General features: G+C 69.8%; 54 protein-coding genes and 2 pseudogenes (2 of these 56 running past the window's edge). 37 read left to right on the forward strand and 19 right to left on the reverse strand.

The window, feature by feature from the left end:
• The 4 genes from FQ142_RS04880 to FQ142_RS04895 form a co-directional block, all read left to right on the forward strand.
• Window positions 1–587: the 3' portion of a TetR/AcrR family transcriptional regulator gene (locus FQ142_RS04880; protein WP_262492072.1), read on the forward strand. Its footprint begins 31 nt before the window's first position; 587 of the gene's 618 nt are visible here — the last part of the coding sequence; the start codon falls outside the window, past its left edge; its stop codon occupies window positions 585–587.
• 144 nt (window positions 588–731) lie between these two features.
• Window positions 732–1022 carry a DUF4287 domain-containing protein gene (locus FQ142_RS04885; protein WP_056419820.1) on the forward strand — a complete coding sequence of 97 codons (291 nt, stop codon included), beginning with the start codon at window positions 732–734 and terminating at the stop codon, window positions 1020–1022.
• A gap of 39 nt (window positions 1023–1061) precedes the next feature.
• Window positions 1062–1706, forward strand: coding sequence for a dihydrofolate reductase family protein (locus FQ142_RS04890; RefSeq protein ID WP_149422459.1), 645 nt, complete (start codon window positions 1062–1064; stop codon window positions 1704–1706).
• A gap of 47 nt (window positions 1707–1753) precedes the next feature.
• The gene (locus FQ142_RS04895; protein WP_149422460.1) at window positions 1754–2731 is read left to right on the forward strand and encodes a 1,4-dihydroxy-2-naphthoate polyprenyltransferase; all 978 of its coding nucleotides are present in this window, start codon (window positions 1754–1756) and stop codon (window positions 2729–2731) included.
• 81 nt (window positions 2732–2812) lie between these two features.
• Here the strand turns inward: FQ142_RS04895 and FQ142_RS04900 are convergent, their stop codons facing one another.
• Window positions 2813–3106, reverse strand: coding sequence for a DUF4229 domain-containing protein (locus FQ142_RS04900; RefSeq protein WP_149422461.1), 294 nt, complete (start codon window positions 3104–3106; stop codon window positions 2813–2815).
• A 37-nt stretch (window positions 3107–3143) separates the two neighbouring features.
• Complete coding sequence (locus FQ142_RS04905; protein WP_149422462.1) at window positions 3144–4037, reverse strand: hypothetical protein; 894 nt, start codon at window positions 4035–4037, stop codon at window positions 3144–3146.
• Between the two features lie 149 nt (window positions 4038–4186).
• Here FQ142_RS04905 and FQ142_RS04910 point away from each other — a divergent pair, with 149 nt between their 5' ends.
• The 5 genes from FQ142_RS04910 (at window position 4187) to FQ142_RS04930 (ending at window position 10201) form a co-directional block, all read left to right on the forward strand.
• On the forward strand, window positions 4187–5167 hold the full coding sequence (locus FQ142_RS04910) for a glycosyltransferase family 2 protein (RefSeq protein WP_149422463.1): 981 nt from the start codon (window positions 4187–4189) through the stop codon (window positions 5165–5167).
• The gene (locus FQ142_RS04915) at window positions 5164–6522 is read left to right on the forward strand and encodes a polysialyltransferase family glycosyltransferase (RefSeq protein ID WP_149422464.1); all 1359 of its coding nucleotides are present in this window, start codon (window positions 5164–5166) and stop codon (window positions 6520–6522) included. The genes FQ142_RS04910 and FQ142_RS04915 overlap by 4 nt, the downstream gene beginning before the upstream one ends.
• A gap of 86 nt (window positions 6523–6608) precedes the next feature.
• Window positions 6609–7811, forward strand: coding sequence for an acylneuraminate cytidylyltransferase (locus FQ142_RS04920; RefSeq protein ID WP_149422684.1), 1203 nt, complete (start codon window positions 6609–6611; stop codon window positions 7809–7811).
• Window positions 7812–7895: 84 nt separating this feature from the next.
• Window positions 7896–8768 carry an N-acetylneuraminate synthase family protein gene (locus FQ142_RS04925; RefSeq protein ID WP_149422465.1) on the forward strand — a complete coding sequence of 291 codons (873 nt, stop codon included), beginning with the start codon at window positions 7896–7898 and terminating at the stop codon, window positions 8766–8768.
• Window positions 8765–10201 carry a DUF6716 putative glycosyltransferase gene (locus tag FQ142_RS04930; RefSeq protein WP_149422466.1) on the forward strand — a complete coding sequence of 479 codons (1437 nt, stop codon included), beginning with the start codon at window positions 8765–8767 and terminating at the stop codon, window positions 10199–10201. Before FQ142_RS04925 ends, FQ142_RS04930 begins: the two co-directional genes overlap by 4 nt.
• An 8-nt stretch (window positions 10202–10209) precedes the next feature.
• On the opposite strand, the gene FQ142_RS04935 is transcribed toward FQ142_RS04930, so the two are convergent.
• A complete protein-coding gene (locus FQ142_RS04935) occupies window positions 10210–11145 on the reverse strand; it encodes a hypothetical protein (RefSeq protein ID WP_149422467.1) in 936 nt (311 codons plus the stop codon).
• A gap of 379 nt (window positions 11146–11524) precedes the next feature.
• On the opposite strand from FQ142_RS04935, the pseudogene FQ142_RS04940 reads away from it, so the two are divergent.
• Window positions 11525–11600 (forward strand): annotated as a pseudogene (locus FQ142_RS04940).
• 52 nt (window positions 11601–11652) lie between these two features.
• On the opposite strand, the gene FQ142_RS04945 reads toward FQ142_RS04940, so the two are convergent.
• The 9 genes from FQ142_RS04945 to FQ142_RS04985 form a co-directional block, all read right to left on the reverse strand.
• Window positions 11653–12543 (reverse strand): siderophore-interacting protein, encoded by an 891-nt coding sequence (locus FQ142_RS04945; protein WP_149422468.1) that lies wholly within the window; start codon window positions 12541–12543, stop codon window positions 11653–11655.
• The gene (locus tag FQ142_RS04950; RefSeq protein ID WP_188042310.1) at window positions 12540–14348 is read right to left on the reverse strand and encodes an ABC transporter ATP-binding protein; all 1809 of its coding nucleotides are present in this window, start codon (window positions 14346–14348) and stop codon (window positions 12540–12542) included. The genes FQ142_RS04945 and FQ142_RS04950 overlap by 4 nt, the downstream gene beginning before the upstream one ends.
• The gene (locus FQ142_RS04955; RefSeq protein ID WP_149422470.1) at window positions 14341–15990 is read right to left on the reverse strand and encodes an ABC transporter transmembrane domain-containing protein; all 1650 of its coding nucleotides are present in this window, start codon (window positions 15988–15990) and stop codon (window positions 14341–14343) included. Before FQ142_RS04955 ends, FQ142_RS04950 begins: the two co-directional genes overlap by 8 nt.
• The gene (locus FQ142_RS04960) at window positions 15987–16775 is read right to left on the reverse strand and encodes an ABC transporter ATP-binding protein (RefSeq protein WP_149422471.1); all 789 of its coding nucleotides are present in this window, start codon (window positions 16773–16775) and stop codon (window positions 15987–15989) included. Before FQ142_RS04960 ends, FQ142_RS04955 begins: the two co-directional genes overlap by 4 nt.
• Before the next feature lie 11 nt (window positions 16776–16786).
• Window positions 16787–17884, reverse strand: a complete 1098-nt coding sequence (locus FQ142_RS04965; protein WP_149422472.1) for a FecCD family ABC transporter permease — start codon at window positions 17882–17884, stop codon at window positions 16787–16789.
• Entirely contained in the window at window positions 17881–18954 is a 1074-nt protein-coding gene (locus FQ142_RS04970; RefSeq protein WP_149422473.1) for a FecCD family ABC transporter permease, read from the reverse strand. The genes FQ142_RS04965 and FQ142_RS04970 overlap by 4 nt, the downstream gene beginning before the upstream one ends.
• 8 nt (window positions 18955–18962) lie before the next feature.
• Window positions 18963–20030 (reverse strand): ABC transporter substrate-binding protein, encoded by a 1068-nt coding sequence (locus FQ142_RS04975; protein ID WP_149422474.1) that lies wholly within the window; start codon window positions 20028–20030, stop codon window positions 18963–18965.
• Between the two features lie 164 nt (window positions 20031–20194).
• The gene (locus tag FQ142_RS04980) at window positions 20195–21037 is read right to left on the reverse strand and encodes a helix-turn-helix transcriptional regulator (RefSeq protein WP_149422475.1); all 843 of its coding nucleotides are present in this window, start codon (window positions 21035–21037) and stop codon (window positions 20195–20197) included.
• A 20-nt stretch (window positions 21038–21057) separates the two neighbouring features.
• Window positions 21058–21675: a TetR/AcrR family transcriptional regulator gene (locus FQ142_RS04985; protein WP_149422476.1), complete on the reverse strand. Its 618-nt coding sequence runs from the start codon at window positions 21673–21675 to the stop codon at window positions 21058–21060.
• Window positions 21676–21745: 70 nt separating this feature from the next.
• On the opposite strand from FQ142_RS04985, the gene FQ142_RS04990 reads away from it, so the two are divergent.
• Together FQ142_RS04990 and arfB are read left to right on the forward strand one after the other, a co-directional pair.
• On the forward strand, window positions 21746–23032 hold the full coding sequence (locus FQ142_RS04990) for an MFS transporter (RefSeq protein WP_262492058.1): 1287 nt from the start codon (window positions 21746–21748) through the stop codon (window positions 23030–23032).
• Between the two features lie 42 nt (window positions 23033–23074).
• Window positions 23075–23515 carry an alternative ribosome rescue aminoacyl-tRNA hydrolase ArfB gene (gene arfB / locus FQ142_RS04995; RefSeq protein WP_056419885.1) on the forward strand — a complete coding sequence of 147 codons (441 nt, stop codon included), beginning with the start codon at window positions 23075–23077 and terminating at the stop codon, window positions 23513–23515.
• A gap of 9 nt (window positions 23516–23524) precedes the next feature.
• Here the strand turns inward: arfB and FQ142_RS05000 are convergent, their stop codons facing one another.
• Window positions 23525–25606, reverse strand: a complete 2082-nt coding sequence (locus FQ142_RS05000; protein ID WP_149422477.1) for a bifunctional lysylphosphatidylglycerol flippase/synthetase MprF — start codon at window positions 25604–25606, stop codon at window positions 23525–23527.
• An 85-nt stretch (window positions 25607–25691) separates the two neighbouring features.
• Here FQ142_RS05000 and FQ142_RS05005 point away from each other — a divergent pair.
• Window positions 25692–26800, forward strand: a pseudogene (locus tag FQ142_RS05005) (PQQ-dependent sugar dehydrogenase).
• A 22-nt stretch (window positions 26801–26822) separates the two neighbouring features.
• Here FQ142_RS05005 and FQ142_RS05010 read toward each other — a convergent pair.
• From FQ142_RS05010 to FQ142_RS05020, 3 genes are all read right to left on the reverse strand, one after another.
• Window positions 26823–27803: an oxidoreductase gene (locus FQ142_RS05010; RefSeq protein ID WP_223145268.1), complete on the reverse strand. Its 981-nt coding sequence runs from the start codon at window positions 27801–27803 to the stop codon at window positions 26823–26825.
• A gap of 44 nt (window positions 27804–27847) precedes the next feature.
• Window positions 27848–28513 (reverse strand): DsbA family protein, encoded by a 666-nt coding sequence (locus tag FQ142_RS05015; RefSeq protein ID WP_149422478.1) that lies wholly within the window; start codon window positions 28511–28513, stop codon window positions 27848–27850.
• Between the two features lie 78 nt (window positions 28514–28591).
• Window positions 28592–29014 (reverse strand): hypothetical protein, encoded by a 423-nt coding sequence (locus FQ142_RS05020; RefSeq protein WP_262492059.1) that lies wholly within the window; start codon window positions 29012–29014, stop codon window positions 28592–28594.
• Between the two features lie 100 nt (window positions 29015–29114).
• On the opposite strand from FQ142_RS05020, the gene FQ142_RS05025 reads away from it, so the two are divergent.
• The 3 genes from FQ142_RS05025 to FQ142_RS05035 are packed head-to-tail and all read left to right on the forward strand — an operon-like array spanning window position 29115 to window position 32055.
• On the forward strand, window positions 29115–29483 hold the full coding sequence (locus FQ142_RS05025; protein WP_149422479.1) for a PLD nuclease N-terminal domain-containing protein: 369 nt from the start codon (window positions 29115–29117) through the stop codon (window positions 29481–29483).
• Window positions 29484–29497: 14 nt separating this feature from the next.
• On the forward strand, window positions 29498–31171 hold the full coding sequence (menD, locus tag FQ142_RS05030; RefSeq protein ID WP_149422480.1) for a 2-succinyl-5-enolpyruvyl-6-hydroxy-3-cyclohexene-1-carboxylic-acid synthase: 1674 nt from the start codon (window positions 29498–29500) through the stop codon (window positions 31169–31171).
• A gap of 41 nt (window positions 31172–31212) precedes the next feature.
• Window positions 31213–32055 carry a polyphosphate kinase 2 family protein gene (locus FQ142_RS05035; protein WP_149422481.1) on the forward strand — a complete coding sequence of 281 codons (843 nt, stop codon included), beginning with the start codon at window positions 31213–31215 and terminating at the stop codon, window positions 32053–32055.
• A gap of 22 nt (window positions 32056–32077) precedes the next feature.
• Here the strand turns inward: FQ142_RS05035 and FQ142_RS05040 are convergent, their stop codons facing one another.
• Complete coding sequence (locus FQ142_RS05040) at window positions 32078–33334, reverse strand: isochorismate synthase MenF (protein ID WP_149422482.1); 1257 nt, start codon at window positions 33332–33334, stop codon at window positions 32078–32080.
• A gap of 59 nt (window positions 33335–33393) precedes the next feature.
• On the opposite strand from FQ142_RS05040, the gene FQ142_RS05045 reads away from it, so the two are divergent.
• The 6 genes from FQ142_RS05045 (at window position 33394) to FQ142_RS05070 (ending at window position 39347) form a co-directional block, all read left to right on the forward strand.
• Window positions 33394–33957 (forward strand): hypothetical protein, encoded by a 564-nt coding sequence (locus FQ142_RS05045; RefSeq protein WP_149422483.1) that lies wholly within the window; start codon window positions 33394–33396, stop codon window positions 33955–33957.
• 56 nt (window positions 33958–34013) lie between these two features.
• Window positions 34014–34673 carry a ubiquinone/menaquinone biosynthesis methyltransferase gene (locus FQ142_RS05050; protein WP_082539492.1) on the forward strand — a complete coding sequence of 220 codons (660 nt, stop codon included), beginning with the start codon at window positions 34014–34016 and terminating at the stop codon, window positions 34671–34673.
• A 45-nt stretch (window positions 34674–34718) separates the two neighbouring features.
• Window positions 34719–35780, forward strand: coding sequence for a polyprenyl synthetase family protein (locus tag FQ142_RS05055; RefSeq protein ID WP_056419911.1), 1062 nt, complete (start codon window positions 34719–34721; stop codon window positions 35778–35780).
• Window positions 35781–35835: 55 nt separating this feature from the next.
• A complete protein-coding gene (locus FQ142_RS05060; protein WP_149422485.1) occupies window positions 35836–37209 on the forward strand; it encodes an FAD-dependent oxidoreductase in 1374 nt (457 codons plus the stop codon).
• Between the two features lie 62 nt (window positions 37210–37271).
• Window positions 37272–38312, forward strand: coding sequence for a hypothetical protein (locus tag FQ142_RS05065; RefSeq protein WP_149422486.1), 1041 nt, complete (start codon window positions 37272–37274; stop codon window positions 38310–38312).
• Window positions 38313–38339: 27 nt separating this feature from the next.
• Entirely contained in the window at window positions 38340–39347 is a 1008-nt protein-coding gene (locus FQ142_RS05070; RefSeq protein ID WP_149422487.1) for an alpha/beta hydrolase, read from the forward strand.
• Between the two features lie 50 nt (window positions 39348–39397).
• Here the strand turns inward: FQ142_RS05070 and FQ142_RS05075 are convergent, their stop codons facing one another.
• Window positions 39398–40012, reverse strand: coding sequence for a GntR family transcriptional regulator (locus FQ142_RS05075; protein WP_262492060.1), 615 nt, complete (start codon window positions 40010–40012; stop codon window positions 39398–39400).
• 314 nt (window positions 40013–40326) lie between these two features.
• Window positions 40327–40815, reverse strand: coding sequence for a YajQ family cyclic di-GMP-binding protein (locus FQ142_RS05080; protein ID WP_149422488.1), 489 nt, complete (start codon window positions 40813–40815; stop codon window positions 40327–40329).
• A 188-nt stretch (window positions 40816–41003) separates the two neighbouring features.
• Between FQ142_RS05080 and FQ142_RS05085 the strand changes: the two genes are divergently transcribed.
• The 15 genes from FQ142_RS05085 to FQ142_RS05155 form a co-directional block, all read left to right on the forward strand.
• Window positions 41004–42212, forward strand: a complete 1209-nt coding sequence (locus tag FQ142_RS05085; RefSeq protein WP_149422489.1) for a maltose ABC transporter substrate-binding protein — start codon at window positions 41004–41006, stop codon at window positions 42210–42212.
• A 66-nt stretch (window positions 42213–42278) separates the two neighbouring features.
• Window positions 42279–43883 carry an ABC transporter permease subunit gene (locus tag FQ142_RS05090; RefSeq protein WP_149422490.1) on the forward strand — a complete coding sequence of 535 codons (1605 nt, stop codon included), beginning with the start codon at window positions 42279–42281 and terminating at the stop codon, window positions 43881–43883.
• Window position 43884: 1 nt separating this feature from the next.
• Entirely contained in the window at window positions 43885–44808 is a 924-nt protein-coding gene (locus FQ142_RS05095; RefSeq protein WP_149422491.1) for a sugar ABC transporter permease, read from the forward strand.
• A 99-nt stretch (window positions 44809–44907) separates the two neighbouring features.
• Window positions 44908–45060 (forward strand): hypothetical protein, encoded by a 153-nt coding sequence (locus FQ142_RS17420; RefSeq protein ID WP_188042311.1) that lies wholly within the window; start codon window positions 44908–44910, stop codon window positions 45058–45060.
• A 132-nt stretch (window positions 45061–45192) separates the two neighbouring features.
• On the forward strand, window positions 45193–46224 hold the full coding sequence (locus FQ142_RS05100) for an ABC transporter (protein WP_149422492.1): 1032 nt from the start codon (window positions 45193–45195) through the stop codon (window positions 46222–46224).
• A gap of 8 nt (window positions 46225–46232) precedes the next feature.
• Window positions 46233–46724: a hypothetical protein gene (locus tag FQ142_RS05105; protein ID WP_262492061.1), complete on the forward strand. Its 492-nt coding sequence runs from the start codon at window positions 46233–46235 to the stop codon at window positions 46722–46724.
• A gap of 60 nt (window positions 46725–46784) precedes the next feature.
• Complete coding sequence (locus tag FQ142_RS05110; RefSeq protein ID WP_056419939.1) at window positions 46785–47432, forward strand: hypothetical protein; 648 nt, start codon at window positions 46785–46787, stop codon at window positions 47430–47432.
• A 137-nt stretch (window positions 47433–47569) separates the two neighbouring features.
• Complete coding sequence (locus tag FQ142_RS05115; RefSeq protein WP_056419942.1) at window positions 47570–48046, forward strand: DUF2975 domain-containing protein; 477 nt, start codon at window positions 47570–47572, stop codon at window positions 48044–48046.
• Window positions 48046–48267 (forward strand): helix-turn-helix domain-containing protein, encoded by a 222-nt coding sequence (locus FQ142_RS05120; RefSeq protein ID WP_045253857.1) that lies wholly within the window; start codon window positions 48046–48048, stop codon window positions 48265–48267. Before FQ142_RS05115 ends, FQ142_RS05120 begins: the two co-directional genes overlap by 1 nt.
• On the forward strand, window positions 48264–52001 hold the full coding sequence (locus FQ142_RS05130) for an SCO7613 C-terminal domain-containing membrane protein (protein ID WP_188042312.1): 3738 nt from the start codon (window positions 48264–48266) through the stop codon (window positions 51999–52001). Before FQ142_RS05120 ends, FQ142_RS05130 begins: the two co-directional genes overlap by 4 nt.
• Before the next feature lie 222 nt (window positions 52002–52223).
• Window positions 52224–52592, forward strand: coding sequence for a 30S ribosomal protein S12 (gene rpsL / locus FQ142_RS05135; protein ID WP_017201609.1), 369 nt, complete (start codon window positions 52224–52226; stop codon window positions 52590–52592).
• 5 nt (window positions 52593–52597) lie between these two features.
• Window positions 52598–53068 (forward strand): 30S ribosomal protein S7, encoded by a 471-nt coding sequence (gene rpsG, locus FQ142_RS05140; RefSeq protein ID WP_042538706.1) that lies wholly within the window; start codon window positions 52598–52600, stop codon window positions 53066–53068.
• Between the two features lie 84 nt (window positions 53069–53152).
• Window positions 53153–55270, forward strand: coding sequence for an elongation factor G (fusA, locus tag FQ142_RS05145; RefSeq protein WP_045253855.1), 2118 nt, complete (start codon window positions 53153–53155; stop codon window positions 55268–55270).
• A gap of 147 nt (window positions 55271–55417) precedes the next feature.
• Window positions 55418–56608 carry an elongation factor Tu gene (gene tuf / locus FQ142_RS05150; RefSeq protein ID WP_045253854.1) on the forward strand — a complete coding sequence of 397 codons (1191 nt, stop codon included), beginning with the start codon at window positions 55418–55420 and terminating at the stop codon, window positions 56606–56608.
• A 108-nt stretch (window positions 56609–56716) separates the two neighbouring features.
• Window positions 56717–56908 carry the 5' portion of a VanZ family protein gene (locus FQ142_RS05155; protein ID WP_149422494.1) on the forward strand. 477 nt of this gene lie beyond the right edge of the window, so the window shows 192 of its 669 coding nt (coding positions 1–192); its start codon is at window positions 56717–56719; the stop codon falls past the right edge of the window.

The following is a 56908-nucleotide window of genomic DNA, read 5'->3' on the forward strand; positions in this document are numbered from 1 at the left end:
CCGACGCCAGACTGCAGGTGTCGCGCATCGCCGCCGAGCTGTTCTGGCGTGACGGCGTCGCAGCGACCCGCGGCGAGGACATCGCCGCTGCCGCGGGGATCGCAACGCGGACGCTGTGGCGGTACTTCCGCTCGAAGGAGTCATGCGTCGAGCCGATCCTCGCGCAGCTCGGCCGACGTTTCTCCACGGTGCTCCGCGCCTGGCCGCTCGAGATCGGACTCGCGGACTACCTGGAGGCGGCGAGCGTCCCGGGCCCCACCGACTTCTCGGCGGACGACATCGCGGCGATGCGCATCGTCGTGATGGGATTCGACGAGCCGGCGCTGCGCAGCGCGTGGCTCATGGTCTGCGATGAGGCCGAGCGCGAGGCGGCAGCCGTCTTCGCTCCTCGGCTCGGGCTGTCGGCCGATGCGGACGCCGCGCGTCAGGTGGCGGCGTCGATCTCGGGGGCGATTCGCGCGCAGAGCGATGCGATGAGCCGCGACTACGTCACCTCGGGAATCGTTCCGCGCAGCGAGGACGTACTCGAGCAGCTGGTCACCGCGATCGTGGACGCGAGCAACGGGCGTGTCGGGCCGGCCGTCTGAGGCCTCGACCGTCGCCGCGACATTCGCGACGCGCGCGGGTGGCTGCGCGCAGGGGGTGCGCGATGTCGGATGCCTGGGGCATCATGATCGTGCGACATCTCCGCCGCACCGACATCTCCGTCGCATCGACATCCGGGAGCATCCATGTCCTTCCAGGCCTACCTCGACAAGGTCGAGACCCAGACCGGTCTCACTCCTCGACAGTTCATCCGGCTCGCCGAGGAGCAGGGTTTCGACGCCACGACGAAGTCGACGGTCGTCCTCACCTGGCTCAAAGAGGAGTATGGCCTGGGGCACGGTCATGCCCAGGCGATGGTGCACGTGATCCTCAAGGGTCCGAAGATCAGCGACAAGCATGTCGGCAAGGGCGGGGCGCACGGCGACGCCTCCGACACGCTCTGGCTCGACGGCAAGGACAGCAACCCGAACGCCTGACCCCCGTCCGCCGAATCGTCAGAGAAAGCGAGCAGCACCATGGCAGTACGCGTCGACCTCAACGTCTCTCTCGACGGGTTCGCGACGACCACCGATCAGACGCCGGAGAACCCGTTCGGCGATGACTGGGGCCGACTCGTGGCGGCCTACACCGCGACGCGCACCTTCCGCGCGCGGGTGTTCGGCGATGACTCGGGCGCGGGGACGACCGGCGTCGACGAGAAGTACGCGCACGCCTATTTCGAGGGCATCGGCGCGGAGATCATGGGCGCGGGGATGTTCGGGTTGCACCAGCATCCCGACGATCCCGAATGGCAGGGGTGGTGGGGCGACGCTCCGCCGTTCGAGGTGCCGGTGTTCGTGCTGACGCACCGGTCACGCGACTCGATCGAGTTCGCGAACGGCACGGTCTTCCATTTCGTCGAGGCGGCCCCCGCGGAGGTCCTGCGGCGAGCCGTGGAGGCGGCGGGCGACGCCGACGTGCGCATCGGCGGTGGGGTGGACGTGGTGCGGCAGTTCCTGCAGGCGGGGCTGGTCGACCGGGTGCACCTCGCGGTCAACCCGCTCGTGATCGGCAGCGGGGAGCGCATCTGGGACGGACTGCGCGGCATCGAGAACGACTATGCGCTGCACACGGAGGTGGCCGAGAGCGGTGTCGCTCACCTCACCTTCCGCCGCGACTGAGGGCGGGCGCACCGGCGCACATCGCCGCCCCCAGTAGGATTCCGAGCGTGGCAGCATCCTCGAAGCGCAAGAGCACCCCCGCCCGCGTGAGCGGCAATCCCGCGAAGCGGGCGAGTGGCGACCCGGCCCGGCGACCCGTCATCGAGGCGGGCCCGGTCACGATCGGCGACTGGATCGGCGCCGCGCGTCTGCGCACCCTGCCGCTCGCCGTGGCCCCCGTCGTGATCGGCACCGGCGCCGCGCGCAGCACGGGACCGGAGTTCCACTGGGTGATCGCTCTGGCGTGCCTGGCGGTCGCCGTGCTGCTGCAGATCGGCGTGAACTTCGCGAACGACTACAGCGACGGCATCCGCGGCACCGACGCCGTGCGTGTGGGTCCCGCGCGTCTCACCGCATCGGGTCGCGTGACGCCGCGCACCGTGCTCGTGATCGCACTCGTGTTCTTCGCCCTCGCCGCCGCCGTGGGCATCGCGATCGTCGTGCGCACCGAGCAGTGGTGGATGCTGGCGATCGGCGCGGCCTGCATCATCGCCGCCTGGTTCTACACGGGAGGCAAGCGCCCGTACGGGTACAACGCTCTCGGCGAGGTCTTCGTCTTCATCTTCTTCGGGCTCGTCGCGACCCTCGGCACCACCTGGGTGCAGGTGTTCGCGCTGCCGCAGCAGGCCTGGCTCGGCGCCGTCGCCGCCGGTCTGTTCGCCTGCGCCGTGCTGCTCGCCAACAACCTGCGCGACATCGACCAGGACCGCCTGGTCGGCAAGAGAACCCTCACCGTGCTGATCGGCGCGCCGGCCACCCGGGTGCTGTTCACGCTGTTCGTGCTGGTGCCGTTCGGCATCCTCGTCGTCATCGCGCTGCTGTATCCGATCGCGTGGATCGGACTGCTCGCCCTGCTCGCGGGGCTGCCGGCGATCCTGATCGTCTGGACGTACCGTCAGCCGAAGGAACTGGTCATCGCCCTCGCCCTGACGTCGCTGACCGCGCTGCTGTACGCGGGCGCCCTGTTCTGGGCGCTCGCCGGCTGACTCGGCCGCATCCCCACAGCGGGGGAGTGCGCGCGGTGGCGTGCGCGAGGGAAGAGTGCGCGCGCCCGGGGGACAGGCGGGTCAGTCCTCGCGGCGGGTGATGCCGCCGTCGATCGCGGCGTCCTCGGCATCCGCATCGGCCTGTTCGGCGGCGCCACGGCTGTCGCGTCGCGCCACGATGCGCGCCGATGCGTCGGTGAGAGGTGCGCGCAGGAAGAGCATCGAGATGCTCACCCCGATCAGGGCGGCGAAGATCGCGGCGAGCCACCAGTACTCCCGGAAGATCGGGAAGAAGAACCACATGATCGCGAGCGGCACGAGGAATGCCAGCAGTCGGAGCACGGTGTAGACGAGGAAGGGTGCGCGGTTCTTCACCCGGCCAGTCTACGTTCGCGACCTGAGGCGTCGCCTGTCAGCTCCCGATCCCCAGGTCTCGCAGGGGGATGCCGCGGATCACGCGTCTCCACGGGTGCTCGCCGAGCGACCACAGCAGCGCCGCGTCGACATCGAGAGCGAGGTCCTCGCATCCGACGGGGAGCGGTGTCGGGTCGCGCACCAGCCCCTCGCGCGGGCCGGACCACAGCGTGCCGGGGTGCATCAGGTCGGACTGCGACACGAGGTGCCGGTCTCCCCAGCGCACGGCGCCCTGCATGTGGCGGATGCCGGGCGAGAAGCGGGTCTGCTCGTGGAACGAGTCCTCGTCGGTCGCCGGCACGGTGAACTCGGCGATCCTGCCGGTGTCGTCCCTGCTGTATTCGCCGATCAGCACCCGGCGCAGCGGCGTGCCGTCGTCGTCGAACACGCGCCCGAGGTACGAGCAGCGCAGCTCGATCGGGTGCACGCGGGTTCGCACGGCGACGAGCGCCGTGCCGCGGAGCCCGTAGCGGGACGCGCCCGCGAGGCGGCGTGCGTCGGCACCGCGCACCCGGCGGATGCGCGCGAGATCGAACTCCCAGATCCCGCGTCCGGTGGCGGCGACGAACAGCCGGTCGTCGAACCATGCGAGCCCGCCGGCATGGATGGCTGCGGGCTGCAGCACGCCGTCCTCCTCGACGGCCAGCAGCACGTCGAGGTGCCGTGAGCGGTCGAGGTCGATGAACGCGACGCGGGAGGCGAGGTGATGGCCGTCGAGCTGCTGACGGAACCAGCTCACCGCGAGCGTGCGTCGGCCGTGCCAGATCCCGAGGTCGATGCCCTGCGGATACCAGCGTCGGGTCCACGACCGGGCGCTCAACCAGTGCAGCTCGACCGCGCCGCGGCGCTTCTGCCGCACCGGACGCCAGGTCGTTCCGAAGGGCCAGAGCATGCTCCCATCGTCGTGCATCACCGGGCGAGGGGGCGAATCCGACACCCGACGCACCTGACGGCCTCTGACGTCACCGCGCGTTCACCCCCGCGTCCCCGACCGGCAACGAACGCCTGAGATCATGCCGGGATCGCCGACCCGGGAGTCCCGTGCGCACACCGCTCGTCACCGTCATCCTGCCCGCCAAAGATGCCGGCGCCTTCATCGGCACGACTCTCGAGACCCTGACCCGTCAGTTCGACGACCCGGGGGCGCTCAAGCTCGTCGCCATCGACGACGGCTCTCGCGACGACACCGGCATCCTGATGCGGCACTATGCGGAACGGTTCCCGCACGCGACGGTGCTCGTGAACGCGCGACCCCGGGGTCTCGCGAGCGCTCGCAATCAGGGACTCGAGCACGTCGAGGGCGACGCCTTCTGCTTCCTCGACGGGGACGACTGGATGCAGCCGCAGCGACTGTCGGTGCTGACCCGCCGTCTGCACGAACTGGACTGCGATGTCCTGCGCACCGATCACGTCACCGTCAGGGACGGCGTGCGCACGCTGGCGACGGCGCCCTACCCGTGGCGGGAGAGGGTGGTCTCACCGCGGGACGCGATCCTGCCCGATGACCAGCCGACCATGGTGGACTATCCGTTCGCGTGGGCGGGCATCCTGCATCGGCGGGTGCTCGACGACGGTCTCGCCGGCTTCACCCCTGGGCTCTTCACCGCCGAGGACCGCCCGTGGATCTGGCGCCTGCACCTGCAGGCCCACTCGTTCGCCGTGGTCGATGCCCCCGCCCTGCTCTATCGCCGCGGGGTGTCGACGTCGCTCACCCAGGTGCGCGATCGTCGCCAGCTCGACTTCGTGCGAGCGATGGAGGAGGTGCTCCAGCTCGTCGAGGCCGATCGCGAGGCCGAGCGCTTGCTGCCCAAGGCCGTGTGGAGTGTGCTGGCGCTGAGCTCGCGACACCTCGTGCGGTCCCGGCGGATGACCCCGGGACTGCGTGCCGAGATGCGCACGGCGGTCAGGGGGCTGCTCGCGAAGCTGCCGGACGCCGAGGCCGCGGCCGTGCTCGCACGCCTCGACGGACCGCGACGGCGGGTGCTCGCACCCCACCTGCGGGCAGTCGGGAGGGCGGCATGACGCAGCTCTTCGCCCTGCACAGCGCGTACGGCCTCGCCACGGTGGCGGCGGCGCTCGACGGCGGACTGCTCGGCGCGCACGGCGAGCGCATCCTCGTGCCCTTCGTCTCGTCACGTGTGCCGGAGACGTCGGTGGGGATCCTCGCCGACCCGGCCCTCGCCACCCTGCGGGACCGCTTCGATCGGGTCGAGGATCTCGACACGCTGCTCGGCCCCCTGCATCCGAGCGGGTGGCAGCCGGACGCCGCCGACCTGCCGCTGCTGCGCCGATTGCTGACGCGGGCCTGGCGGCTCGCCGACGACGACCTCGAGGTGTTCGTGCAGAGCCCGCAGGTCGCCCCGGCGCACACGCTCATGCTGCTGTTCCCGCACGCGCGGCTCAGGGTCGTCGGCGACGGCCTGATGACGTATTCGCCGATGCGCATCCGCCTCCCGCACACGGTGACGGCGCGGATCGGGGCCGTCGTGTACGCCGACGTCGTGCCCGGAGTGACGCCGCTCGTCGGGGGGACCGCGGCCGTGCCCGTGCCCGTCGCGCCCGATCTCCTGCGCGCGGCTCTCGCAGAGACCGCCGAGGACGTCGACGACACGGCGGAGCTCGTCGATGCCCTCGGCGGGGAATCGACCACGCTCGTGCTCGGACAGTACCTCTCGGCGCTGGGGCTGCTGAGCGAGCGCGAGGAGGTCGCCGCCCAGCGCGCGATGATCGACCGCGCGGCGCAGGATCGCCCCCTCCACATCGTGTTCAAGCCGCACCCCGCGGCTCCGCCTCGGCGCAACGACGCCCTGCGCGATCGGGCTGGAGTGCACGGCATCGACTTCCGCGAGTACCACGGTGCGCTCGCCGCGGAGGCGTTGGCGGAGCGCATCGACGCCGGGGTCGTCGTCGCCGGGTTCTCGACCGCGCTGCCGACCGTGCGTGCGCTGTTCGGACGGGACATCGACGCGGTGGGCACCGCCGAGGTGCTCGCACGGCTGACCCCGTACGAGAACAGCAACCGCGTTCCCGCGACGATCGTCGATGCGCTCACCCGCCCGGACTCGCCCTACCGCGACCCCGAACGGATGCAGCTGCTGGTCGACGCGGTCGGCTACGTCATGCAGCCCCTCGTCGCCGCTCATCTGCGTGGTCGTGCCGAGACGCTGCTGGGGAGCATCCACCCCGCCGATCGCGAGCGGTACTTCACCGCGGACCGGCTGGCCGAACTGCGTCTCCCCGGAGCCCCGACCGAGACGATGGTGCGGCGGATGCTGCGGCCCGCGGGAGGCGTGGGTCGCGCCGAGCAGGTCAGGCTCACCGTGCGGGGTGCGGGTCGACGCGTCGGTCGGGCCTGGCGCGTGCTCCGGGGGCGGTGACCGGAATGACCACGACGAGGAGGAGGACGGCGATGACGAACGGGACGGCGACGACGATGACCGACGCGACGAAGACCGACGCGACGATGACCGACGCGAAGACGACGGACGCGACGACGCCGGATACGGGTGATCGCGGACGGGTGGTCGCGATCATCCCGGCGCGCGGCGGGTCGAAGGGGGTTCCGCGCAAGAACCTCAGAAGGGTCGGGGGGATGCCGTTGGTCGAGCGCGCCGTGCGCAGCGCTCTCGCGGTCCCCGACATCGATCTCGTCGTCGTCTCGACCGACGACGACGAGATCGCCGCGGTCAGCCGTGCCGCCGGCGCGCGCGTCGTGCGTCGTCCGGCCGCGCTCTCGGGCGACACCGCCTCGTCGGAGAGCGCGATCCTGCACGCGCTCGAAGACCTCGAGGCCGCCGGTGAGCGCATCGACGTCGTGGCCTTCCTGCAGGCCACGTCGCCGTTCATCCCGACCGGCGCGCTCGCCGCCGCCGTCCGCGAGGTCGGCGACGGTCGGGCGGACAGCGTGTTCGCCGCACACGAGACCTACGGATTCCTCTGGGGGCGCAGCGGCACGAGTTCCGATGCGGCGGTCGCACTCAACCACGACGCCGCGCACCGACCGCGTCGTCAGGATCGGGAGCCGCACTACCTCGAGACGGGCGCGTTCTACGTGTTCCGCGCGGAGGGCTTCCGGGCGGCGGAGCACCGCTTCTTCGGTCGCATCCGCATCGCCGAGGTGCCGGAATGGACGGCGATCGAGATCGACGACGAGCAGCAGCTGCGGATCGCGCGAGCGCTCGCCGCGCTGCACGAGACGCCGGAGCGGATCCCGGTCAAGGCCGTGGTCACCGACTTCGACGGGGTGCACACCGATGACACCGCGAGCGTCGACGCCGACGGTGTCGAGCGGGTGCGGGTGAGCCGCGAGGACGGCATGGGGGTCTCGCTGCTCCGGCGGGCCGGTATCCCGATGCTGATCCTGTCGACCGAGGTCAATCCGGTGGTGCGGGCGCGCGCCGAGAAGCTCCGCGTTCCGGTGATGCACGGCATCGACGACAAGGAGTCGGCGCTGCGCGGCTGGGCGGCGGACGCCGGCATCCCGCTCGCCGAGATCGCCTACCTCGGCAACGACGTCAACGACCTTCCGGCTCTGCGCATCGTGGGGTGGCCGATCGCCGTGGCGAATGCGCATCCGCTCGTGCTCGAAGCGGCCAGAGTCGTGCTCCGTCGCCGCGGCGGACACGGCGCCGTCCGCGAGCTGATCGAACGGGTGTTGCCGGGCTGACCGCTGCCGGTAACCGCGTGGTCGTGCGGCGTTCACCCCCGGAGCGTACTCAGGGAGGACGGCATCTCGACGACCGGAGGAACCATGACTGTCAGCATCGGCTCACGCGTGATCGGCGGCGGCCACCCCGCCTATCTGATCGCCGAGATCGGCCTGAACCACAACGGCGACGTCGACATCGCCAAGCGCCTGATCGACGTGGCGGCGAAGGCCGGTGCCGACGCCGTGAAGTTCCAGAAGCGCACACCCGAGATATCCACCCCCGAGCACATGCGCGACGTGCCGCGCGAGACGCCGTGGGGGACCATGAGCTACCTCGACTACCGCCGACGCGTCGAGTTCGGGCGTGACGAGTACGTCGCGATCGGCGACCACGCCACGATGCTCGGCCTCGACTGGTTCGCGTCCCCGTGGGACGTGCCGAGCGTCGACTTCCTCGAGGATCTGCACGTCGTGGCCCACAAGGTGGCCTCCGCGAGCCTCACCGACACCGAGCTGCTCGTCGCGCTGCGCGAGACGGGCAAGCCGATCATCCTCTCGACGGGCATGTCGACGATCGAGCAGATCGATCGCGCACTCGCCACGCTCGGCACGGACCGGGTCGTGCTGATGCACGCCACCTCGACGTATCCGCTGGAGCCCGAGGAGGCCAACCTCCGCGCGATCGCCTCGCTGCGCGACCGTTACCCCGGCATCCCCGTGGGGTACTCGGGTCACGAGCGCGGACTGCAGATCTCTCTCGCCGCCGTGGCGATCGGCGCCGTCGCGGTCGAACGGCACATCACGCTCGATCGCACGATGTGGGGTTCCGACCACGCCGCCTCGCTCGAGCCGACGGGGCTCGAGCACCTCGTGCGCGACATCCGGGTGATCGAGACGGCCCTCGGCGACGGCGTGAAGCGGGTGTTCGACAGCGAGCGCGCGCCGATGGCGAAGCTCCGTCGCATCTCCGCATGAGCGGATCGGGCATGAGCGGATCGGGCGCGAGCGGATCGGGCGCGCTCCGGGTCGTCGCGATCGCCGATGCCGACTCGTTCGTGAAGTGGTCGGCGTCGCTGCTCGGCGGCGTGCCCGGCATCCGTCCGCATCTGCTTCTCGTGCAGACGCCCCTGACGGCCAGCGTCGCGCAGCAGCGCACGGCCCTGGCCGGAACCGGGATGCTGCCCGAGAACGTCACTCGGGTGGCCTTCGCGCAGGCCGCGGGGTGGCTCGAGGGGCAGCGCCCCGACGTCGTCCTGCTCGCCGGGCGCGGACCGTTCGTAAGGCTCATGGGCCGGGTCGTCGACGTGCTCTCCCGTCGCCCGGTCGTCGTCACGGGCCTACCAGGCATGGCGATCCCCGCTCAGCGGGGAGCGCTGGAGTACCGCCGTCACAGCGACCTCCTCGTGGTGCACTCGCACCGGGAGGAGCGGGCCTTCGCCGACCTGGGACATCGGATCGGCGTGCAGGTGCCGACGGCGCTCGCCACGCTGCCGTTCGCACGCTCGAGGTCGCGGATGCTCGCGAGCGACCCGGCCAGGGTGCGCGCTGCGGTCGCCGACTCCGACCGTCACTCCCGCACTCTCGTCGCCGAGCGACCCGTGCCGCAGGGTCAGGCCCGCCCGGTGCGGCCGCCGGCGACCGACCTCGTGTTCGCGGCGCAGGCCCTGGTCCCCGTCTCCCGCGAGCAGAGAGACGAGATCGCGGCGACACTGGTGCGCGCGGCCGAGGCCGATCCGACCCGCCGTGTGGTGCTCAAGCTGCGCTCGCGGCCGGGCGAGGCCGAGACGCACCTCGAGAACGCCCCGTACCTCGACCTGCTGCCGACGCGGCTGCCTCCCAACCTGGCGATCTCGTACTCGTCGATGGCCCAGGCGCTGTCGACGGCGGCGGGGCTCGTGACCGTGAGCTCGACCGCGGCGATCGAGGCCGTCGCCCTGGGGATCCCGGTCATCGCCCTGGATTCGTTCGGGGTCAGCAAGAGCCTGCTGAACACGGTGTTCGTCGGCAGCGGTCTGCTCGGCGGGCGCAACGAGGTCGTGGCCGGTCGGTTCCGGCATCCGCATCCCGACTGGCTGCGCGACAACTACTTCCACCCGTCCTCGGAATCCGCGTGGTGGTCGCACGTCGAGCATCTGGCCGCGCTGCGGTGCGCCGGAGCGCTGCCCGCGCGCCGGGTGACCGCCGCTCGCGGCGGACGGATGCACGAGGCATGGCACCGCGCGAGCGTTCTCGGCTCCGAGGATCGCACGCTCAGCGGCGCGGCTGCTCTCGCGATCGGAGTGCCCGCCACCGCAGCGCTGGCCGCCCTGCGCCGCGGTCGCGCGCCGGTGGGCGGCGGCACCTGGGCGGACGCGTCGACGGACTTCACGCTCGAACCGAACCCGTTCCAGGACTCGATCCGGCGCTGAGCGCCGATCTACCTCTGGGCTGAGGTGCGGCCGATGATCGAGGGCGGGTTCGGGTCATCCCACCGCTGGAAGGTCTGCACTCCCCAGAACACGGCGAACAGGATCAGGGCGACCGCTTCGCCGACGAGGACGATCGGAGTCTCACCGAACGTCTGTCGGAAGAGAAGCGCCACGACGAGCAGCACGAGGTCGGCGATCAGCAGCCCCGAGATCCAGCGGTAGAGCGATCGTTGGCGAGGAGTGGGCGCACTCTCGCCCGGTTCGAGGGGGCCTCCCGCATGGAGGATCGGGACCGCCGAGAACACCCCGAAGAACAGCAGGGTCACGGCGAAGTGGATGCTGTGCACGGGCCAGAAGTTGAATGGAAAGGACTCGTTCAACGCAGGGGCGAATGCGAGGGCGACGACGACGACGGCGGTGGTGACCGCGATGATCGACACCAGTCGGGCCGAGCGATCCGGGGTGCGGGTGCGGTGGCGGATCACCGCCGTCGCGACGACCACGGCCACGACCACGACCGCATAGACGGCGATCCCCGCTTTGGCGGTGCCGATGTCCTCCGCCGGAATGCAGTCCACCGTGATCGGGCAGGGCAGGTGACCGACCGCACGAGGATCGGCGAGGCCCGTCGGAACGATCGCGATGAGGGGCGCGAACACCGCGCAGACATCGAGGAGAGTCGTGGCACGGCTCCGTCCGGAGAGCGCGAGGAGCACGACGGATGCCGCGAAGAGCGCTCCCACGAAGACATCGCGCCCGGGAGTGTAGAAGGCATGACTGATCGAGGCGAGCGGCTGCCATCCGAACACCAGCGGCTCCCACATCACGACGATGCTCTGCAGTGCGACACTGACGAGCAGCGTGAAGACGATGAGCACCAGGGCGAGACGCAGGTAACGGTGGGTCTTCTGCGGGGTCGTCGCGGGGGGAACTGCGGCTGCCATGAGGCGACCGTACACCGCTGCCCCCTCGTGGCCGCGCCTCCTGCCCGCGTCGTCGATCGCGAGCTCCGGCGTCCCGTGGGTGATATTCCGGGCTACCGCGTAATGATCCCTGATCGCGCGCATCTCTACAGGGGGAGGGCCCTCTGCGGCTTTTCCCCCGGCGCTCTGCCGGGAGGCCGCAGCCTTTCCTGGCTCCGGCGGGGGAAGGCGCGGGGGCGCCTTCCCCCTTTTCTGTTCCGGCCGCTTCTGCGCCGCGCGGGTGCACTTGTGCGGTGGGGAGCGTCGCCGGACGACGCGCTGCGTCATGATCCGACGCACTCTGTCAACCCCCGCAACGATTCTCGCCATCGGCGACGGGGCCGGGTAGCGTCGTCATCATCGCGGCGATCCGGGCGGTCCCGGGCCTCAGCTCATACCTGACGGCGTGGCGGGTTCGACTCCCGCCGTCGCGTCCACTTCGAGGCATGCGTGCCTCTCACGGATCACTCGTGCCAGGCACTCGCGCGGTCAGAGGCCGAGCGCATCCAGCCGTTCCTCGAAACGCACCTGCACGTCCTCGGGCTCGGCGCCTTCGCTCTCCGCCCAGGTCGCATCGAGATCTCTGCGCACCGACTCGGGCAGAGCGGCGAACTTCGTGTCCCACGAGTCGATGGGGGTCCAGTATCCGACGACCTTGAACCGGGTCGAGGGAAGGCCGAGCTCTCTCCTGAGGTACTTGCGGGCGTCTCGCAGGGCGACGGTCTCGCCCGCGACCCAGACGTATCCTTCGTCGAGCGCGAGTCGTTCGTCGACGATCCCCCGCACCAGCTGGCCGAGAGCACTGGGGCCGTGACCGTTGCCGCCGACCACCCACGTCACGTCGGCCTCGGCGCCGAAGTCGAAGGCACCCCGATCGTGCTCCGGCGGCACCTCGACGACGATCCTGGTGCGGACGCCGGCCGGGGTGTCCACGGCGATGCGTGCGGCGGCGGGCAGTCCGGTGAGGTCGCACACGAGCACCTGCCAGATGATGCCCGCAGGCGGCGAGTAGAGCCCTGTCGGCGAGGTGAAGCCGAGCATGTGCCCCGGCTCGGCGCGCGCCGCCCACGGTCCCGCGACCCCCGACCGGTGGATCACGAAGTCGATGTCGAGTTCACCGGCATCCGGGCGCACGCCGCTGATCGTGTACGTGCGCATCGGGGACTCGGGCGCTCCCTCGGGGGTCTCCCACCAGTCGCCCGCAGGGACGGGCAGGGAGACGGCCGTCGGGTCGTCTCCGTGGGGGAAGAAGACCCGCACGTATTCGTCGCCGACGCCCGTGCTGAGGAACTCGGAGACATCGGCGCCCCCGAGCGTGACGCGGGTGAGCATCGGGGTCAGGGTGGTGGTGTGGGTGACGATGCCGCGGTGGATGTTCACGGAGTCCCTCTCTGCTCGTTCGGGGGGAGATGCTCGTTCGGGGGGAGCTGGGAGTTCGGGGAGCGATGGAGCTGCGGACCTTCCGTCTGCGCCAGCCAGAAGCGGCGATAGAGCCCGTCGGTCGCCAGCAGGTCACGGTGCGTTCCGCGTTGGGCCGCGCGCCCCTCGGCGAACACGATGATCTGCTCGGCGGTCGACACCGGCTCCAGTCGATGCGCGATCAGCACGGTCGTACGGTCCCTGCGCAGCACCCTGATCGCCGCTTCGACGGCGTCGCGGTGGTGGAGCCCGACATCGGCCGTCGCCTCATCGAGGATCACGACGGCGGGGTCCGCGAGCAGCGCCCGTGCGATGGCCAGCTGCTGGATGCGTCCCTCGTCGATCCGAGCGCCGGCATCGTCGGAGGTCAGCGAGTCGACAGCCCACTCGGCACCGACGGCGATGAGCGCGGCGACCATCTGGTCGTGGGTCGCCGCGGGAGCGACCAGGCGCAGGTTGTCGGCGATCGTGCCGCGGAACCGGTGCAGCTCCTGCGAGAGGTAGTACGGGACGGTCGTCTCGGGTTCCACGTCGACGACGCCGGATGTCGGCGGGTGATGCCCCGCGATCACACGGGCGAGGGTGCTCTTGCCCGAACCCGACGAGCCGACGAGCGCGGTGGTCGTGCCCGGCGCGATGCTCAGTGTGACGTCGCTGATGCCGCGCCCCGTCGTCGGGTATCGGTAGCCGACATCGCGCAGCTCGATCCCGACCCTCGGGCGGACGACGGGCTCGCGGTCGCCGACACCGACCGGCGCTTCTCGCGGCGTCGCCGGAGCGAGGTCGATGACGCCCACGAGCCTGGCGAGTCCGATCGCCGCGCGCTGGATGTCGTCGAGACCGAAGATGAGCTGACCCACCGGATCGAAGAGTCGATGGAACAGCAGCGCCGCAGTGGTGACCATGCCGACGGTGACCGCGTCGCCCGCGTGCAGCAGGAACCCCGTCGCGAGGATGGCACCCAGGCCGACCAGCTCTCCGCCGTTGATCCAGCGGAACAGACGGTTGCGCACGCGGACGCCCTCGACCTGCATCCGGATCGAGTCCCCCGCCCGCGTGCTGACCCGTTCGAGCGCGTGGTCCTGCTCGCCGAGAGCGGTGAGCGTCTCGATGCCCTCCACCGCCTCGAGCACGGCCTGGCTGCGTGCGGCCTCGCGCACGCGCACCTCGCGGAACACCACGCGAGAGCGACGGAGGAACGCCCGGGTGCCCAGCAGGTAGAACGGCACACTCGTGATGCCCGCGAGAGCGAGCCGGGGATCGAGCGCCGTCAAAGCGAGCACGGAGACCCCGATCGCGAACCCCGCCGACAGCAGCACCGGCACGACGTTGCCGCCCGCCTCGGCCACCGCATCGACGTCACCGGTCACCCGGGAAAGCAGGTCGGCGGTCTCGCCGTCATCGACCGTGCTCACCGGCAGGCGCATCGCCGAGGCGAACACGTCTTCGCGGAGGTCGGCCAGCACATCCTGAACCAGCCCGGCCAGCACGCGAGCCGCCCAGAGCATCGCCAGGGCGGCTCCGACGGCGCCGGCTCCCGCGCCGACGACCCATCCGGCGATGACCGCGATGCCCGCATCGTTCGAGACTGCGTCGACGATGCGACCGAGGCACGAGGGCAGCACGACCCCGAGAGCGGAGGCGACGAGGAACAGTGCGGCGGTCGCCGCCGCCCGCCCGCGGTGGCGGCGCAGCAGCGTCGTGATGACGACGCGCACCCTGGCGCCCGTCGCGATCGGCAGCAGCGGGGCCGGGGCCTCAGTCATGGGCGGCATCCGTTTCTTCGGGCGACAGGTCGATGACCCGATCGCAGGCGCCGAGGAGCACCGGCGACGTGCTGATCACGATGGTCGTCCTGTCGAGTTCGGCGAGCGCTGCGGCGATGTGCGCCTCGGTGATGACGTCGACGGCCGAGGTCGGCTCGTCGAGCACCAGCACGTCGGCGTCGGTGTGCAGTGCGCGAGCGATCCCGATGCGCTGACGCTGGCCCCCCGACAGCCGTCTGCCGGCCTCGCCGACCTGCGCGCTCCATCCGCCGGCCTCGGTGATCGTGTCGTGCAGAGCGGCGACCGCTGTCATCTCGGGTGACGGGGCGGCCGTGACTCCGTGGCCTCCCACGGCCTCGCGCAGCGTGCCGCTCGCGATGGTGTGACGGTGGGGCAGCGCGACGACGCGTCGGCGGTACTCTCGCGGATCCAGGTGCCTCGGGTCGTGCAGGGCGCCGTCGATGGCGACCGCGACGGCGTCGGGGGCGGGAGGCGTGCGAAGCCCCAGCAGACGCGAGAGCGCGCGGGCCTCGTCGCTGTCGGAGGGGCGGATGCCGAGCAGCTCGCCGCGGTGCACATCGATGTGCGGGGACCCCTCTGGGCCGGGGCGGAACGTCAGAGCGATACCCGCCTCGACGGGGCGCCGCTGCGCGGAACGGGGCGCGGCGAGCGGGACGTCGAGCAGATCGTCCGTGTCGATCATCTCGGCCAGTCGCTTCGCCGAGGCGAGCTTGTGGATCCAGTTCGAGGGGAACGATCCGGCGTACGCGAGGGATCCGCTGAGGAACTGCGCGAGACCGAGCACGGTGACGAGCTCGCCGATGCTGATCTGCCCCTCGGCGGCGAACCACGCCGACAGTCCCGCGAGCGCGGTCGTCGCCACCGCGGCGAGCACGGAGCTCACCGCGTCGTAGGCGGCGAGAGATCGCCCGGCGGTCGTCGCCGCGATCCGGCTGGCGTCACTGGCCGTGACGTATCTGCGCACCGCCTCCTCACGGGCCCCGATGCCGACGAGCACCCGGAACCCGGCCATGAAGTCGGCCGCGACGGCGCCGGCCTCCGTCGCGGCGCGCTGCTCTGCGGCGCCTCGGCGTTCGATGGGGCGTGAGACGATCCGCATCGTGACCATCATCGCGAGCGTCGAGGCGAACACCACCAGCGTCGCGATCGGCGAGATCACCAGCATGGCGAACGCGGCGCCCGCGATCGCCGCGATCGTGGCGCACTGCTGGGCGACCGACCACGCGACGCCCGCCACGCGATAGGTGTCGGAGGTGACGAAGGTCAGCGCCTCACCGGGGGTCATCGCCCGTCGGGAGAGGCGAGGGCGCAGCATCCGCGAGAGGGCGAGGTGGCGCAGCGCCTGCTCGCCGTGGCCGTAGACGCCGACCATCAGACGGGATGCGGCCTGGTAGCTCGCGGTCAGCAGGAGGAACGTGCCCAGGAGCACACCGAGCCACAGCGCGAGAGCCTCCGGGTCGGATGGCAGCACGGCGCGGTCGATCGTGGCGCCGATGATCACCGGGATCGCGGCCTCGGTGAGCGAGTGCACGATGAGCAGCGTGGTCGCGGCGGTCAGGGTGATCCCGCGTCCCTGCGAGGTGAGGGCGAGCGCGAAGAGCCGGCGGGGTGTGGTCGTCATCGCGTCCGCCGCCCCAGCGGCAGCACGAGCGGAGTGCCCGAGACCGGGTCGGTGATCACCGTGCAGGGCAGGTCGTACACGGCCTCGACGAGTTCGGCCGTGATGATCTCCCGCGGGTCTCCCTGCGCCACGATCTCGCCGTCCCGCATCGCGACGAGGTGGGTCGCGTAGCGGGCGGCGTGGTTGAGGTCGTGCAGCACCGCGACGAGGGTCGTGCCGCTGCGGTGCAGATCGGCGAACAGCTCCATGAGGTCGATCTGGTGGGCGATGTCGAGGAACGTCGTCGGCTCATCGAGCAGCAGATGCCTGGTCTGCTGTGCCAGGGCCATCGCGACCCAGACGCGCTGGCGCTGACCGCCCGAGAGCTCGTCGACGAGGCGTCGAGAGAGGTCGGTCACGCCGGTGGCGGCCATGGCCTCGGCGACGGCTCGCTCGTCGGCGCTGCTCCACGTGCGCATCGCGCTCTGATGCGGAAAACGGCCGCGCCCCACGAGATCGGCGACGGTGATGCCGTCGGGCGCGATCGACGACTGTGGGAGGAGGCCCAGCTTCTTCGCGGCATCCTTCGGCTTCAGGGAGCGCAGCTCGGCACCGTCGAGCAGCACGGTCCCTGTGCTCGGACGCAGCAGCCGGGCGAAGCCGCGCAGCAGCGTCGACTTGCCGCACGCGTTGGGGCCGATGACGATCGTGAACGAGTCATCCGGCACCTCCAGCGACAGCCCCGAGACGATCGGGGTGTCGGAATAGCTCAGTGTGATGTCGCGGGCCTGCAGCGAGGTGGTCATCGGTGGTCCTTTCAGGCGCGGCGCGCGTACTGGGCTGCCAGCAGCCAGGCGAGATAGATCCCGCCGACCGACACGGTCACCACGCCCACCGGCACGGAGACGAGCTGGGCGAGGGTGTCCGAGACGACGACGAGTGCGGCGCCCGTGAGCATCACGGGGACGGTGCCCATCGGCGTGTTCGATCGGGTGAGTCGCTGCGAGATCTGCGGGGCGGCGAGGGCGATGAACGAGATCGGACCCGCGGCGGCGGTGACGAGGGCGACCAGCGCCACCCCGAATACCATCGCGGCGAGCCTCGTGCGTCCGGGGCTCACGCCGAGGGCGGTGGCCGCGTCGTCGCCCATCTCGAGCACCGGCAGGGTGCGGTTCAGAGGCAGGGAGGCGAGGGTGACGACCGCGAAGACGATCGCGGCGGGAACCAGCTGGTCGAATCCGAGGGAGGCGAGGGAGCCGGCGCCCCAGGTCGCCGCCATCATGGCCTTCTCGACGCTGACCGAGATCAGGATCCAGGAGGTGAGCGACCCGAGTCCCGCCGAGACGCCGATACCCACGATGATCAGCCGGAACGATGACAGCGTGTTCCTGTGGGCGAGCGCGTAGACGAGCAGAGCGGTGATCAGCCCGCCGACGAGAGCGCCGACCGCCTTGAACATGTAGGTGTTCAGCTCGAGCACGACCATCATCAGAGTCACGCCGAACTGCGCGCCGACGCCGAAGCCGATGATGTCGGGGGATCCGAGCGGGTTGCGGGTGAGCGACTGGAAGATGCCGCCGGCCAGCGCGAGGGCCGCTCCGCAGAGCACCGCGAAGAGCACACGCGGCAGTCGCCATTCGAAGACGACCTGGCGGATGTCGGGGTCGGATGCCGGATCGACGATCGCGCGGATGACCGAGGGGAAGTCGACCTCGTAGGCGCCGATCGTCATCGACGCGAGGCCCGCCGCGATGATCACCACGACGAGGACGCCGCTGACTGCGACCGCGCGCACCGAGATGAGTGCCGCGACCCGCGAGGTCTCGATGCGGAGCAGCCGGCGACCGTGGTCGACGGGGGTGAAGTCCCGGGTCCGCCGGTCAAGAGAGGGCAGGCGTCGCTGGTCGATGCTCACAGTCCGCTCACCCGCTTGCGACGGACGAGGATGATCAAGATGGGTGCGCCGAGCAGCGCCGTGACGATGCCGACGCGCAGCTCGCCGCTGGGCAGCACGATGCGGCCGAGGACGTCGGCGAGAAGCAGGAAGGCGGGGCCGACGATCATCGAGTACGTGAGGACCCAGCGCTGATCGGGCCCGGTGAACCAGCGCACGACGTGCGGGATCATGAGGCCGACGAAGGCGATGGGGCCGGCGGCGGCGACGCTCGTGCCGGCGAGGATCGTGACGGCGACGATGACGAGCACGCGCGTGACGCGCACGCGCGCCCCGAGCGACTGCGCCAGGTCGTCGCCCAGTGCCAGGGCGTTCAGCGACCGTGCGCACAGCAGTCCGATGAGCAGGCCGGTCGCGATGAGCGGGGCCGCCCAGGCGAGCTGGTCGAGGGTGCGCCCGCCGATGGATCCGACTCCCCAGAAGCGCATGACCTGCAGCGTGCCGAGGTCGCGCAGCACGATCGCGGTCGTGAAGCCGGTGAACGCGGCGCCGAGCGCGACCCCCGCGAGTGTGAGCTTCATCGGTGTGGCGCCAGAGCGCCCGAACGAACCCAGCGCGTAGACGAGCATCGTCAGCACGAACGCGCCGAGCAGAGCGAAGGGCACGTAGGCGCCAGGGGTGGTGAGACCGAGGATGCCGACGGCGAACGTGACGGCGAACGAGGCGCCCGCGTTCACCCCGAGGATGCCGGGGTCGGCCAGCGGGTTGCGGGTGAAGGCCTGGATCAGCCCGCCGCAGACGGCGAGAGCGGCTCCGACGACGATGCCGAGCAGCGTGCGGGGCACGCGCAGCTCCCTGACCATCAGATGCAGCGGGTCGTCGTCGTCGTATACGAAGAGCGCGTGCAGGACCGTCGCCGGGTCGATCGCACGGTTTCCGATCGCCAGCGAGGCGACGGCGGCGGCGGCCAGGACGATCACCGACACGATCAGTCCCGCCGCGAGCATGCCGGTGCGGCGCGGGGAGCCGTCTGCACGACTCCCCGCGCCGGTGTTCGAGACGTCCGTGCCGTCTTCCGTCGCCAAGGACATCTCTCGGATCACTCGCCGGCGATGGTCGGCTCGCCCTGCAGTGCGGCGGCGAGGTCGTCGACGTACTTCGGCAGGATGTACTTCAGCGAGAGCACGGTCGGTGCGCTGATCGCCGATGCCTCCGCGGCGTCGGCGTAGATCACGTAGGAGCCGGCCTCGATCGGCGCCCAGCGGGAGACGACCTTGTTCTCGATCGTGTACGTGCCTTCGTCCGCGCTGCCGCCCCATGCGGCGAACAGGTCGGCCTGCACGTCGTAGAGCTTCTCGAGACTCACGCCGGTGTACCAGTTGTCGCCCTCGGCGCTCGCCAGGAAGCTGTCCATGGCCGACGTCGACGTGAAGCCGAGCGCCTCGGTGATGCGCACGCGCGGGTCGTACTCGAGGTAGACGCCGAGGTCGGTGCCGCCCTCGTTCAGGGTCAGGCCCCAGACGAACGTCTTGTCGTCGAACTCGGGGTGCTCGTCGGCGAGGGTGGTGATCATCTCCTCGGTCTCGGCGATCAGCTCTTCGGCCTTCGCGTCCTCCGACATCGCCGTGCCGATCGTGCGGGTCATGTCCTCCCACGTGCTCGGGTCCCAGGCCCGCTCGATGTAGGGCACGGTCGGCGCGATCTCGGTCAGACGCTCGTACTCGACGTCGGTGACTCCCGAGTAGAGGCTCAGGATGAGGTCGGGCTTGAGCGCCTTGATCGCCTCGTAGTTGGGGCCGTCCTCCGTGAAGGGGATGATCTCGGGCGTCTCGCCGTACTCCTCGGTGACGAAGTCCTCGAACCAGGGCTGGTAGCCGCTCTCGTCGGCGCCCCAGACCTCTTCCATGCCGACCGGGTTCGTGCCGAGGGCCGCGACGATGTCGGGGGTCATCCAGCCGAGGGTCACGATGCGCTGCGGCTTCTCGGGGATGATCGTCTCGCCGTGGGCGTGCTCGATGACCACGGCATCGCCGGATGCGGATGCGGGGGCGGATTCCGCGGTGTCGGCCGGTGTCGCGCATCCCGCGAGGGTGAGGGCTGTCGCGATGGCGGCCGCGATGAGCGCGGCACCGCGGCGGGTCTTCGGGCGCGCAGAAGCGTGCGTCATGATTCTCCTTCAGAGAGAGGGGAGGGGCGTGCCGCGTCCACGCGGCGGGAAGTTAGGTAAGCATGCCCTAACACAACGATGCTAGGACGAGGATTGCGCGCTGAGTGTCGATAGACAGACGACTTATGTCGCTGAATCGACACTCCGCGGTCATCCCGGGAGCGTCATCGCCAATACAGCTGATGAACCGGGTCGGCCTGCACGCGCGCCACATGCTGCCGGGGGGTCGTGCCGAACCGTTCTTTGAACGCCGCGGAGAACGCGCTGGTCGTGGCGTACCCGCAGCGGTGGGCGGCGGCGCCGATGGGCGTGCCGTCGACGATCAGTCGGGCGGCCAGTGTCATCCGCACCCCGGTTCGCCACCGGCCGAACGTCATGCCGACGTCGTTCTGGAAGATGCGCAGGACGGTGCGCTCGTGAAGCCCGTGGGCTCCGAACAGATCCCGCGCACTGCGGGGGTCGCCGGGGTCGGCGAGCACGGCCTGCACGAGCGATCTCACGCGTTCGTCGGCCGGCATGGGCACCTCGCCCCAGCCGTCTGCGGTCTCTGCCGACGGGTGCTGCAGCATCTCGATGAGCACCGACTGGATGCGCACCCGCAGCTCGGTGGGCATGTCGTTCACCCCGAGGTGCAGAAGCATCTCCTGCACGGCTCGCGGCACCAGCACCTGCACGATGTCGTCGATGGGGGAGAGCAGCGATGCATCGGAGATGTAGGTGTAGCACCCCGTCGAGTCGCGTTCGTGGCGGGCGGTGTGCGGCGTGCGGGCGGGGATCCACAGGCCCTGTCCGGGCGCGAGGCGCCACATGGCGTCCTGCAGCTGCACCCAGACCGTGCCGCGGTAGCACCACGCGAGCATCGCATCGGGATGGGAGTGCGGCGGTGCGAGCGGCCGGGTGTCGGTGTCCTCGCCCGTGATGACCCCCGTGCCCATCAGATACGGCTCGCGGATCGTCGACGGCTGCACCGGGCTCGCGGCCCACTCGTCCTGTCGATAGGAGTTCACTCTGTGCTCCGCGTCGGGCTCTATCGGGCGTCGCTCGCGGTGATCCGCGCCTCGACCGGGGCCCATCCGCTCTCGAGTACGCGGAACCCCGCATCGAGGATGCCGAGCTGGTCGTCGTTCTCGTTCACGAGCAGCTGCATCTGCAGCACGAAACGCGAGTACACGCGGATCTCCGGGGTCGGCGCCGTCAGTCCGAGCTCGTCCGCGATCGCATCCGCCAGGGCGTCTTCGTGCCGCAGCCACATCCTCGCCGCGTAGTCCCGCAGCGCCGGAGTGTCGTTGAGGAAGTCGAGGAAGATCCGCGTCACGTCATTGCCGTGCTCGTCGATGTTCGCGCCCACTTCGGCCGTGTAGAAGTCGCGGATCGCCTGATTGATCGTCACGCCGCCGGCGCGCTCGCGAACGGCGGAGACCAGCCGGTCGCGCTGCTCGTCGTCCTCGTCGAAGACGAGCGCCTCCTTCTGCGGGAAGTGCGCGAACACGGTGGTGGGGGAGACGTCGGCGGCGTCGGCGACCTCGCGGATGCTGACGTTGTCGAACCCGCGCTCGAGGAACATCATCGTCGCGACGTCGGAGATGTTCTTCCGGGTCGCTGCCTTCTTGCGTTCACGGCGCCCGAGCGGCTCGGTATCGGTCATGCGTCCAGGGTATCGCGCACTCGTTCCAAAACTGGCTTGACACCAAAACTGGTATTGATACAGTTACGGAGTGACTACACCTAAAATCTCGTCTGCGCGCGGCGAAAAGCGCGCGTGGTTCATGCTCGTCGTGCTGACGATGCTCACCGTCGTCGGCATGACCGTCGTGCTCCCCGTCCTGCCGTTCGTCGTGCTGCAGTACGTCTCGCACGAGGGCGATCTCGCGATCTGGGTCGGCGTGCTCGAGGCGGTCAACGGCCTGTGCGCGTTCCTGGTCGCCCCGTTCCTCGGCCGGCTGTCCGATCGCTTCGGCCGCCGTCCCGTGATCATCGGCGCCGCATTCGGCGCCGCGTTCGCCATGACCCTGTTCGGCATCGGCGGCGCCATCTGGGTGCTCGTGCTCGCCCGCGTCATCCAGGGACTCACCGCCGGCGACCTGCCCGCGCTGTTCGCGTATCTCGCCGACATCACCCCTCCCGAGAAGCGCGCTCAGCGCTTCGGTCTGCTCGGCGCGCTCTCGGGCATCGGCATGATGATCGGGCCGGCGATCGGCGGTCTGCTCGCCACCGTGAGCCTGCAGCTGCCAGTGTTCCTCACCGCCGCCGTCGGCCTGACGATCGCGATCCTCAGCATCTTCCTGCTGCCCGAGAGTCTCGCGCCCGAGAACCGCATCACGCGGATCGCTGTGCGCGACATCCAGCCGTTCGGAGTCTTCAGGGAGGCCTTCGGGCGCAGGGAGCTGCGCGGACTGATGATCGGCTTCGGCCTGCTGGCGCTGCCGTTCGGCTTCTTCGTCAACAACTTCAGCGTGCTGGCGCTGGACGCGGTCCAGTGGGGGCCGACGCAGATCGGTCTGCTCACGGCCGGCGTCGGCATCATCGACATCCTCATCCAGGGCCTGCTGCTCGGCATCCTGCTTCCTCGCATCGGCGAGCGCGGCGTGATCATCAGCGGCATCGTCGCGCAGGCGATCGGACTCACCGCCCTCGCGATCGTCGCCTCGATCTTCGCGCAGCCGTGGGTGTTCATCGTGGGTGCTCTCATGCTCGCCGCGGGGCAGGGGGCGTCGACCGCGGCGTTGGACGGTGCGATGTCGAATGCGGTCGGGGACGACGAGCAGGGATGGCTCGGTGGCGCGACGCAGTCGCTGAACGCGGCGATGGGCACGGTGGCGCCGCTGATCGCGGGCGCCCTCTACGTCACCGTGAGCCATGCCGCGCCGTACTGGCTCGGGGCTGCGCTCATGCTCGTCGCCGTGGTCGTCGTCGGCCGCGCGCACATCGTGAACACCGCGAAGCGAGAATCCGTCGACGCGGAGTCCGTCCGGCCGATCGAGCTCGCGCACGCCGACGGCTGAGATGGTGGGCAGGGACGGGCGTGGGGGAGGGATGATGGAGGCATGCCGTCATCCCACCGCCCGGGTCTGCGGGTCTCGTCGGGCCTCACCATCCCCGAGGCCGAGCTGTCGTGGCGGTTCTCGCGGTCATCCGGCCCGGGCGGTCAGGGCGTGAACACCGCCGATTCCCGCGTCGAGCTGGTGTGGGATGCGGGGGCGAGCGCATCGCTCACCCCCTACCAGCGCGAGCGACTTCTCGACCGGCTGAGCGGTCGTCTGGTGAACGGGGTGCTGACGATCGCCGCCTCAGAGCACCGGGCTCAGCTGCGCAACCGCGACGCCGCACGCGAGCGGCTCGTGGCCCTCGTCGCCGATGCTCTGCGCCCGCCCGCACCGCAGCGCCGTGCGACGAAGCCGAGTCGTGGCTCGAAGGAGCGGCGCCTGACCGCGAAGAAGCAGCGCACCGGCATCAAGAACCTGCGCAAGCCTCCGCGCGACGGGTGATCGCTGCGGTCAGTCCTTCTCGTCGCCGGTGCCGCGCACCAGCTCGAGCCCCGCTCCGGCGAACTGGCGCAGGGTCGCGTCGGGCAGGAACGCTCGGGTGAGGGCGCGGCCGATCGCGGCGAGATCGACCTCGTCGCGATACAGCAGGTACATGGTCTCGTAGCGCGGGTGGAACTTCTGCTTGAAGCGATGCAGCGAGCCGAAGCCGTACACGGGTTCGAGCGCCTCGGCCAGACGATCGCTGAGAGCCGCGATCATGCCGGCATCCGGCGGATAGTCGTGGGCGAGCGGGGCGCCCGAGAGCGACATGATCTCGGCACCCTCCTCCGAGAACTGCCGCGCGGAGGACCCGATCAGATACTCCATCACGGGGCCGAAGCCGCCCTCGCGGCGGCGCATGAGATCGAGCGTCCACCCGCGCACGGTGCCGCCTTGCCCGTACACCGGCAACCACGACAGGAACCCGTCGACGTCGCCGTTCGGCGCGAGGGCGAGAGCGAGGCGCACCTCGGGATCCTCGGCCTCATCGAGCGTGCCGAGGGTGAACCGCATCTCCGGGAGGTCCTTGTCACCGACCCACGCCTCGGAGATCGCCCGCAGCTGCTGCTGCACGCCCCACGACTCGGCCTTGAGGTGCGTCATCCGGAACGTCATCTCATCGCGGCCCGCCCGGTTCAGCGAGGTCCGCACGGAGTTCCAGCGCTTGCCGGTGAACTCCAGCCCCGGCAGGTCGACGATCGTGTCGTCGGCGACCACGATGCTCCGCCAGGTCGCGGGCACGGCTCGGCGGGTGGCATCGTCCGCGCTGAAGAAGCACGGCACGAGTCCGGCGTTCTCGGCCGCGCGGATGAAGGATGCGACGGCCCCGGCGCGGGCCTGCGCGGGGCCGATCGGATCCGCGAGCGCGAGGGCGACCCCGGCCCGACGCTGATAGGCGACCAGCCCGCCGGGGATGCGGGCGTAGCTGTTGCCCTCCCACGTCGACATCCACGACAGCGTCCCGCCGCCGTGCTCACGCAGCGCCACCTTCACCTCGTCGGCGGTGGGAGCGGGCTGCGTGCCGAGGAGCGATCTCCGCTTCGCGCGGAACGCCCGGCGCACGGCGATCAGATAGGCGAGCATGATCACCCACAGCACGGCGTTCGCGAGCGCGAGCTCCGTGTCGCCGTCCCAGCGCAGGTCGACGTCGGCCTGCGAGAACACCGTGATGAGCACGAGCACGAGGGCCCCCACCAGGATGTTGAAGAGCCCGAGCAGCATCACGAGCACCCACGCCCAGCGTCGCCCGCGGCGCAGTCCGGTGACCAGCACCACGATGACGACGAGGTCGAGCGCGAGGTCGATGAATCCGCCCGACGCGGGGTCGGTCTGACCGAACGGGCCGTCGGTGGCCACCAGGGTGGTGATGATCTCGACCGCACCGAGCACCAGCAGTGAGACGACGGCGACGAGGCGCTGCTCCCGCACCGTCGTGCGCTGGACGCGCAGGGTGCGATCGGCGAACAGGATCAGCAGCACCGCGAGCAGGTGCTCGAGGTCGGCGACCTTGCCCCAGAACAGCATGGAGATGAACACGAACCCCAGCAGGACCAGCCAGCCTCGCACCCGCCACGGCGGGCGGAAGAGTCCCACGGCCGCGGCGATGCACGCCATCGTCCCGCCGGACGCTCCGACGTCGAGCGCCTGAGCCTGCGTGGCAGCCCACGCCCAGGGCAGCTGCGAGGCGAGCAGCAGCACGAGGGCGGTCGCGAACATCGCGAACAGCTGGCCGATCCAGTAGTAGGCGAGGGCGACCCTGCTGCCCCGACGGAACTCGAGATACGCCATGCCCCAGAACCCGGAGATCGTGAAGAGGTACACCCAGGGCGCGTTGACGAAGAACGTCCCGGTCAGCGGCGTCCACCACTTGCCCTCGAGGAAGTTCGGGAGTCCGTAGGCCACGCCGTCGAACAGCGGGGTGCTCTCGAAGGGGCGCCACAGACCCTGCCAGGCCACGCCGACGATGAGGATCAGCAGCACCATCGTCAGGGTCGCCGGAATCCTCCGCACGACGGCGAGAGCGGGATGCGCGGAGGATCGCGTCTCGGTCATGCGCTCAGCGTACCGACGGTCACCGCGCGGCGGGAGCATCGGATCGGACCTGTCGCTCGCCGCCTCCACCGCCTTGAATGGAGCCATGCCCCTTTCCCTGCATCCGGTGGTCGGCCCGCCGCCCTCGCACCCGCTCCCGCACTCGCCGACCGGCAGGCGGCGTCGCGGGGCGGCGCTCGCCGCGGCCTGCGTGTCGGTGTCGCTGCTTCTGACGGCCTGCACGGCGCCGTCGCAGACGGTCTCCGTGCCGGCCCCCGAGTCCTTCACCGAGGGGCTCGAGGCCCCCTGGTCGATCGCCTTCCACGGCGAGGTCGCGCTGGTGAGCGAGCGCGACAGCGCGCGGGTGCTAGAGATCGCCGACGACGGCACAGCGCGCGAGGTGGCCGTGATCGACGGCGTCTCGGCCCGGGGCGAGGGAGGTCTGCTCGGGCTGGCCGTGCACGAACACCAGCTCTTCACCTACATCACCGCGGCGGACGGGAACCGTGTCGAGCGGCGGGAGATCCGCGGCGAGCCGGGTGACCTGTCCCTCAGCGAGCCGACGACGGTGATCGACGGCATCCCGGCCGCGGGGAATCACAACGGCGGGCGCATCGCCGTCGGGCCCGACGGGATGCTGTACGTGACCACCGGCGATGCGGGCGACCGCGACGCTGCCCAGGACCTCGACGCGCTCGCGGGCAAGATCCTGCGGCTCACGCCCGAGGGCGGGGTTCCGGCCGACAACCCCTTCGGGGGCTCTCCCGTCTACAGCTACGGCCACCGCAATCCGCAGGGCATCGCGTGGGATGCCGAGGGTGCGATGTACGCGAGCGAGTTCGGACAGGACACCTGGGACGAGCTGAACGTGATCGAGCCCGGGGTAACTACGGCTGGCCCGAGGTCGAGGGGATCGCCGGAGACGACGACTACATCGACCCCGTGCAGCAGTGGGCTCCGGACTCGGCGAGTCCGAGCGGAATCGCCGTCACCGGTTCGGACATCGTCATCGCCAACCTGCGGGGCGAACGCCTGCGGGTCGTGCCGCTCGACGACCTGAGTCGCAGCACCGAGCAGTACGTCGGCGAGTTCGGCCGCCTGCGCGACATCGTCGTCGGCGAGGGCGGCACGTTCTGGATGCTCACCAACAACACCGACGGCCGCGGGAATCCGGCGCAGGGCGACGACCGCATCCTCCGACTGGGCAGAGATTGAGCCGCGACGGCGTCCGGTGCTCTCAGGCGAACGCGTCGATGCCGGTCGCCGCCACCGACAGCGTCCACAGGCGCTCGGCGGCATCCGTGTCGATCGCCCACTCCTTCACCCCACCGGTGGTCATGTCCGTGTGATCCGCCGGGACGATGCCCTTGATCGCGCAGTCCTCGCAGTACGCGCCGCTGCGCGAGACGAGCTCCGCGGCGGTCGCCGCCCACAGACCCGTCGACGCCCCCTGCGCGGGGGTCTTGAACCGCGGGTTCGGGGTGCCGTCTTCATCGATCCAGCCGCGCGAGAGCAGTTCCTCTCGGGGGACGTGCCGCTGCAGCTCCGTCATGATGCCGCCCGGATGCACGGAGAACGCGAGGATGCCGCGGTCGGCGCCCCGACGTGCCAGCTCGACTGCGAACAGGGCGTTCGCGGACTTCGACTGCCCGTAGGCGACCCACGGGTCGTAGGGCGTCGTCTCGAAGTCGATGTCGTCGAAGCGCACCGGCGAGCGGTAGTGCCCTCCCGACGAGTACGAGACGACCCGCGCGCCGTCCGTCAGCAGATCGGCCACACCGCCCACGAGGGCGAAATGACCCAGGTGGTTGGTGCCGAACTGCGACTCGAAGCCCTGAGCGGTGTGCTCGAAGGGAGTCGCCATGATCCCGGCCACGTCGAGCACCAGATCGATGGGCCGGCCGTCGCGCCGGGCCGACTCCGTGAACGCGGCGACCGAGTCGAGATCGCCCAGATCGGCCGGGCGCACCTCGGTTCCGACGAATCCGTCGAGGGCATGTCGAGCGACGTCGGGCCGCCGCGCCGGCACGATCACGCGCACACCGGCATCCGACAGGGCGCGCACCGTCTCCAGGCCGAGCCCGGAGTACCCGCCGCTGACGATCGCCGTGCGGCCGGAGAGGTCGACGCCGGCGATCACCTCAGCCGCGGTGGAGCGGTAGCCGAACTCCGAGTCGAGGGGCTGCTGGCGGGCGATCATGTCGAGGGGATCTGTCATGAGACGACCGTACGCCTGTGCGTTCGCTGCGGGCTGTACGGTTCTCAGCCGTCGGTCGAGCGGCTCACGGCCTTCTCGATCGCCGTCTCGAGGTCGTCCCAGGTCTCCAGCACGACGGGCTCGCCGTCAACGAAGAAGCCGGGGGTGCTGCGCACTCCAAGCTGCTCGCCGTCGCTCTTGTCGGCCTGCACGCGGGCGAGGGTCGCCTGATCCGCGACCGCCGCGTCGTAGGCCGCCATGTCGAGTCCGAGGTCCTCGGCCAGCGCTCGGAACACCTCGGGCGTCTCCTGCGGCTGCTCGCCCCACTGCGACTGCGTCTCGAACAGGCGGTGGTACATGCCCTCGAAACGGTCCTGCTGCGCCGCGGCCTCGGCGGCGAGCGCGGCCTGGGTCGAGTTGATATGGCCCGGCAACGGGAAGTAGCGGACCACATAGGTGATCTGCCCGTCGTACTGCTCGCGCAGGTCTTCGACGATCGGATAGAAGGCGCCGCACGCCTCGCATTCGAAGTCGAGGAATTCGACCACGGTCACGGCATCCGCTCCTCCGTCGTCGAGCACGTGCGAGTCGGTGCGGACAGTCTGCAGCTTCTCGCCCTCGGGGGTGGTCGGCTCCGCGGCGCGCTGCGACATCGCGTAGACGATGCCGACGATCGCGAGGACGATGGCGACGGCGATGGCGATCAGGGTCGCCTTGACAGAGGTCTTCATGGGGTTCTCCAACGATTCGGATCAGGCAGGGGTCGTGCCGCGGGGCGGCCGGGGTCGCCGATGCGCGGCGTGCCTGATTCAGGTGCGGGAGAGCGAGAGCTGCGTGAGCGTGAGTGCGGGCACGTGCAGGCGGGGACCGGCGCGCGTCGGAGGGGATGCCGCGACCCTGCGGTTATGCACGAGGAGACGTGCGGCGACCCGGAATCGCACGAGCAGCAGCGCGAGCAGGATGCAGCAGAGCGCGGCGACGGCGGCCATCCCCGCGTCGGAGGACACCACGTCGGACGACACCGCGTCCGCGGCAGCGGCCATGCCGTCGTGATGACCGGATGCGGATGCCCCGGGTGCGATGCACAGGCCGGCGTGCACGTCGCCTTCGCGGTGCGACGTCGACCACGCTCCGATGACGAGCAGCAGGGCGAGGCCGAGCGCCAGGCCGACCCGGAGGATCAGCATCCGCTCGACGGGCCGGCGTCGCAGGCGCATCGACGGGGCAGACATGGTCCGCGCAGTCTAACAATCCGGCATCGGTGCGGACCGATCGCGGCGGTCCTCCGGCCTCGGCCGAGCCGCCCCGCATATGCCCGCCTAGACTGGAGGGGTGGCGAGACTGTTGATCGTAGGCGGGTTCCTGGCAGCCATCTTCTGGGTGTACAGCATCGTCGACTGCGCCGTCCAGCCGCAGACACGGCACCGCGGTGTGAGCAAGGGCATCTGGATCGCCATCGTGGCCCTCGTCCCGGTGATCGGCGGCGTCCTGTGGTTCACGCTCGGCCGTCGCCGGGCGAACGACGACGGCGGCGCGATCCGCATCGTCGCTCCCGACGATGATCCGCAGTTCCTCCGCAGCATCAGCAAGAGCGAGCAGGATGCCCGCATCCGCCGCCTCGAAGAGGAACTCGCGCGGCTCGACGACGAGACCGACGACGGCCCCGCATCGGACAGCACGGCGCCGGACACCCGTCCGTGACCTCGCCTGCTGCCATGGAGTCTCCTGCCATGGACGCGGCCGCGTCCCTCGTCGCCGAGCTCATCGGGAACGGAGTGCGCGACCTCGTGCTCTCGCCCGGCTCCCGCTCGCAGGCGCTCGCGCTCGCCGCGGTGCGCGCCGCCAACGACGGACGGCTGCGTCTGCACGTGCGCATCGACGAGCGGGTGGCGGGATTCACCGCCCTCGGGCTCGCGCGCGAGACGGGTGTGCCCGCCGCCGTCCTGTGCACCTCGGGCACCGCCGTCGCGAACCTGCTGCCCGCGACCATGGAGGCGTTCCACGCGGGCGTGCCGCTGCTGCTGCTCACCGCCGACCGCCCGCCCGAGCTCCGGGGCGTCGGTGCGAATCAGGCGACTCTCCAGCCGGGGATGTTCGCCGCCTGGGTGCGGGAGCAGATCGACGCCCCGGTGCCCGGTGATGGCGATGGCGATGGGAACTGGTCGGGGCTGGCGGCGCAGGCCGTCGAGGTCGCGATGGGGGCGGATGCCGCACACGGCCTCCCGGGTGTCGCCGGCCCCGTGCATCTGAACCTGCCCTCGCGCGAGCCGCTCTCCGGAGAGCACCAGATGGTCGAGATCACCCCGGGCGAGGCTCCGCGTCGTCCGCCGGTCGAACCGCTCGTCCTCGAGCGCGGTCCGCGCACCGTGGTCATCGCCGGTGCGGACGCGGGCCCGGATGCCGAGGAACTGGCGCACGCCGGATCCTGGCCACTCATCGCCGAGATCGTCAGCGGCGCCCGCTTCGGCCGCCAGGCCGTGCACGGCTACCGCGAGCTGCTGAGCGACGCCGAGCTCGGCGGCCGCATCGAGCGCGCGGTCGTCTTCGGGCACCCGACATTGAGTCGCGAGGTCGTGCGGATGCTGGGGCGGGCCGACATCGAGGTGATCGCCGTGCGCCGCGGTGGAGAAGACCTCGACCTCAATGGGCGCACGACGGCGACGGCCGCCGTCGCGGTGGCTCCCGGTGCGGGGGATCGCGAGTGGCTGGGCGTCTGGCTCGCGGCATCCGCAGGGCGGGCCGTCGACCTCAGCGAGCGCGCGCCCGACCAGGAGGGACTCGCCTCGGCGGACCCCGGAGCGCGTCGTGAGGCGGTCGCCGCGGAGCTCGCCGCCGTGCGGCGTCCGCTCGATCGCGAGCTCCTCGTCGACGCGGTCTGGCGTGCGACCTGGCCGCACGACCGGCTCATGTTCGGATCGTCGCGGCTCGTGCGGGTCGCCGACGCGGTGCTGGGCGGCAAGAAGGTACCGGTGCACGCCAACCGCGGTCTCGCCGGGATCGACGGCACCATCGCGACGGCGACGGGCATCGCGCTCGGCAGCCAGGCCGGCGGCGCCCCCGGCGTGACGCGTGTGCTTCTCGGAGACCTCGCCTTCCTGCACGACGCGGGTGCGCTGCTGCTGCCGCCCGATGAAGACGAACCGCGGCTGCAGGTGATCGTCGGCAACGACGGGGGAGGCACCATCTTCGACGGGCTGGAGGTCGCGGCGACGGCTGATCGGGCCGATCTCGACCGCGCCTTCTACACGCCCCACACCGTGCGTCTCGAGCACCTCGCCCTGGCCTACGGCTGGGAGTATCAGCGGATCACCACGCGCACGGCCCTCGATCAGGCGCTGACCACGCCTGCCGGTGGGCGGCAGCTGATCGAGGTTCCGCTCGCGCGCTGATCTCCCGCCACAGCCCTCGTCGGCGGTGGCAGGATGAACCCATGACAGCGCATGAGTGGGCGAAGGCCCTGCAGGTCGGCGACGGGTTCCGTCTCGCGGACGTCGATCCGCGGAGCACCCCGGGGTATCGCGGTGGCAAGGCCGACGGCAAGCGGGACCTCGCGGCGGGGCTCGACGAGCTCAACATCCTGCAGGAGCGGCTCTTCGCCGAGAGTCGCGTGGGGGTGGCCGAAGACTCCGTGCTGCTGATCCTGCAGGCGATGGACTCCGCGGGCAAGGGCGGGATCGTGCGTCATGTCGTCGGCGGCGTCGACCCCCAGGGTGTGGCGCTCACGGCGTTCAAGGCGCCGACGCCCGAGGAGCTGCAGCACGACTTCCTCTGGCGCGTCTCGACGCGGCTGCCCGAGCCCGGGTTCATCGGCGTCTTCGACCGGTCGCACTACGAGGACGTCCTGATCGGCCGCGTCCGCTCGCTCGCTCCCGCCGCCGAGATCGACCGGCGCTACGACGCGATCAACGACTTCGAGGCCGAGGTCGCCGCGTCCGGGACCCGCATCGTCAAGGTGATGCTCCACATCTCGCCCGAGGAGCAGAAGTCCCGCCTGATGGAGCGACTGGAACGGCCGGACAAGCACTGGAAGTACAACCCCGGCGACGTCGACGAGCGGCTGCTGTGGGACGACTACATGGCCGCGTATCAGGTGGCGTTCGACCGCACGTCGACCGAGGTGGCGCCATGGCACGTCATCCCCGCCGACCACAAGTGGTTCGCCCGCCTCGCGGTGCAGGAGCTGCTCCTCGACGCCCTGCAGCGGATCGCCCCGCAGTGGCCGGCCGCCGACTTCGACGTCGAGGCCGAGAAGAAGCGACTGGCTGCCAGCTGACTGCTCGCGTCGGGGCGAGGACTCAGGCGAGGGCGTCGACCAGGGGGCGGAACTTGACCCGTGTCTCCAGCAGCTCGGACTCGGGGTCGGAGCCCGCGACGATCCCGGCACCCGCATAGGCGGTGACGTCGATGCGGCCGTCGCCGGGGGAGAACTGCGCACACCGCAGCGCGATCGCCCACTCGCCGTTGCCGGCGGCGTCGACCCAGCCGACAGGTCCGGCATAGCGCCCGCGGTCGAACGGCTCGAGCTCGCGGATCGCCGCGATCGCCGCGGGCGTCGGAGTGCCCGCGACCGCCGCGGTCGGATGCAGGGCGCCCACGAGATCGAGCGACGAGCCGCCGTCGGCGAGCTCCCCCTCGACGTCGGTCGCCAGGTGGAACAGGTTCGGCAGCTTCAGCAGGAAGGGCTGCTCGCTCGCCGCGAGAGCCCGGGTGTGCGGGCGCAGCGACGCGAGCACGCTCTGCACGGCGTACTGATGCTCGTCGAGGTCCTTGGTGCTGGACGCCAGATGAGCGGATGCCACGGTGTCGGCGTCCGCATCGGCTCCGCGGCCGATGGTTCCGGCCAGCACCCGCGCCGTCACGGTTCGCTGCTGCACGGTGACGAGGGTCTCGGGGCTCGCGCCGATCAGCCCGTCGACGGCGAAGGCCCACGTGTCGGGGTATCCGGTCGACAGCGCCCGCACGAGGCGCCGCAGATCGGAACCCGCCGGGATGCTGCCGGTGAGGTCGCGCGCGAGCACGACCTTGCTGAGCTCGCCGTCCGCGATACGACCGAGCGCCTGCCGCACGGAGTCCTGATAGCCCTGCGGGCTCTGGGCGCCGGGACCCACGGTTCCCGCCCAGTGCGGGCCGTACTCCCGCGTCTCGGCGGCCTGCTCCGCAGCGTCGGCGGACGAGGAGCGGCGGATGCGGGTGAGCCAGGTGCGTCCGCTGTGACGCCCGATCACGAGCGACGGGACGATCAGCACGCTGTCGGCGGCGGAGTCCTCGTCGAACGTCAGCGCTCCGAACGCGACGGGGCCGGAGCCGGGGAGTCCGAGTTCGTCGTCGACCTCGGCATCCTGCGCGAGCTCCCGCCAGGCGTCGGCGATCGCAGCCGATCGCCGTGGCGCCGTGCCAGCCGGTACCCGGACGGTCTCGACGACCCCGGCGCCCACGGCGACGATCCCGTCTCCGCGGCGCAGCCACGCGAGGGGCCGCGCCGGGTCGGCGAAGGCCAGGAGATCCTCGACCGGATCGATCTCACGGGTCTCCACGACCAGCCTGCTGCTCACCCCTCCAGCCTAGTTCTTCGGTCAGGGGGAACGTCGGGGGCGCGGCCTACGCTGAACGCATGAGCGATGTGCGACCCGCCCCCGGTGCCGAGATGATCTTCCAATGGCGCAAGTGGGACGGCTCCCCGCACTGGCGGCACGAGTGCGTGTACCTCGGCGCCGACGAGTGGGGCGACTGGCTCGGTCAGCCGGTGGGATGGCGGAGTGCTCGTCCCGGTGCCTCGTTCGTGGCCGAGGGGCCGAACGTCACTCTCGTCCCGCGCCGGACCGACTTCGCCCTGACCGTGAATCGTGATCACCCGAAGGGTGTGCGCATCTACATCGATCTCGGATGGGACGTGCGCTGGACGGAGGATCCGCTGCTCGCCACCGGCATCGACATGGACCTCGATGTCGTGCGTGTCGAGGGGGAACGGGGCACCTGGGTCGACGATCGCGACGAGTGGGCCGAGCACAGCGCGCAGTACGGGTACCCCGCCGAGGTCATGGCACGGCTCGAAGACCTCGCGCTCGACCTGGAGCAGCAGGTGCTCGCGCGCGTCGCGCCGTTCGACGATGCCACGGCAGATCGCTGGCTCGACCGCCTCGAGGCCCTCCCCCTCGCGCCTAGACTGGACTCGTGACCTCGAACGAAGCAAACCGCGCCGATCTCGGCAAGGACCCCGCCCGCGTCAGCGGCATGTTCGACCAGGTCGCCGCGGGCTACGACCGCACGAACACCGCGATGACGGTCGGCAACGACGCGCTCTGGCGCGCGGCTGCGACGAGGGCCGTGGCACCGAAGCCGGGGGAGAAGATCCTCGACCTCGGGGCGGGCACGGCATCGTCGTCGGCGTCGCTCGCCCGCAGCGGAGCGCAGGTGGTCGCGGCCGACTTCTCGCCGGGCATGCTCGCCGAGGGGCAGCGCCGTCACGGCAGCATCCGCAATCTCTCGTTCGTGCAGGCGGATGCCACGGATCTCCCGTTCGCCGATGCGGAGTTCGATGCGGTCACGATGTCGTATGCGCTGCGCAACGTGAACGACCCGAAGAAGGCGCTCCGCGAGCTCCTCCGCGTCACCAAGCCGGGCGGTCGTCTGGTGATCAACGAGTTCTCCACGCCGCCTGGCTCGGTGTTCCGCGCCGCCTACCGCTTCTACAACTCGCAGGTGCTGCCGCGCGTGGCCCGCGTCGCCGGCACGAACGGCGACGCCTATGACTACCTGAACGAGTCGATCCGCGACTGGCCCGATCAGAAGAGGCTCGCGGCGTGGATCCGCGAGGCCGGATGGTCCGAGGTCGAGTACCGCAACCTCTCGTTCGGGATCGTCGCGCTGCACCGGGCGGTCAAGCCCGCGTGAACACCGCGCGCGGACCCGCACCCCTGACGAAGGTAGGCTGAGATCGTGACTTCGAGCCGCGTTGCCCCGGGTTCGCGACTGGCGAGCCGTCTCGGCTTCAGCGACCGTGTCTTCATCGGCACGGCCGGCCGCCGTGTCGCGCAGGCGATCGAGGAGGGCCTCGAGCGGGTCGAGACCGGCCTCGCCGACGACGTGCGCGTCGCCGATCCGCTGGCCGATGCCGCCAGCCGCTACCTCTACGAGGCCGGCGGCAAGCGCATCCGGCCGGTGCTGACGCTGCTCGCCGCGCAGCTCGGCGACGGCAACATCGACGCCGTGATCGATGTGGCCAAGGCCCTCGAGATCACCCACCTCGGCTCGCTGTACCACGACGATGTGATGGACGGCGCCGACCGCCGCCGGGGCGTGCCCGCCGCGCAGACCGTGTGGGGCAACAACATCGCCATCCTCACCGGCGACATCCTGTTCTCCCGTGCGAGCCAGCTGATGTCGCGTCTCGGTGAGCGGGCGATCCGTCTGCAGGCCGACACCTTCGAGCGGCTCGTGCTCGGCCAGATGCATGAGACCCTCGGCGCTCAGCCCGGCGACGACCCGATCGAGTTCTACCTGCAGGTGCTCGCCGACAAGACCGGCTCCCTGATCGCGGCGGCGACGCAGGGCGGCGTCATCTTCTCCAACGCCCCCTCCGCGTACGAGGAGCCGCTGCGGGTGTACGGCGAGAAGATCGGCGTCGCGTTCCAGCTGCTCGACGACGTGATCGACCTGTCCGCCAAGCCCGAGGACACGGGCAAGGTGCCCGGCACCGATCTGCGTGCCGGCGTGCCGACGATGCCCTACCTGCTGCTGAAGGCCGAGACCGACGACGCGTCGATCGACCTGGCCGCCCGCATCGACGACGGCGTCGCGCGCATCGCCGACGGCGCAGATCCGTCGATCCTCGACGGACCTCTCGCCGAGCTGCGCGACCACGTCGGAACCGACAAGACTCGCGCGCTCGCGCACTCCTGGACGAAGGATGCGATCGCCGCGCTCACCGCGCTTCCGCGCGGCACGGTGCGCGAGGCGCTCACCCGTTTCGCAGAGACCCTCGTCGAACGCTCCAGCTGAGGCGTCGCGGCCACGGCCGCGCACTCCGGACGTGACGGCATACGAAAGGACCCTTATGACCAAGCTCAGACTGGCCATCGTCGGAGCGGGCCCCGCCGGCATCTACGCCGCCGACATCCTGCTGAAGGCCGAGCGCAAATTCGACGTCTCCATCGACCTGTTCGAGCAGCTCCCCGCGCCCTACGGTCTCGTGCGTTACGGAGTGGCCCCCGATCACCCGCGCATCAAGGGCATCATCAACGCTCTGCGCGATGTGCTCGATCGCGGCGACATCCGGCTGTTCGGCAACGTCCGGTTCGGCGAGGACGTCACCATCGACGACCTGAAGAAGCACTACAACGCGGTCATCTTCGCCACCGGCGCGATCCGCGACACCGAACTCGACATCCCCGGCATCGACGCGGTCGCCTCCTACGGTGCCGCCGACTACGTCAGCTGGTTCGACGGCCACCCCGACGTCCCTCGCGAGTGGCCGCTCGATGCGGCATCCGTCGGAGTGCTGGGCAACGGCAACGTGGCCCTCGACGTCGCCCGGATGCTGGCGAAGCACGCCGAGGACCTGCTGGTCACCGAGGTCCCCGAGAACGTGTACGAGGGGCTGAAGGCCAGCGAGGTCACCGATGTCCACGTGTTCGGGCGCCGCGGCCCCGCGCAGGTCAAGTTCACCCCGCTCGAGCTCCGCGAGCTCGGCGAGCTGCGTGACGTCGACATGGTGGTCTACGACGAGGACTTCGACTACGACGAGGCCTCGAAGGACGCCGTCGCCAGCAACAAGCAGGTGATGGTCATCGACCGCGTCCTGCAGTCGTGGCGCAAGCGCGACTCCGTGAACAATGCGGGAGGCACCGCCTCGCGCCGACTGCACCTGCACTTCTGGGCGCGTCCCGTGGAGGTGCGCACGGACGAGGCCGGTCGCGTCGCCGCCCTCGTCTACGAGCGCACCCGCCCCGACGGTCAGGGCGGAGCGGTCGGAACCGGCGAGATGCGCGAGGTGCCGCTGCAGGCTCTCTACCGTGCGATCGGCTACTTCGGTTCGCCGCTGCCCGGGGTGCCTTTCGACAAGAAGCACGGCGTGATCCCGAACCGTGAGGGCCAGGTGCTCGCGAAGGACTCCAACCAGCAGATGACGGGCATCTACGCCACGGGCTGGATCAAGCGCGGCCCGGTGGGCCTGATCGGCCACACGAAGTCCGACGCGATGGAGACCGTGCGCCACATCATCAACGACCAGGGCTCCTGGTGGCATCCGGAGGACCCGTCCGAAGAGGCGATTCCTGCTCTTCTTCGGGAACGCGGCGTCAGGTGGACGGATCTCGACGGCTGGCACCGGCTCGACGAGCACGAGGTCGCCCTCGGCGCACCGCACGAGCGCGCCCGCGTCAAGGTCGTGCCGCGCGACGAGATGGTGCGCGTCTCCCGCGGCGAGTGACCGTCATCTGATCGTTGTCGGCACCTCGCGTGTCGGAGCGATGGCGTCTTTAGGCTGGACGCATGCGACTGCGCTCCTTCTTCGTGCTCGGTACGGCCGCTCTGCTTCTGATCTCCGGATGCACGGCTGAGCCGACTCCGACGCCGCGGCCGTCGGGATCGCCGTCGGCATCGGAGACCCCGACGCCGACCCCCGAGCCGATCGTCGAGCCGGAGGCCGCGTTCGACGTGACGTGCGACGACGTCGCCGACGAGATGCGAGACCTCGTGGGGGAGCCGTCCAGCCCCGTGGAGCCCGCGCTGTCTGTGGTGTCGACGATGAGCTGGATCCCCGGGCCCGCCCAGTACATGTTCCAGCGTGCGGGCGGGATCGCGTGCTCTGCGGGCGCGACCGGCGAGCAGCACTGGGAGGTGGCGCTCGTGCCGGGGGCGGAGAGCGTGGTCGCCGGAGCCACCGAGCGCGACGGGTACTTCGGGGAGAATGCCCGCTGCGAGGCTGGGATGTGCTTCTTCACGTTCCCCGAGGGCGAGGTGCTGCTCACCGCCTCGGTGCACGCCCCCGGTCTCGGCAACGCTGACGTCGAGCGCGTGGAGGAGGCGATGCGTCGTCTCGCAGCGTCTGCGTCCGCGAGCCTCCGTGAGGTCGAGTACATCCCCAGCGAGATCGTCGGCGTTCCCTGCGAGCGGTTCATCACCGAGCAGGAGGTGGCCGGCATCGTCGGTGAAGACGTCGGGCTCTTCACCGATTTCGGAGGGTGGGGGATCCCTGCCGAGGTCTACGAGTACGTGAACGGGTCTCGGATCTGCTACTACACCTCGGCGACAGGTGATCTGGGGTCGATATCGAGCCATCTCATGCTCACCACGCTCCCGGCAGGGGCATGGGCGTTCGAGAAGCTCGACGGCACACCGGTCGAGATCGAGGGAGCGGATGCGGCCAAGGCCAGCGTCGGCGAGAACGGCGAGAACATCCTCGACGTAAGGGTGGGCGCCGACTGGCTCAGGTTCATGACCTACGACAACGGTTCGGGTGCGGCGGATCCGTCTCCTCTGGCGACGGCGGCCGTGCGCAACCTGACGGTCGGGCCCACGGCTCCGCAGTAGGCGTGGACGTTCGGCTAGCCTGGCGGCATGGCTGAGTGGAGACCGGACGTCCTCGGAGACGAGTTCGAGCAGCTCACACTCGAACTCGGCGAGGACGACGAGGGGCCTGTCTCCGCGACCCTGGTGCGGTGTCTGCCCCCGGAGCAGGGCTGGTGGGATCAGGTCCGCGGGCGCCGTCGACCGCTGGAGGACGTCGACGTGCTGTACATCCACGGCTGGTCCGACTACTTCTTCCAGAAGCGCCTCGCGCGGTTCTGGACCACGCGCGGGGCGCGCTTCTTCGCGCTCGATCTGCGCAAGTACGGACGCAGCCTGCGCGACGGTCAGACGCCGGGCTACATCGCCGACCTCGCCACGTACGACGAGGACATCGGGGCCGCACTGGCGGCAATGGGGCGAGGGGCCGACGGGGCCGCCTCCTCGCGACGGCTGGTGCTCTTCGGACACTCCACCGGTGGCCTGGTCCTCAGCCTCTGGGCGTCACGGCATCCTGCCACCGCGGACGCCGTCATCCTGAACAGCCCGTGGCTCGAGTTCCAGGTCGCCTCGGTGCGCCCGCTGATCGCGACGGTGGCGGAGCTCCAGGCGCGCTGGGCGCCGAGGGAGGTCGCGCCGCAGGTCGATCTGGGTTTCTACACGCGCGCGCAGCAGGAGGTCGCCGACCCCGATGACCCGGTCGAGGTCAACCCGCTGTGGCGCCCGGCCCAGTCCATGGCCATCCATGCCGGATGGTTCCATGCGATCCTGACCGGGCACGCCGCAGTGGCGGCGGGGTTGACGATCGACGCCCCCGTCTGCGTCCTGCTGTCGTCGCGGTCCGCGCGGCCCACCCGCTGGTCCGATGACCTCACCCGTGCGGACTCCGTGCTCGTCGTGGACGACATCGCGCGGGCTGCACTGAAGCTCGGACCGTCGGTCACCGTGGAGCGCATCGAGGGAGCGCTCCACGACGTCTTCCTCTCCCGTCATGAGGCGAGAGAAGAGGCGTACGCACGCCTCGGCCGGTGGGTCGGCGGCTGGTCGTCGGCTCACTGAGCTCCGCCGGCCAGCCGACCCGCCGACCCACGGTCACACGGTGGATGTAATCAGACGTAGTGCATCTGCCTGGCGAGCTGCTCTGCGGCGTCGGCATCCGCGCGCAGCACCGCCTCGCGGAAGTCCCGGTACACCTGCACCATGCGCTCGCGATCGTCCTCGGGCACGATCCAGCCGCGGAGGTTGCGGAACAGCGCCATGCTCGCGGCGTTGGTCATCGTCTGGTGCTGCAGGTTGCGGCTGTGCTCTGTGAGGAAGGAGAAGACCGCCCAGCGCGTCCGCGAGAGCTCCTCGCCGTCATCCAGGGCGGTGTGCATCTCCCCGATCAGGTCTGCGAGATGCTCGCGATCCGGACGGCTCATCCGGGCGACCCCCATCCGCGCCCCCGCGCCCGCCAGATACCCGGCGAACTCGAGGGTCTGCTGCACCGTCTCGGGCGTCACCTCGGTGACCTCGGTGTATCTGCTCGGGTACATGATCACGAGACCGAGACGCTCGAGGCGCTGCAGTGCCTCTCGCACCGGTGTCCGTGACACGTGCAGTTCCGCGGCCACCTCGATATCGCGGATGCGGTGGCCCGGCTGCAGAACCCCCTCGATGATCTGCGTCCCGATGTGCTGGAAGACCTCCTCCGCCAGCAGCTGTTTGCTCCCTCGAGTACTCATCATCGAACTGTTGCTGGTCATGGATCGCCCCCAGTTGCTTCCCAGATCCGGGCCCCCATGATGTGCCCGGACGGCAACTACATCATGAAGTCGAGCGCGATGCCAACAATCCACAGGGTGATTTTCATCACCCTGTTCATGCGCTGCGATGCCGCTCCCTGACTGGGATCTCCGGGTCGCGGACCATGGTCGGCGGGCGCGTCAGCACCCGCCGACCACCGTCGGCCGTGACTATATATCGGAATGGGATCGCGACCGCGCGAACGATGAAGGGGGCGGATGCGTGCGCATCCGCCCCCTTCGCCGTTCGATGATCACCGGTAGTTGATGAACTGCAGGTCGAGGTCGAGATCGGCGCCCTTGAGCAGCGCGATCACGGACTGCAGATCGTCGCGGCTCTTGGACTGCACGCGCAGCTCGTCACCCTGGATCTGGCTCTTCACGCCCTTGGGGCCCTCGTCGCGGATCAGCTTGTTGATCTTCTTCGCGTTCTCCGACGAGATGCCGTCCTTGAGCGTGGAGACGATGCGGAACTCCTTGCCGCTCGCGAACGCCTCACCCGACTCGAGGCTCTTGAGCGAGATGCCGCGCTTGATGAGCTTGCTCTGGAACACGTCGAGCACGGCCTTCGCGCGCTCCTCCGTGCCGGCGATGATGAGGATCTGCTCGCCACTCCAGGTGATGGACGCGCCGGTGCCCTTGAAGTCGTAGCGCTGCTCGATCTCCTTGCGGGCCTGGTTCAGGGCGTTCTCGGCCTCCTGGTGATCCACTTTCGAGACGATGTCAAAGGAACTGTCAGCCATACGCAAAGTGTATCGATACCGCCGATATCGTGCTCTCGTGGAAGCGTTTCCACAGCGCCTCTTCTCCAGGCGGCCGGTCACGGCTTGATATCGACGTGCCTGAGCGTTGGAATTCGAGTCGATCTCGTTGCATACTGTAAGCGCTTGCAGTTCATGTAGGTCACCAGTACTCAGAGAGGCACACACCAATGAAGGTGAACAAGAGGGGCATCGTTGCCGCCGGGGTCATCGCGCTCGTTTCGACCCTTTCCCTTGCCGGATGCTCGACCGGGACCGACGGAGGCGACGCGTCCGACGGTGACTCGGGCGGAACGCTGACCGTCTGGGTCGACGCCGAGCGCGTCGACGCACTGCAGAGTGCAGCGGACTCCTACGAGGAGAAGACCGGGGTCACGGTCGAGCTCGTCGGCAAGTCCGTCGACGACATGAAGGACGACTTCATCCAGCAGGTGCCGACCGGCAAGGGTCCCGATGTGGTCATGGGCGCCCACGACTGGCTCGGCGAGCTCTCGACCAACGGCGTCGTGGCACCCCTGGAGCTCGGGGACTCGTCGGCCGACTACCTGCCGGTCGCCCTGCAGGCGGCGACATACGACGGCACGGTCTACATGCTTCCGTACGCGGTCGAGAACATCGCCGTGCTGCGCAACGCCGACATGGTCCCCGACGCGCCGACGAGCTTCGACGACATGGTCGCGAAGGGCGCCTTCGTCGTCGAGCAGGGCGCCGAGGGCAACCCGTACCACCTGTACCCGTTCCAGACGGCCTTCGGCGCTCCCGTCTTCGGCACCGACGACTCGGGCAGCTACGACTCCGCAGACCTGCAGCTCGGCAGCGCGGGCGGCACGGCCTTCGCCGAGTGGCTCGCCGCCCAGGGGGCAGCGGGCACTCTGAACACCGACATCGACGGCGAGATCGCCAAGCAGCAGTTCCTCGACGGCACCGCGGCCTTCTGGCTCACCGGTCCGTGGAACGTCGGCGCGGCCACCGACGCGGGAATCAACGTCGCCATCGACCCGATCCCGAGCCCCACCGCCGAGACCGCGTCGCCGTTCGCCGGCGTGAAGGGCTTCTTCGTCAGCTCCGAGTCCACGAACAAGGTCGCCGCGAACGACTTCCTCGTCAACTACCTCGGCACCGAAGAGGTCCAGCTCGAGCTGTTCGAGGCCGGCAACGTTCTGCCCGCTCTGACGGCGGCCGCCGACTCCGCGGCATCCGACCCGATCATCGCCGGCTTCCAGGCCGTCGGTGCAGACGCTGTCCCCATGCCCGCCATCCCCGCGATGGGATCGGTCTGGGAGTTCTGGGGCGTCGCAGAGGCGGCGATCATCAACGGCTCCGACCCGACGTCGACCTGGCAGAAGCTGGTCGACGACGTCACCGCGGCCACCGAGTAAGACACCCAGCACCATCCCTGCCGGGGCGGACACCGTCCGCCCCGGCAGCTCGACGACGGGGACGAGATGACAGAACTCGCTGAGCCCACGGCTCCCTTGAACAAGCGCCAGCGCCAGGCCGCGAAGATCGCAGACGCGGCGTCCGGTCACATCGGCTGGATGCTGGTGAAGATCCTGCTGCTGGCGGTCGTCGACGCGATCGCGCTCTACGCGGCGTTCGTGCTCTTCGGCCAGCAGGAGTGGCTGGTGCTCGGCCTCGTCGTCGCCGTCACCGTCCTCGTCAACTACATCTACTTCTCCCGCAAGCGGGTGCCGGCGAAGTACCTGACGCCGGGCATCATCTTCCTGGTGATCTTCCAGGTGTTCACGCTGCTCTACACGGGGTACATCGGCTTCACGAACTACGGCACGGGACACAACGGCACGAAGGATCAGGCGATCTCGTCGCTGCTGGCCTCCGCGCAGGAGCGGGTCGAGGACTCCGCCACGTACCCGGTCACCGTGGTCGAGCAGTTCGGCACCTACGGCCTCCTCGTCACCGATCCCGACTCCGGCGACGCTCTGCTCGGCACCTCCGAGCAGCCGTTGGAGGAGGTCGACGCGGACTTCCAGGGCGGTCAGGCCGTCGCCGTCGACGGGTGGAACACCCTTCCCCTCGCCAAGGTCTTCACTCTCTCCGCCGAGCTCGAGAAGCTGTCGGTGCCGTTCAGCGACGATCCGAACGACGGCAGCCTCCGCGCTCCCGACGGCCAGAAGGGCTACCTGTACGTCTCGACGCTCGAGTACGACGCGGACGCCGACACCATCACCGACACGACGACAGGCGCGGTCTACACCGACACCGGCGAGGGCGCCTTCACCGCCGAGGACGGCGAGGCGCTCCTGCCCGGGTGGCAGACGACGGTCGGCGTCGACAACTTCGTGCGGGCGGTCACCGACGACTCCATCCGCGGACCCCTCATCTCGGTGACGATCTGGACCTTCGTGTTCGCTCTGCTCTCGGTCGCGACCACGTTCTTCCTCGGGCTGCTGCTCGCCCTGGTCTTCAACAACACGCGGATGCGGTTCCGCAACGGCTATCGGATCATCCTGATCCTCCCGTATGCGTTCCCCGCGTTCCTCTCGGCGCTCGTCTGGGCCGGCATGATGAACGAGAGCTTCGGGTTCATCAACCAGGTCATCTTCGGGGGAGCGGAGATCCCCTGGCTCACCGATCCGACCCTCGCGAAGGTCTCCGTGCTCCTGGTGAACCTCTGGCTCGGCTTCCCCTACATGTTCCTCGTCTGCATGGGGGCGCTGCAGGGGATCCCCGAGGATGTGAACGAGGCGGCGGTGATGGACGGCGCGAACCCGTGGCAGGTCTTCCGTCGCATCAAGCTGCCGCTGCTGCTCGTGACCGTCGCACCGCTGCTGATCTCGTCGTTCGCGTTCAACTTCAACAACTTCAACCTGATCTACATGCTCACCAAGGGCGGACCGCGCTTCGACGATGTGAGCATCCCCGTCGGGCACACCGACATCCTGATCTCGATGGTCTACAAGGTGGCCTTCACCGGTCAGTCGCGTGATTACGGACTCGCCTCCGCCTTCACGATCCTGATCTTCATCGTGGTCGCGACGATCTCGATCGTCAGCTTCCGCAAGACCAAGGCCCTCGAGGAGCTGAACTGACATGAGCACCACGGACACGCGCACCGCCGCACCCGTCACGGTCGAGCGGAACCTCGGCCCCCGTCGTCGCTCGCTCGGCGCCTGGTTCGCCGACACCGGATGGCGTCACGTCGTCGCGATCATCATCAGCGCGTTCGCCCTGTTCCCGCTGCTCTATGTGGTGTCGGCGTCGCTGAATCCGCGCGGAACGCTGACCGGATCGAACCAGCTGTTCTCGGCGATCGGCATCGACAGCTACGTGCGCATCCTCAGCGACCCGCAGAATCCGTACGGCCTGTGGTTCCTGAACACCCTGGTCATCGCCGTCGTCACAGGAGCGGTGACCGTCTTCATCGGTGCACTCGCGGCCTATGCCTTCTCGCGCATGCGGTTCGCGGGCCGTCGCATCGGACTCGTCACGATCGTGGTCGTGCAGATGTTCCCGCAGCTGCTCGCGGTGGTCGCGATCTTCCTGCTCATGTCGACCCTGGGCGACTGGTTCCCGGCCATCGGCCTCAACACCCACACCGGTCTGATCCTCGTCTACCTCGGCGGCGCGCTCGGCGTGAACACCTACCTCATGTACGGCTTCTTCAACACGCTGCCCATGGAGCTCGACGAGGCTGCCCGCATCGACGGCGCAGGTCACGCGCGCATCTTCTTCACGATCATCCTGCCCCTGGTGGCTCCGATCCTCGCCGTCGTCGCGCTGCTGTCGTTCATCGGCACGGTCAACGAGTACGTGATCGCCAGCGTCATGCTCGTCGACGTCGAACAGCAGACCCTGGTGGTCGGACTCACCAAGCTCGTCGCCAACCCGCGGTACGCGGACTGGTCGGCGTTCTCGGCGGGCGCCGTGATGGCGGCGATCCCGGTCATGATCCTGTTCCTCTTCCTGCAGCGGTACATCGTCGGCGGGCTCACGGCGGGCGCGACCAAGGGCTGAGCCCTCACCGGATCCGCGGTGCGGGCGCAGGCCGGTCTCGTCGGATCCTCGTCGGCGTTGCGTCGTCGTGGGTGACGCCCGCGGTCGTACCGTGAGGTCATGGCACGAGTCTCGGGACGCAACATGGTGATCAGCTGGATCGCCGCGGTGCTGTGCACGGGCGTGATCGCCGCGCTCGTCTGGTTCGCGATCCCCCTCGTGCCGGCCATCGCCACCTTCGTCGGGGACACGCTGCGCGCCACCAACCCCTGATCACGATCGTCGGACCAGCCTGAAGGAGCAGCGCCGCACCCCGGCTCTGCGACACGTCGGCACGCCTCCGTCAGCGGGCGCGCGGGCGGCGGTAATCTCGCACTGCACACATCCGATGAGAGGCGCACCCCCATGAGTGACCCCGAGGTTCCCCAGCCCGAGCGGCCGAAGGACGTCGATGACGTCGTCGACAGCGCGAACGAGGGACTCGATGCTGCCGCCGCGGCCGGTGCGGGAGTCCCCGGTGCGTCCGCGGACGAGTCGCGGGTGCGTCCTGCCGTCGATCCCGACGTCGCCGCCTTCGAGGCAGCGGAGAACGACCATCCCGGCACCTTCTCGACCCCCGAGCTCAACGATCCGCGGTACCTGGATCCCGAGCCCGACGTGAAGACGGACGCATCGACCGCCGACGACACTGCGGCGTACGTGCCGCCCGTTGCCCCGGAGCGCTCCTCGCTCGCGGGTGACGCGTACTCGTCGAACAGCGACACCGCGACGCGCGTCGTGCCGGCCGAGCCGTCGCCCTCCGACCGCCTGCGGTCCGAGAGCGCCGTCGCAGAGACGGCGGTCGTCGAGCCCGCGGTCGTCCCCGTGCAGCAGCAGCCGATCTTCGTCCAGGCCCCTGAGGCGCCGCGAGAGCGCGGCAACCGCGGGACGGCGGGCGCGATCGGCCTGCTCGCGACCGTGGCGTTCGCCGTGCTGTACCTCGCCGCGACCCTCGGCCTCGGTGCGGTCGCCGGCGACGTCACCGCCGCCAACATCGGAGACGCCGCCCTCGCACCCCTGACCACCTGGGGCTTCTGGGTGCCCGTCGTCGTGTTCTTCCTCGGCTTCTGGCTGCTCGGTGCGTTCATCAACCGCGGGCGCTGGGGGCTGTGGGTCGTCTTCGGCATCATCGTCGGCGTGATCGCCTACGGCGGTCATATCCTCGGCGCTCTTCTCGGTGCGCCGTTCTGGCAGCTCACCGCCACCGAGGGCAACGAGCTGGTGTCGTCGCAGCTCTTCCACCCGCTCGCGATCGCGGCGTTCGTCTTCGCCCGCGAGCTGACGATCTGGTTCGGTGCGTGGGTGGCCCGCAGCGGCGCACGCAAGACCGAGCTCAACGCCGAGGCGCAGCGCGAGTACGAGCGCACGCTCGAAGCCGGCCCGACGCTCTCGCGATAGTCGCGCGCATGTCATCGCCGAACCCCCGTGGACCCGAGTCCGCGGGGGTTTCGGTCGTCTTGGCGCTGGCGCTCGCGACGATCGGCTTCTTCGCGCTGGCCGTGTTCGGCCTCGGCGCGGTCAGCATCGTGACCGACCGCGACATCATCGCGGTCCCCGGACTCGGGCAGGTGCCCGGCGTCGTCGGCATGATCGTCGCGCTGCTGGTCTTCGCGCTGTCGCTGCGGGGCGCGCTGCGCAGGACGCGCCCGTCGTTCGTGTCGGCTCCGGCCGTCGCACTCGCGACCGCGCTGGCGCATCTGGCGGCGGTGTGGGCCGGAGTGGCCGTCGCGGGCGGAGACCTGATCGTGGCGACCGTGGTCGCGGGAGACCTCGTGCGCGGAGGCGCGAGCGCCGTGCTTCTTCTGGCTGCCGCCATCGCCGCGTGGAGCGGCATCGCCCTCCGGCGCACTCGATCGGAGCGCCCTCGCTGGCCCTGGGAGCGCGACGACGAGGAGTGACGCCCCGCCGTCAGGGAGTGAATAGGCGCGGAGGGGCCGTGTGCGCCGTACGCTCTATGTGTGGAGCGCTCGTTGGAGACGCAGGTCGACCAGGCCGTCGAGGCCTGGATCCGCTGGGTGCCGCGCTGGGAGCCGGCCACCCACCGAGGCCGCGTCGCGCCCTGCCGGCGGTGCCTCGGATCCCCGATCCTCTCCGCCGCGGGGATCGGCTCGAACACGCCGCACGGCGTGCAGCACGGTCTGTCGACCCGGATCAAGACGATCGTCGATCACGCGGTCGCCGACTACACGTCGAGGAACCTGCCCATGCTGCAGCGCGAGCTCGACCAGCAGGCCGCCCGCAATCGCGCGCGCAGCTATCGACCCGCCGAGAACCTCGACCCGGAGTTCGACGGCCTCCCGCTCGACCCCGAGCCCATCGCCGGTGCTCCCTTCCTCTTCACCATCGCCGGCATGGCCGACGAGGCGATCGCCGACCTGCCGCCGCTTCCGCCGCTGAGCGATGAGGCGAAGGCGGCACTGCGGCAGGAGGTGTCGCTGGCCGACGAGTACGCGAACATGGTGGGGCGCGAGATCTGCCGCATCCTGCTGCGCCACCGCATCTACATCCAGGCAGCGATCTCGCAGCACGTCGAGCCGCAGATCGAGGCGCTCCTGGCGGAGCTCACCGAGTCGCTGGACTCGCCGTTCGACTCCGATCAGGCCTAGGCGCCGGGCAGCCGCGCTCCCGCGCAACACGGTGCGCGTCTGCGTATCCGCTGAGAGACGCGCCCGCGACTGGCGACGGCAGTGCGCCATAGGTATCGTTTTTCGATAGATACCCATTGGCGATCGATAGGCGAACCATGCAACCTCGTGTCTCCCGCGCTCTCAAGGCGCTCATCGTCCTCCTTCTCGGCCTCCTGGTCGCCAGCCAGACGCTGGTGATCCCCGCGGTCGCCCGCATCACCGCGATCCGCAACCCCGACGTCGACCAGCTGGAGGTCCCGGGGATCATCGGGGCGGTGATCTTCATCGGGCTCATCGAGGTGACGCTCGTCTGCGTCTGGTTCCTGCTCTCGCTGGTGCAGACCGATCGCATCTTCCGTGTCGAGGCGTTCCGCTACGTCGACATCATCCTCGGCGCGCTCGTCGCCGCGGGGTTGCTGATCCTCGTCTCCTATGTCGTCATCGTCGGCAGTCGCGCCGTGTCGCTGTCCCTCACGCTGCTGGCCGTGCTCGGCATCGTGGTGAGCGCGGCGCTCGCCCTGCTCGTCGTGGTGCTGCGCGGGCTCCTGCGCAAGGCGCTGGAACTCGAGCAGGATCTCTCGGAAGTCGTCTGATGCCCATCGTGATCGATCTCGACGTACAGCTCGCCATGAAGAAGATGAGCGTGCAGGACTTCGCGGATGCCATCGGGATCACCCCCGCGAACGTCGCCGTGCTCAAGAACGGCAGGGCCAAGGCCGTGCGCTTCACGACGCTCGAGGCCATCTGCCGGGTGCTGGAGTGCCAGCCGGGCGACATCCTGCGCTGGGTGCCCGAGACGGAGGAGCAGTCATGACCCCCGCGTCGCTGGAGTCCTCGTCGCCGTCGACCGATGAGCTCACCTGGGGCGAGGCCGTCGCCCGGCACCTGCTCGACCTCGGAGCGTGCCCGGTGTGTCAGGCCGAGCTGGCGGACGGATGGTGCCGCACGTGCGGTTCGGACCTGCGCGGTCCCGTCGGATCGGAACTGTGGAGCGCGTCTCTGACGGCCGCCGGTGCGATGCGAGCGAGGGATGCAGTGCTGCGGCGCATCCCGCCGGTCGCTGCCGAAGGAACCGCCGCACCGTCGGCACTCACCGCGCCGTCGCCCGCCGTATCGGCGTCGGAGCCGTCCCGTGCGCCGGCGGGCGCGGATCCCGTGGCCACCTCGACGGCCGGGTCCGCATCGCAGAGCAGCGCGACGCTGCAGTCCGTGCTCGCGACGGCGGGTGCAGGGCTCGTCGCCGTCGCCGCCGTGGTGTTCACCTATCTCAACCCGGACCTCGCCGACCGCGCCCTGCGCAGCGTGATCGTCGGGCTCATCACCCTGCTGTTCCTCGGGGGAGCGTGGCTGCTCGCCCGCCGTGGACTGCGGTTCTCGGCCGAGGCCGTCGGCGCGCTGGGGCTGGTGTTCGCCGGCCTCGACATCCACGCGGTCGCCCAGCTCGCGGCGCCGGAGGTGCATCCGTGGCTCAGCGCCGCCGTCATCACGGCTGTCGTCGCCCCGGCCGTGCGGAGCGCGGGGCGACGTCACCGCATCAGGGTCTGGCAGTGGGTGGCCGTCGTGGCGCTGACGCTGACCCCGGCGATGCTGGGCCTGGCCGGAGCGACGGCGCTCACGGCCACGGCAGGCGCACTCGGCGTGGCGTTCGCGGGCGCCGCCGCCATCGAGTTCCTGCGGCCGCCCGCACCCGAACGGGTCACCCTCGTCGGGGCGCAGGTGATCGCGACCATCGCGGCACTCGTCCTGATGTGGCGGATCGAGATCGACGACGTCTCGCTGTTCCTGCTCGTGACGAGCGGGCTGCTCGCTCTGGTCGCCTCGCACGCCCTCATCGCCGGACGTCAGGCGCTGACGCCGCTCTGGTCGTTCGTCGCCGGCGCGACGGGGGCGGCGGCGATCCTGCTCGCGGTCTATGCGATCCCCTCCGTGCGCGAGATCGACGCCGCCTGGCAGCTCGCGATCGCGCCCGCCGCGGCATCCGCGGCCCTGGTGCTCGTCGGCGCGATCCTGCCGCTGCCGCGCCGTGTGCCGCGGGGTCCCGTCGCGGGCGGAGCGCTGACCGTGTTCGCCCTGCCTGTGCTGGCGCTCCTCGCCTCGGCCGCGGTCACCGGCGCGCTCACGGTCGCCGCCTTCGTCGGCGAAGCGCCCTGGGTCGACGGCTCCGGAGTGGTCGGAGGGGGCACGCCCCTCGGCCTCGGCGTGGTGGGCGCCGGTCTCGGCGCCTTCCACCTCCTCGCGCGCACCCGGATCGGCATCGTGCGGCTCGCCCCCGCTGCATCCCGGCTGTCCCTCGTCGCCGTCGCCCTCGCCCTGCTCGTGCTGGGCTGCGGCGGTCTGCTCGTGCTGCCCGCGGCGATCGCCGTGCTGGCGGGGTCGGCTGTGGCCGTCGCCGCCGCGATCCGGTGGATGCCGACGCAGGTGGCGGGCAGGGGCGTGCGCGTGATCCTGGTCGTCGCCGCGCATCTCGCGCTCCTCGCGACCGTCATGGTCGCCTGGCGCGACACCGCGGCCGTACCCGGCGCGGGGGCGGCGACGCTGATCGGTCTGGTCGCCCTCGCCGGGGTGCAGCCGTCGCGATGGCGCTTCCTCTACGTCGGAGCCGGGTTCTCGTACGCACTGGTCGTCGTCGCGACAGCACTGGGGGAGGGCGGGGTCGACGGGATCGCACGGCTGTGCCTCACCGCATCCGCCGGTCTCCTGGTCGCGATCGCCACCACCTACCTGCCCCTCGTCGGCGCGCGGAGCTGGCAGGCGGTGCTCGTCGTCTCCGCGGTCCCCTTCGGGATCGGGGTGCTGCAGGTGATCGAGGAGCGCAGCGGATGGACCGCCCTGTCGACCGGGCTGATGTTCGTGCTCGCACTGACGCTGCTGCTGACCCGGCGACCGGGTCTCACCGTGCCCGTGCGCACGGCGGCTGCGGCGATGCTCGTGCCGACGCTCGCCGTGGTGGTCGTCTGTCTCGGCGCCCAGCTGCTCGACTCGAGCGGATCGCCCGTCGCCCTCCCGATCGTCGCGGTGCTCGTCGGTCTGGCGCTCCCGGCATCCACCCTCCTCCGCGATGTGCTCCGGAATCGGGGGCGTTCGGCCCTCGCCGCGGATGCCGCGCGGGTGGCGATCGAGGCATCCGCACTGCTCACCGGAATCATCGCGGTCGGTCTCTCCGTCGGGCGCGAGGCCGCCGGTCTCGGCACGACCCTGATCGTGCTCGTGGTGATCGGCCTCGGCGCCGTCGCCGCAGGACTCTTCAGCGCTCGGCGCTACGCGTGGTCCGTCGCCGGGGCGTCGTTCACCGGGGCCCTCTGGTGCGTGTGGGGGATCACCGGGGTCGACCTGTTCGAGGCCTACCTGCTCCCGCCGGCGCTGGGGGCCGCGGTCGTCGCGGTGCTCCTCACGATCCGGGGGCGGCGGGCGACCGACCTGTACTCCGCCGGCCTGCTGATCGCGCTCGGCCCGATCCTCGCGCTCATCTCTCTCGCGGAGCCCGAGACGGCAGACGGGCCGTCGCCCGTCGTCTGGCGCGTGGCGGGGCTCCTCGCGGCATCCTGGGGGCTGCTCGCCCTCGAGAAAGCGATCGGCGGAGGTCGTGCCGGGCTCCGGCGGCGCCGACTGCGGGCGCTCCGCATGCCGACGCTGGTGGCCGCGGGGCTGGCGGCGACGGCCGGGCCGATCCAGGGCATGAGGATCGGGCTGGGCGGCGATCTGCCGTCGCTGCACGGGGCGGGGCTGTTCGCGCTGTGCCTCGGGGTCAGCGCCGTCGGAGCCGCAGCCCTCGCCCTCGCCGCTTCGGGCATCCGCCGAGCGGCCGGCAGCGCGTCGGCGCTGCGGCGCACACGCTGGCTGGGCGCGCCGGCCGCGCTCGCTCTCGCCGCAGGCACCTGGTTCGCGATCGAACGCGACTGGTTCTCGATCTGGCCGATGTGGATCCTGATGATCGCCTACCTGGTCGCGACGGTGGCGGTCGCCGCCCGCACGGTTGTCGGCACGACCACCGCCCCACCGGCGTGGTTCCTGTTCGCGATCGCGTTCGTGACCGCCGTCGTGGCGTGGAGTCCGCGCGACCTGAGGGTCGAGTGGTTCTCGCTGCCGTTGGGAGCGTTCCTCCTCGTCGCCGGCGCGATCGCCCTCCGGCGGAGGCCGGATCCGCACCCCGACCCGCGGCGGGCGTCGCTCGACAGCTGGCCGGGGCGCTGGACCGGCTCGTGGGCGCTGCTCGCCCCGGGGATCGCGACGATGATGCTGGCCTCGGTCGTCTCCACGTTCACGGATCCGCTCACCTGGCGGGCGATCCTGGTCATGGTGCTGGCCCTCGCCGCCATCCTGCTCGGGTCGAGGAACCGTCTGGCGGCGCCCTTCCTGCTCGGCCTGGTCGTGCTGCCGATCGAGAACGTCTTCGTGTTCTCCGTGCAGATCGGTCGCGGCATCGAGTCGATGCCGTGGTGGATCACGCTCGCGGTCATGGGCGCGGTGCTCCTGATCATCGCGGTGACCGCCGAGCGCAGGACGGGGGAGGCTGGAACGGTCGCGGCGCGGATGCGCGATCTGCGCTGAGGGACGAGGCCGGAGCCGCCGCTCATTTGACCGCCACGTTACGCGGCATTACACTTGATCAGGTGTGTGCACGTCTCGACGTGCGTGCTGGGCGTCGGCTCCATGGCCGATCCGCCCCCACGGCATACCCACCACTGCAAAAGCCCGTCGATTCCGGCGTGCCGGTGGGTCATGATGTGAAACCCATCACGCTGTCACCGTGCAGCACTATGAGGAGAGAACGTGCCAACCATTCAGCAGTTGGTTCGCAAGGGTCGCTCGCCCAAGGTCACCAAGACCAAGGCGCCGGCGCTCAAGTCGAACCCCCAGCAGGCCGGGGTCTGCACCCGCGTCTACACCACCACCCCGAAGAAGCCGAACTCGGCGATGCGCAAGGTCGCTCGTGTGAAGCTCCGCAACGGGACCGAGGTCACCGCGTACATCCCGGGTGAGGGTCACAACCTTCAGGAGCACTCCCTGGTGCTCGTCCGCGGCGGTCGTGTCAAGGACCTCCCCGGTGTTCGTTACAAGATCGTCCGTGGCGCCCTGGACACCCAGGCCGTCAAGAACCGTAAGCAGGCTCGCAGCCGCTACGGCGCGAAGAAGGGCTGAGTCCAATGCCTCGTAAGGGTCCCGCCCCCAAGCGTCCCGTCGTCAACGACCCGGTATACGGCGCTCCGATCGTCAGCCAGCTGGTCAACAAGATCCTGGTCGACGGCAAGAAGTCGCTGGCCGAGTCGATCGTCTACAACGCCCTTAAGGGCGTCGAGGCGAAGAACGGTCAGGATGCCGTCGCCACTCTGAAGAAGGCGCTCGACAACGTGCGCCCGACTCTCGAGGTCAAGAGCCGCCGCGTCGGTGGCTCGACCTACCAGGTTCCGGTCGAGGTCAAGCCGCACCGCGCGAACACCCTCGCGCTGCGCTGGCTCGTCAGCTACGCCAAGGGCCGTCGCGAGAAGACGATGACCGAGCGTCTCCAGAACGAGATCCTCGACGCGTCGAACGGTCTCGGCGCCGCCGTCAAGCGTCGTGAAGACACGCACAAGATGGCCGAGTCGAACCGCGCGTTCGCTCACTACCGCTGGTAAACAGCTTCGCCGGCCCTCGGCCACACGCCGAGGGCCGGCACCCCCTCTTCGCAGTACGACTGCCAAAAAGATAAGGACACTCCTGTGGCACAAGACGTGCTCACCGACCTGAGCAAGGTTCGGAACATCGGCATCATGGCTCACATCGATGCTGGCAAGACCACCACGACCGAGCGCATCCTGTTCTACACGGGCGTCAACCACAAGCTGGGCGAGACCCACGACGGTGCCTCGACCACCGACTGGATGGAGCAGGAGAAGGAGCGCGGCATCACGATCACGTCTGCCGCCGTGACCTGCTACTGGAACAAGAACCAGATCAACATCATCGACACCCCCGGTCACGTGGACTTCACGGTCGAGGTGGAGCGCTCGCTCCGCGTCCTCGACGGCGCTGTCGCCGTGTTCGACGGCAAGGAGGGCGTCGAGCCCCAGTCCGAGACCGTGTGGCGTCAGGCCGACAAGTACAACGTCCCCCGCATCTGCTTCGTCAACAAGATGGACAAGCTCGGCGCGGACTTCTACTTCACCGTCGACACCATCATCAACCGCCTCGGCGCCAAGCCGCTGGTCATCCAGCTGCCGATCGGTGCGGAGAACGACTTCATCGGCGTCATCGACCTCGTCGAGATGCGTGCGCTCGTCTGGGCGGGTGACTCCAAGGGTGACGTCACCATGGGCGCTTCCTACGAGATCCAGGAGATCCCGGCCGACCTCAAGGAGAAGGCCGACGAGTACCGTCAGCAGCTCCTCGAGACCGTCGCCGAGACCGACGACGCTCTGCTCGAGAAGTTCTTCGGCGGCGAAGAGCTGACCGTCGCCGAGATCAAGGGCGCGATCCGCAAGCTCACCGTGGCTTCCGAGATCTACCCGGTGCTCTGCGGTTCGGCGTTCAAGAACCGCGGCGTGCAGCCGATGCTCGACGCGGTCGTCGACTACCTCCCGAACCCGCTCGACGTGGGCTCGATCGAGGCGCACGACCCGAAGGACTACGACACGATCATCGAGCGTCACCCCGACGCGAAGGACCCGTTCGCAGCCCTCGCGTTCAAGGTCGCGGTGCACCCGTTCTTCGGTCGCCTCACCTACGTGCGCGTCTACTCGGGTCAGCTCGACTCCGGTGCCGCGGTCATCAACTCGACCAAGGGCAAGAAGGAGCGCATCGGGAAGATCTTCCAGATGCACGCCAACAAGGAGATCCCGGTCCCCTCGGTCACGGCGGGCAACATCTACGCCGTCATCGGTCTGAAGGACACCACCACCGGTGACACCCTGACCGACCCGGCCTCGCCGGTCGTCCTCGAGTCGATGACGTTCCCCGAGCCGGTCATCGAGGTCGCCATCGAGCCGAAGACCAAGGCCGATCAGGAGAAGCTGGGTGTCGCCATCCAGAAGCTCGCTGAGGAGGACCCGACCTTCCGCACGGAGCTTAACCCCGAGACCGGTCAGACGACCATCAAGGGCATGGGCGAGCTGCACCTCGACATCCTCGTCGACCGCATGAAGCGCGAGTTCAACGTCGAGGCCAACGTCGGCAAGCCGCAGGTCGCGTACCGCGAGACGATCCGCAAGGGCGTCGAGAAGTACGACTACACGCACAAGAAGCAGACCGGTGGATCGGGGCAGTTCGCGAAGATCCAGTTCAACATCGAGCCGCTCGACCTCGACGACGAGAAGACGTACGAGTTCGTCAACGCGGTCACCGGTGGTCGCATCCCGCGTGAGTACATCGGCTCGATCGATGCCGGCTTCCAGGACGCGATGAACGTCGGCGTGCTCGCCGGCTACCCGATCGTGGGCGTCAAGGCGACCATCGTCGACGGTGCGGCCCACGACGTCGACTCCTCGGAGATGGCGTTCAAGATCGCCGGATCGATGGGTATGAAGGAAGCCCTGCGTCGTGCGAGCCCGGCGCTCCTCGAGCCGCTCATGGCGGTCGAGGTGCGTACTCCCGAGGAGTACATGGGCGACGTCATCGGTGACCTGAACTCGCGTCGTGGACAGATCCAGTCGATGGAGGACGCCGCAGGCGTCAAGGTCGTCCGGGCACACGTCCCGCTGTCCGAGATGTTCGGCTACATCGGCGACCTGCGCTCGAAGACCTCGGGCCGCGCCGTCTACTCGATGGAGTTCAACAGCTACGCTGAGGTTCCCCGCGCTGTCGCCGACGAGATCGTCCAGAAGAACAACGGCGGCGAGTGACACTTCCTGGGAGTCGGGCCCAGGCCCGACTCCCAGGTCCCCTACAACTTCACATTCCCTCTCTACTAAACTGAGAAACTAACCCGTAGAGAACCGGTCGCAATCCAGTGCCCGGTCACCTCTACACGACGTCCTGAGGAGGACCCAGTGGCTAAGGCCAAGTTCGAGCGGACCAAGCCGCACGTCAACATCGGAACGATCGGTCACGTTGACCACGGCAAGACCACGCTCTCCGCAGCGATCTCGAAGGTGCTTGCTGACAAGTTCCCGTCTGACACCAACGTGCAGCGCGACTTCGCTTCCATCGACTCGGCGCCGGAAGAGCGCCAGCGTGGTATCACCATCAACATCTCGCACATCGAGTACGAGACCCCGAAGCGCCACTACGCGCACGTCGACGCCCCCGGCCACGCCGACTACGTCAAGAACATGATCACCGGTGCTGCGCAGATGGACGGCGCGATCCTCGTGGTCGCGGCCACCGACGGCCCGATGGCTCAGACCCGTGAGCACGTTCTGCTCGCCAAGCAGGTCGGCGTGCCGTACCTGCTCGTCGCGCTGAACAAGGCCGACATGGTCGACGACGAGGAGATCCTGGAGCTCGTCGAGCTCGAGGTCTCCGAGCTGCTCGCTTCGCAGGGCTTCGCCGAGGACGCTCCTGTCGTCCGCGTCTCCGCTCTGAAGGCACTCGAGGGTGACGAGAAGTGGACCCAGTCCATCCTCGACCTCATGGAGGCCGTCGACAACAACGTCCCCGACCCCGTGCGCGACAAGGACAAGCCGTTCCTGATGCCCGTCGAGGACGTCTTCACGATCACCGGTCGTGGAACCGTCGTCACCGGCCGCGCCGAGCGTGGCACGCTGGCCATCAACTCCGAGGTCGAGATCGTCGGACTGCGTCCGACCGTCAAGACCACGGTCACGGGTATCGAGATGTTCCACAAGCAGCTCGACGAGGCATGGGCCGGCGAGAACTGCGGTCTTCTGCTCCGTGGAACCAAGCGCGAGGACGTCGAGCGCGGCCAGGTCATCGTCAAGCCGGGTTCGGTCACGCCGCACACCGACTTCGCGGGCACCGCGTACATCCTGTCCAAGGATGAGGGTGGGCGTCACAACCCGTTCTACACGAACTACCGCCCGCAGTTCTACTTCCGCACCACCGACGTCACCGGCGTCATCACGCTGCCTGAGGGCACCGAGATGGTCATGCCCGGCGACACCACCGACGTGACGGTCGAGCTGATCCAGCCGATCGCCATGGAGGAGGGCCTCGGCTTCGCCATCCGTGAGGGTGGACGCACCGTCGGCGCCGGTACGGTCACGAAGATCATCAAGTAAGCTTCTGCTTCCTGACACAGGGGTCGGACCTTCGGGTCCGGCCCCTTTGTCGTACATCCCTTTTCCGTCACCGCCGTCGCCCGATCAGGGCAGAGGAGGAACGCCGTCATGACGCAGATCCAGGTGGGTCCGCCGCCGCCGCGCAGCTACGCGCGGCTGTGGGTATCGACGCTGCTGCTGGTCGTCTATGCATCCTTCGTGCTGCTCGTCACCATGTGGCCGCAGCCCGAGCAGCTCGAGTTCGACAGCATCGCCGGGCGCGTGCTGCGCGCTCTGCACAACATCGGCGTGCCGCAGTGG

It is taken from the genome of Microbacterium sp. ANT_H45B, from assembly GCF_008369345.1.
GTDB lineage: Bacteria > Actinomycetota > Actinomycetes > Actinomycetales > Microbacteriaceae > Microbacterium.

Coding starts and splice junctions, on each gene's coding strand:
- FQ142_RS04955 (WP_149422470.1), bottom strand. CDS start 15,990: ATGACGACCACACCCCGCCGGCTCTTCGCGCTCGCCCTCACCTCGCAG.
- arfB (WP_056419885.1), top strand. CDS start 23,075: ATGCCGTCATCCCACCGCCCGGGTCTGCGGGTCTCGTCGGGCCTCACC.
- FQ142_RS04935 (WP_149422467.1), bottom strand. CDS start 11,145: ATGGCAGCCGCAGTTCCCCCCGCGACGACCCCGCAGAAGACCCACCGT.
- FQ142_RS05065 (WP_149422486.1), top strand. CDS start 37,272: ATGCGACTGCGCTCCTTCTTCGTGCTCGGTACGGCCGCTCTGCTTCTG.
- FQ142_RS04890 (WP_149422459.1), top strand. CDS start 1,062: ATGGCAGTACGCGTCGACCTCAACGTCTCTCTCGACGGGTTCGCGACG.
- FQ142_RS04885 (WP_056419820.1), top strand. CDS start 732: ATGTCCTTCCAGGCCTACCTCGACAAGGTCGAGACCCAGACCGGTCTC.
- FQ142_RS05105 (WP_262492061.1), top strand. CDS start 46,233: ATGTCATCGCCGAACCCCCGTGGACCCGAGTCCGCGGGGGTTTCGGTC.
- FQ142_RS05085 (WP_149422489.1), top strand. CDS start 41,004: ATGAAGGTGAACAAGAGGGGCATCGTTGCCGCCGGGGTCATCGCGCTC.
- FQ142_RS04975 (WP_149422474.1), bottom strand. CDS start 20,030: ATGACGCACGCTTCTGCGCGCCCGAAGACCCGCCGCGGTGCCGCGCTC.
- FQ142_RS04960 (WP_149422471.1), bottom strand. CDS start 16,775: ATGACCACCTCGCTGCAGGCCCGCGACATCACACTGAGCTATTCCGAC.
- FQ142_RS05115 (WP_056419942.1), top strand. CDS start 47,570: ATGCAACCTCGTGTCTCCCGCGCTCTCAAGGCGCTCATCGTCCTCCTT.
- FQ142_RS05050 (WP_082539492.1), top strand. CDS start 34,014: ATGTTCGACCAGGTCGCCGCGGGCTACGACCGCACGAACACCGCGATG.
- rpsG (WP_042538706.1), top strand. CDS start 52,598: ATGCCTCGTAAGGGTCCCGCCCCCAAGCGTCCCGTCGTCAACGACCCG.
- FQ142_RS04925 (WP_149422465.1), top strand. CDS start 7,896: ATGACTGTCAGCATCGGCTCACGCGTGATCGGCGGCGGCCACCCCGCC.
- FQ142_RS05075 (WP_262492060.1), bottom strand. CDS start 40,012: ATGAGTACTCGAGGGAGCAAACAGCTGCTGGCGGAGGAGGTCTTCCAG.
- FQ142_RS05080 (WP_149422488.1), bottom strand. CDS start 40,815: ATGGCTGACAGTTCCTTTGACATCGTCTCGAAAGTGGATCACCAGGAG.
- FQ142_RS05035 (WP_149422481.1), top strand. CDS start 31,213: ATGACAGCGCATGAGTGGGCGAAGGCCCTGCAGGTCGGCGACGGGTTC.
- FQ142_RS17420 (WP_188042311.1), top strand. CDS start 44,908: ATGGCACGAGTCTCGGGACGCAACATGGTGATCAGCTGGATCGCCGCG.
- FQ142_RS04905 (WP_149422462.1), bottom strand. CDS start 4,037: ATGCTCTGGCCCTTCGGAACGACCTGGCGTCCGGTGCGGCAGAAGCGC.
- FQ142_RS04950 (WP_188042310.1), bottom strand. CDS start 14,348: ATGACTGAGGCCCCGGCCCCGCTGCTGCCGATCGCGACGGGCGCCAGG.
- FQ142_RS05020 (WP_262492059.1), bottom strand. CDS start 29,014: ATGTCTGCCCCGTCGATGCGCCTGCGACGCCGGCCCGTCGAGCGGATG.
- FQ142_RS05070 (WP_149422487.1), top strand. CDS start 38,340: ATGGCTGAGTGGAGACCGGACGTCCTCGGAGACGAGTTCGAGCAGCTC.
- FQ142_RS05010 (WP_223145268.1), bottom strand. CDS start 27,803: ATGACAGATCCCCTCGACATGATCGCCCGCCAGCAGCCCCTCGACTCG.
- FQ142_RS05120 (WP_045253857.1), top strand. CDS start 48,046: ATGCCCATCGTGATCGATCTCGACGTACAGCTCGCCATGAAGAAGATG.
- FQ142_RS05000 (WP_149422477.1), bottom strand. CDS start 25,606: ATGACCGAGACGCGATCCTCCGCGCATCCCGCTCTCGCCGTCGTGCGG.
- FQ142_RS05045 (WP_149422483.1), top strand. CDS start 33,394: ATGAGCGATGTGCGACCCGCCCCCGGTGCCGAGATGATCTTCCAATGG.
- FQ142_RS05015 (WP_149422478.1), bottom strand. CDS start 28,513: ATGAAGACCTCTGTCAAGGCGACCCTGATCGCCATCGCCGTCGCCATC.
- FQ142_RS04985 (WP_149422476.1), bottom strand. CDS start 21,675: ATGACCGATACCGAGCCGCTCGGGCGCCGTGAACGCAAGAAGGCAGCG.
- FQ142_RS04915 (WP_149422464.1), top strand. CDS start 5,164: ATGACGCAGCTCTTCGCCCTGCACAGCGCGTACGGCCTCGCCACGGTG.
- FQ142_RS05090 (WP_149422490.1), top strand. CDS start 42,279: ATGACAGAACTCGCTGAGCCCACGGCTCCCTTGAACAAGCGCCAGCGC.
- FQ142_RS04920 (WP_149422684.1), top strand. CDS start 6,609: ATGACCGACGCGAAGACGACGGACGCGACGACGCCGGATACGGGTGAT.
- FQ142_RS05060 (WP_149422485.1), top strand. CDS start 35,836: ATGACCAAGCTCAGACTGGCCATCGTCGGAGCGGGCCCCGCCGGCATC.
- FQ142_RS05100 (WP_149422492.1), top strand. CDS start 45,193: ATGAGTGACCCCGAGGTTCCCCAGCCCGAGCGGCCGAAGGACGTCGAT.
- FQ142_RS05130 (WP_188042312.1), top strand. CDS start 48,264: ATGACCCCCGCGTCGCTGGAGTCCTCGTCGCCGTCGACCGATGAGCTC.
- FQ142_RS05095 (WP_149422491.1), top strand. CDS start 43,885: ATGAGCACCACGGACACGCGCACCGCCGCACCCGTCACGGTCGAGCGG.
- FQ142_RS04930 (WP_149422466.1), top strand. CDS start 8,765: ATGAGCGGATCGGGCATGAGCGGATCGGGCGCGAGCGGATCGGGCGCG.
- FQ142_RS04970 (WP_149422473.1), bottom strand. CDS start 18,954: ATGTCCTTGGCGACGGAAGACGGCACGGACGTCTCGAACACCGGCGCG.
- menD (WP_149422480.1), top strand. CDS start 29,498: ATGGAGTCTCCTGCCATGGACGCGGCCGCGTCCCTCGTCGCCGAGCTC.